The 57,671-nt window shown below is 63.5% G+C and carries 48 protein-coding genes, 1 tRNA gene and 1 pseudogene (1 of these 50 running past the window's edge); 26 read left to right on the forward strand and 24 right to left on the reverse strand.

Features of this window, described 5'->3' with window-relative positions; translation table 11 throughout:
- Positions 1 to 290: 290 nt before the first annotated feature.
- Complete coding sequence (locus C7G42_RS31475) at positions 291 to 1,076, reverse strand: SDR family NAD(P)-dependent oxidoreductase (RefSeq protein WP_106952770.1); 786 nt, start codon at positions 1,074 to 1,076, stop codon at positions 291 to 293.
- Positions 1,077 to 1,210: 134 nt separating this feature from the next.
- Here C7G42_RS31475 and C7G42_RS31480 point away from each other — a divergent pair, with 134 nt between their 5' ends.
- The 3 genes from C7G42_RS31480 (at position 1,211) to C7G42_RS31490 (ending at position 4,812) form a co-directional block, all read left to right on the forward strand.
- Positions 1,211 to 1,909, forward strand: coding sequence for a histidine phosphatase family protein (locus C7G42_RS31480; RefSeq protein WP_199581240.1), 699 nt, complete (start codon positions 1,211 to 1,213; stop codon positions 1,907 to 1,909).
- A gap of 69 nt (positions 1,910 to 1,978) precedes the next feature.
- Positions 1,979 to 2,746, forward strand: coding sequence for an SDR family NAD(P)-dependent oxidoreductase (locus C7G42_RS31485; RefSeq protein ID WP_094895418.1), 768 nt, complete (start codon positions 1,979 to 1,981; stop codon positions 2,744 to 2,746).
- 107 nt (positions 2,747 to 2,853) lie between these two features.
- On the forward strand, positions 2,854 to 4,812 hold the full coding sequence (locus tag C7G42_RS31490; protein WP_106952772.1) for an AI-2E family transporter: 1,959 nt from the start codon (positions 2,854 to 2,856) through the stop codon (positions 4,810 to 4,812).
- 7 nt (positions 4,813 to 4,819) lie between these two features.
- On the opposite strand, the gene C7G42_RS31495 is transcribed toward C7G42_RS31490, so the two are convergent.
- Entirely contained in the window at positions 4,820 to 6,043 is a 1,224-nt protein-coding gene (locus C7G42_RS31495) for a serine hydrolase domain-containing protein (RefSeq protein WP_106952773.1), read from the reverse strand.
- A gap of 206 nt (positions 6,044 to 6,249) precedes the next feature.
- Between C7G42_RS31495 and C7G42_RS31500 the strand changes: the two genes are divergently transcribed.
- Complete coding sequence (locus C7G42_RS31500) at positions 6,250 to 6,870, forward strand: hypothetical protein (RefSeq protein ID WP_106952846.1); 621 nt, start codon at positions 6,250 to 6,252, stop codon at positions 6,868 to 6,870.
- Positions 6,871 to 6,968: 98 nt separating this feature from the next.
- Positions 6,969 to 7,044: transfer RNA gene (locus C7G42_RS31505), tRNA-Trp, on the forward strand.
- Positions 7,045 to 7,178: 134 nt separating this feature from the next.
- Here the strand turns inward: C7G42_RS31505 and C7G42_RS31510 are convergent.
- From C7G42_RS31510 to C7G42_RS31520, 3 genes are all read right to left on the reverse strand, one after another.
- The gene (locus C7G42_RS31510) at positions 7,179 to 7,940 is read right to left on the reverse strand and encodes a glycosyltransferase family 2 protein (RefSeq protein ID WP_106952847.1); all 762 of its coding nucleotides are present in this window, start codon (positions 7,938 to 7,940) and stop codon (positions 7,179 to 7,181) included.
- Positions 7,941 to 8,081: 141 nt separating this feature from the next.
- Entirely contained in the window at positions 8,082 to 8,588 is a 507-nt protein-coding gene (locus tag C7G42_RS31515) for a hypothetical protein (protein ID WP_106952774.1), read from the reverse strand.
- Between the two features lie 9 nt (positions 8,589 to 8,597).
- Positions 8,598 to 9,104 (reverse strand): hypothetical protein, encoded by a 507-nt coding sequence (locus C7G42_RS31520; protein ID WP_106952775.1) that lies wholly within the window; start codon positions 9,102 to 9,104, stop codon positions 8,598 to 8,600.
- A 163-nt stretch (positions 9,105 to 9,267) separates the two neighbouring features.
- Here C7G42_RS31520 and C7G42_RS31525 point away from each other — a divergent pair, with 163 nt between their 5' ends.
- Positions 9,268 to 10,917, forward strand: coding sequence for a hypothetical protein (locus C7G42_RS31525; RefSeq protein WP_245428081.1), 1,650 nt, complete (start codon positions 9,268 to 9,270; stop codon positions 10,915 to 10,917).
- On the opposite strand, the gene C7G42_RS31530 is transcribed toward C7G42_RS31525, so the two are convergent.
- The 18 genes from C7G42_RS31530 to C7G42_RS31615 form a co-directional block, all read right to left on the reverse strand.
- Positions 10,914 to 11,942, reverse strand: a complete 1,029-nt coding sequence (locus tag C7G42_RS31530) for a Gfo/Idh/MocA family protein (RefSeq protein ID WP_106952776.1) — start codon at positions 11,940 to 11,942, stop codon at positions 10,914 to 10,916. The genes C7G42_RS31525 and C7G42_RS31530 overlap by 4 nt on opposite strands.
- A gap of 13 nt (positions 11,943 to 11,955) precedes the next feature.
- Positions 11,956 to 13,149, reverse strand: a complete 1,194-nt coding sequence (locus tag C7G42_RS31535; protein WP_106952777.1) for a class I SAM-dependent methyltransferase — start codon at positions 13,147 to 13,149, stop codon at positions 11,956 to 11,958.
- Complete coding sequence (locus C7G42_RS31540) at positions 13,142 to 14,359, reverse strand: class I SAM-dependent methyltransferase (protein ID WP_106952778.1); 1,218 nt, start codon at positions 14,357 to 14,359, stop codon at positions 13,142 to 13,144. Before C7G42_RS31540 ends, C7G42_RS31535 begins: the two co-directional genes overlap by 8 nt.
- Before the next feature lie 221 nt (positions 14,360 to 14,580).
- Positions 14,581 to 16,872, reverse strand: coding sequence for a hypothetical protein (locus tag C7G42_RS31545; protein WP_245428083.1), 2,292 nt, complete (start codon positions 16,870 to 16,872; stop codon positions 14,581 to 14,583).
- Between the two features lie 28 nt (positions 16,873 to 16,900).
- A complete protein-coding gene (locus C7G42_RS31550) occupies positions 16,901 to 17,905 on the reverse strand; it encodes a lysylphosphatidylglycerol synthase transmembrane domain-containing protein (RefSeq protein ID WP_245428085.1) in 1,005 nt (334 codons plus the stop codon).
- A 39-nt stretch (positions 17,906 to 17,944) separates the two neighbouring features.
- On the reverse strand, positions 17,945 to 18,520 hold the full coding sequence (locus tag C7G42_RS31555; protein WP_106952780.1) for a WbuC family cupin fold metalloprotein: 576 nt from the start codon (positions 18,518 to 18,520) through the stop codon (positions 17,945 to 17,947).
- Entirely contained in the window at positions 18,498 to 19,163 is a 666-nt protein-coding gene (locus C7G42_RS31560; protein ID WP_106952781.1) for a class I SAM-dependent methyltransferase, read from the reverse strand. The genes C7G42_RS31555 and C7G42_RS31560 overlap by 23 nt, the downstream gene beginning before the upstream one ends.
- Before the next feature lie 25 nt (positions 19,164 to 19,188).
- Entirely contained in the window at positions 19,189 to 19,581 is a 393-nt protein-coding gene (locus C7G42_RS31565) for an LIC12192 family sporadic carbohydrate cluster protein (protein WP_106952782.1), read from the reverse strand.
- Positions 19,574 to 20,380, reverse strand: coding sequence for a sporadic carbohydrate cluster 2OG-Fe(II) oxygenase (locus C7G42_RS31570; RefSeq protein ID WP_106952783.1), 807 nt, complete (start codon positions 20,378 to 20,380; stop codon positions 19,574 to 19,576). Before C7G42_RS31570 ends, C7G42_RS31565 begins: the two co-directional genes overlap by 8 nt.
- Positions 20,377 to 21,495 (reverse strand): DegT/DnrJ/EryC1/StrS family aminotransferase, encoded by a 1,119-nt coding sequence (locus C7G42_RS31575; protein WP_106952784.1) that lies wholly within the window; start codon positions 21,493 to 21,495, stop codon positions 20,377 to 20,379. The genes C7G42_RS31570 and C7G42_RS31575 overlap by 4 nt, the downstream gene beginning before the upstream one ends.
- On the reverse strand, positions 21,485 to 22,591 hold the full coding sequence (locus tag C7G42_RS31580) for a DegT/DnrJ/EryC1/StrS family aminotransferase (RefSeq protein WP_106952785.1): 1,107 nt from the start codon (positions 22,589 to 22,591) through the stop codon (positions 21,485 to 21,487). Before C7G42_RS31580 ends, C7G42_RS31575 begins: the two co-directional genes overlap by 11 nt.
- 8 nt (positions 22,592 to 22,599) lie before the next feature.
- Entirely contained in the window at positions 22,600 to 23,559 is a 960-nt protein-coding gene (locus C7G42_RS31585) for a transketolase family protein (RefSeq protein WP_106952786.1), read from the reverse strand.
- A gap of 10 nt (positions 23,560 to 23,569) precedes the next feature.
- Positions 23,570 to 24,418, reverse strand: a complete 849-nt coding sequence (locus C7G42_RS31590) for a transketolase (RefSeq protein ID WP_106952787.1) — start codon at positions 24,416 to 24,418, stop codon at positions 23,570 to 23,572.
- On the reverse strand, positions 24,393 to 25,430 hold the full coding sequence (locus C7G42_RS31595; protein ID WP_245428086.1) for a phosphotransferase: 1,038 nt from the start codon (positions 25,428 to 25,430) through the stop codon (positions 24,393 to 24,395). The genes C7G42_RS31590 and C7G42_RS31595 overlap by 26 nt, the downstream gene beginning before the upstream one ends.
- Positions 25,427 to 26,038, reverse strand: coding sequence for an HAD family hydrolase (locus C7G42_RS31600; RefSeq protein WP_245428088.1), 612 nt, complete (start codon positions 26,036 to 26,038; stop codon positions 25,427 to 25,429). The genes C7G42_RS31595 and C7G42_RS31600 overlap by 4 nt, the downstream gene beginning before the upstream one ends.
- Before the next feature lie 5 nt (positions 26,039 to 26,043).
- Positions 26,044 to 27,045, reverse strand: a complete 1,002-nt coding sequence (locus tag C7G42_RS31605; RefSeq protein ID WP_094972010.1) for an NAD-dependent epimerase/dehydratase family protein — start codon at positions 27,043 to 27,045, stop codon at positions 26,044 to 26,046.
- Between the two features lie 27 nt (positions 27,046 to 27,072).
- The gene (locus C7G42_RS31610; protein ID WP_106952790.1) at positions 27,073 to 28,638 is read right to left on the reverse strand and encodes a PfkB family carbohydrate kinase; all 1,566 of its coding nucleotides are present in this window, start codon (positions 28,636 to 28,638) and stop codon (positions 27,073 to 27,075) included.
- An 82-nt stretch (positions 28,639 to 28,720) separates the two neighbouring features.
- Complete coding sequence (locus tag C7G42_RS31615; protein WP_106952850.1) at positions 28,721 to 29,734, reverse strand: SDR family oxidoreductase; 1,014 nt, start codon at positions 29,732 to 29,734, stop codon at positions 28,721 to 28,723.
- Positions 29,735 to 29,899: 165 nt separating this feature from the next.
- Here C7G42_RS31615 and C7G42_RS31620 point away from each other — a divergent pair, with 165 nt between their 5' ends.
- From C7G42_RS31620 to C7G42_RS31685, 14 genes are all read left to right on the forward strand, one after another.
- On the forward strand, positions 29,900 to 30,487 hold the full coding sequence (locus C7G42_RS31620; protein WP_245428090.1) for an SIS domain-containing protein: 588 nt from the start codon (positions 29,900 to 29,902) through the stop codon (positions 30,485 to 30,487).
- 12 nt (positions 30,488 to 30,499) lie between these two features.
- Positions 30,500 to 31,519 (forward strand): lysylphosphatidylglycerol synthase transmembrane domain-containing protein, encoded by a 1,020-nt coding sequence (locus C7G42_RS31625; RefSeq protein ID WP_106952792.1) that lies wholly within the window; start codon positions 30,500 to 30,502, stop codon positions 31,517 to 31,519.
- 85 nt (positions 31,520 to 31,604) lie between these two features.
- Positions 31,605 to 32,873, forward strand: coding sequence for a class I SAM-dependent methyltransferase (locus tag C7G42_RS31630; protein WP_106952793.1), 1,269 nt, complete (start codon positions 31,605 to 31,607; stop codon positions 32,871 to 32,873).
- Positions 32,874 to 33,228: 355 nt separating this feature from the next.
- Positions 33,229 to 33,420 (forward strand): preprotein translocase subunit SecE, encoded by a 192-nt coding sequence (secE, locus tag C7G42_RS31635; RefSeq protein ID WP_007602984.1) that lies wholly within the window; start codon positions 33,229 to 33,231, stop codon positions 33,418 to 33,420.
- Positions 33,420 to 33,974: a transcription termination/antitermination protein NusG gene (nusG, locus tag C7G42_RS31640; protein ID WP_094895392.1), complete on the forward strand. Its 555-nt coding sequence runs from the start codon at positions 33,420 to 33,422 to the stop codon at positions 33,972 to 33,974. The genes secE and nusG overlap by 1 nt, the downstream gene beginning before the upstream one ends.
- A 133-nt stretch (positions 33,975 to 34,107) precedes the next feature.
- Positions 34,108 to 34,536, forward strand: a complete 429-nt coding sequence (rplK, locus tag C7G42_RS31645; RefSeq protein ID WP_007602986.1) for a 50S ribosomal protein L11 — start codon at positions 34,108 to 34,110, stop codon at positions 34,534 to 34,536.
- Between the two features lie 6 nt (positions 34,537 to 34,542).
- A complete protein-coding gene (gene rplA / locus C7G42_RS31650) occupies positions 34,543 to 35,235 on the forward strand; it encodes a 50S ribosomal protein L1 (RefSeq protein WP_094972005.1) in 693 nt (230 codons plus the stop codon).
- A gap of 107 nt (positions 35,236 to 35,342) precedes the next feature.
- Positions 35,343 to 36,296, forward strand: coding sequence for a 2-hydroxyacid dehydrogenase (locus C7G42_RS31655; protein WP_106952794.1), 954 nt, complete (start codon positions 35,343 to 35,345; stop codon positions 36,294 to 36,296).
- A 580-nt stretch (positions 36,297 to 36,876) separates the two neighbouring features.
- Positions 36,877 to 37,395: a 50S ribosomal protein L10 gene (rplJ, locus tag C7G42_RS31660; protein ID WP_106952851.1), complete on the forward strand. Its 519-nt coding sequence runs from the start codon at positions 36,877 to 36,879 to the stop codon at positions 37,393 to 37,395.
- 54 nt (positions 37,396 to 37,449) lie between these two features.
- Complete coding sequence (rplL, locus tag C7G42_RS31665) at positions 37,450 to 37,827, forward strand: 50S ribosomal protein L7/L12 (protein ID WP_094895389.1); 378 nt, start codon at positions 37,450 to 37,452, stop codon at positions 37,825 to 37,827.
- A 482-nt stretch (positions 37,828 to 38,309) separates the two neighbouring features.
- Complete coding sequence (gene rpoB, locus C7G42_RS31670) at positions 38,310 to 42,428, forward strand: DNA-directed RNA polymerase subunit beta (RefSeq protein WP_106952795.1); 4,119 nt, start codon at positions 38,310 to 38,312, stop codon at positions 42,426 to 42,428.
- A gap of 129 nt (positions 42,429 to 42,557) precedes the next feature.
- Positions 42,558 to 46,754 carry a DNA-directed RNA polymerase subunit beta' gene (gene rpoC, locus C7G42_RS31675; protein WP_106952796.1) on the forward strand — a complete coding sequence of 1,399 codons (4,197 nt, stop codon included), beginning with the start codon at positions 42,558 to 42,560 and terminating at the stop codon, positions 46,752 to 46,754.
- A gap of 191 nt (positions 46,755 to 46,945) precedes the next feature.
- Positions 46,946 to 49,006, forward strand: a complete 2,061-nt coding sequence (locus C7G42_RS31680) for an FAD-dependent oxidoreductase (RefSeq protein WP_106952797.1) — start codon at positions 46,946 to 46,948, stop codon at positions 49,004 to 49,006.
- A 135-nt stretch (positions 49,007 to 49,141) separates the two neighbouring features.
- Positions 49,142 to 51,190 (forward strand): ABC transporter ATP-binding protein, encoded by a 2,049-nt coding sequence (locus tag C7G42_RS31685; protein ID WP_106952798.1) that lies wholly within the window; start codon positions 49,142 to 49,144, stop codon positions 51,188 to 51,190.
- Here the strand turns inward: C7G42_RS31685 and C7G42_RS31690 are convergent.
- Positions 51,109 to 52,352 (reverse strand): annotated as a pseudogene (locus tag C7G42_RS31690) (lycopene cyclase family protein). The gene C7G42_RS31685 and the pseudogene C7G42_RS31690 sit on opposite strands and share 82 nt — an antisense overlap.
- A gap of 681 nt (positions 52,353 to 53,033) precedes the next feature.
- Here C7G42_RS31690 and rpsL point away from each other — a divergent pair.
- From rpsL to rplC, 6 genes are all read left to right on the forward strand, one after another.
- Positions 53,034 to 53,405 carry a 30S ribosomal protein S12 gene (gene rpsL, locus C7G42_RS31695; RefSeq protein WP_007603006.1) on the forward strand — a complete coding sequence of 124 codons (372 nt, stop codon included), beginning with the start codon at positions 53,034 to 53,036 and terminating at the stop codon, positions 53,403 to 53,405.
- Positions 53,406 to 53,420: 15 nt separating this feature from the next.
- Positions 53,421 to 53,891: a 30S ribosomal protein S7 gene (rpsG, locus tag C7G42_RS31700; protein WP_018322260.1), complete on the forward strand. Its 471-nt coding sequence runs from the start codon at positions 53,421 to 53,423 to the stop codon at positions 53,889 to 53,891.
- A 30-nt stretch (positions 53,892 to 53,921) separates the two neighbouring features.
- Positions 53,922 to 55,994, forward strand: coding sequence for an elongation factor G (gene fusA / locus C7G42_RS31705; protein ID WP_094971999.1), 2,073 nt, complete (start codon positions 53,922 to 53,924; stop codon positions 55,992 to 55,994).
- 40 nt (positions 55,995 to 56,034) lie between these two features.
- On the forward strand, positions 56,035 to 57,225 hold the full coding sequence (tuf, locus tag C7G42_RS31710) for an elongation factor Tu (protein ID WP_008136415.1): 1,191 nt from the start codon (positions 56,035 to 56,037) through the stop codon (positions 57,223 to 57,225).
- A gap of 81 nt (positions 57,226 to 57,306) precedes the next feature.
- The gene (gene rpsJ / locus C7G42_RS31715) at positions 57,307 to 57,615 is read left to right on the forward strand and encodes a 30S ribosomal protein S10 (RefSeq protein ID WP_002712302.1); all 309 of its coding nucleotides are present in this window, start codon (positions 57,307 to 57,309) and stop codon (positions 57,613 to 57,615) included.
- Positions 57,616 to 57,670: 55 nt separating this feature from the next.
- Position 57,671, forward strand: a 1-nt sliver of a protein-coding gene (rplC, locus tag C7G42_RS31720; protein ID WP_018322262.1) for a 50S ribosomal protein L3. It continues 716 nt past the right edge of the window; just 1 of its 717 coding nucleotides falls inside the window; its start codon straddles the right edge of the window (only 1 of its three bases is visible, at position 57,671); the stop codon falls past the right edge of the window.

Genomic DNA, 57,671 nt, shown 5'->3' on the forward strand with positions numbered 1-57,671 from the left:
CCGTGGGTGCCCGGCCGGCACCCGGTCTTCCCTGCGCCCTCTCCATTCAAGAGGGTGAAGAGATCAAGCAAAGCTCGGGCGAAATCCGCCGCGAGGATGCGATCCCATGTCAGTCATTCAACAACGTCAGTCATTCAACAACGCTCTCGTGCCCCGGACGCGGCGCAGCGTCCCTTCGACGATGCGCCGCAGAGCCGGGGCCCAGCTCGCAGCGCGTGCCATGGCTTGCTGGGTCCCGGCTCTGCGCAGCAACGTAAAGGGCGTTGCAGCGCGTCCGGGACACGAGACTGCTACACCGGCTTGCCCGTATACGGCATCGACGCCGTGAGGCCGCCGTCCACCGGGAACGCCTGTCCATTGACATACGACGCCTCGTCGCTGGCCAAAAACAGGCCCATCGCCGCGAGCTCGTGCGGTTGGCCGGGACGCTTGAGCGGATTGAGCTGGCCGATCTTGTCCTGGGTGCCGCGCTCCTTGGCGCGGTCGAAGATCGGCTTGGTCATTCCGGTTTCGATCAGGCCAGGGCATACCGCGTTGATGCGCACGCCGGTGCCGGTGAGCGAATAAGCGGTGGTCTGCACCAGGCTGATCACGCCGGCCTTGCTCGCGGCATAAGGATGTCCGCTGGCACCGGCCTTCAGGCCCGCGACGGACGCGGTCAGCACGATCGCGCCGGACTGCTGCTTCACCATATGCGGCATCGCATGCTTCACGGCGAGGAACGGCCCGATCAGATTGATGCGCAACACCTCCTGCCATTGCTCCACGGTCTGCTCGCCGAGCGGGACGAGCCCACCGGAGACGCCGGCATTGGCCCAGATCACGTCGAGCCGGCCATGCGCTTTCACCGCCTTGTCGATCACGGCCATCACGTCGGATTCGGAGCCCGCATCCGCGATCATGGCTTCCGCCACGCCGCCGGCCTTCTTCACCTCGTCGACGGTCTCCTTCACCGCCTCGGTGCGATCGACCGCGATCAGCTTGGCGCCCTCCCGGGTGAACAGCAGCGCGGCGGCGCGACCGATGCCGCTGCCGGCGCCGGTGATGATGACGGATTTGCCTTGCAGGCGGCCCATGCGTTTCTCCCTCGGGTGCCTCGCGCGACGCTTGCCGCGCGACGGAATTTCAAACAAGATTTCAAACGGTAAAGTGTCTTGAGACACGTTGCCTACTCACGTACAGCGACATCACAAGGGATGGAAGGGTTTCGATGGCAGCCGAGGACAAGGCGAGGGTGGTCACGACGCGGTGGTGGTGGGTTCGTCACGCGCCGGTACGCAATGATGGTGGCAACATCTACGGGCAGAGCGATCTCGCCTGCGACACCAGCGATACCTACGTGTTCAATGCCGTTGCCAAGGTGCTGCCACGCAAGGCGGTCTGGTATTCGAGCAATCTGATGCGCACGCACCAGACCGCGGAAGCGATCTGGGCGGCCGGCTACCCGAAGCCTGCGTCGATGCCATGGGAAGCGGATCTCGCCGAGCAGAATCTCGGGAAGTGGCAGGGCATGAACCGCGCCGCGTTCATCGCGAGCCGACCCGTCGGCTCGAGCTGGTTCGCCGACATCAACGAGCCCGCGCCCGGCGGCGAGAGCTTCATGGACCTCTACAACCGCACGCGCCGCACCATCGAGCGCATCAACAGCGAGGCGGCCGGCCAGGACATCATCGCGGTCGCGCATGGGGGCACGATCAAGGCGGCGGTCGGCCTCGCGCTCGAGGGCCAGATCGAGCGGGCGCTGTCCTTCGACATCGACAATTGTTCGATCACGCGGCTGGATTATTTCGCGAGTCCTGAGCGCTCGGTCTGGCGGTTGCCGATGGTCAACCAGCAGCCCTGGATCGCCGACGATGCGCACGCGGCGATGCATCAGCCGGCCGGACCGGAAGTCAAGAAGCTGGCGTGATCCGATCGTCCGTTCAGGCGGGCGCGGCGTAAGCTTGATCAAATCAAAATCGTCCACTGGGAGAAACACATGACCTTGTTCGACATGAAGGGCAAAGTTGCCGTCATCACCGGATCGACGCGCGGCATCGGGCTTGCGATCGCCGAGCGCATGGCCGAGCACGGCGCCAAGGTCGTGATCTCCTCGCGTAAGGCCGACGTCTGCGAGCAGGTGGCCAAGGGCATCAACGACAGATACGGCAAGGGCACCGCGGTCGCGATCGCCGCCAACATCTCGTCGAAAGAGAATCTGCAAAACCTGGTCGACGAGAGCAACCGCGCCTTCGGCAAGATCGATGTGCTGGTCTGCAACGCTGCCTCGAACCCGTATTACGGCCCGCTCGCCGGCATCTCCGACGATCAGTTCAGGAAGATCCTCGACAACAACATCGTCGCCAACAACTGGCTGATCTCGATGGTGGTGCCGCAGATGATCGAGCGCAAGGACGGCTCCATCATCATCGTCTCCTCGATCGGCGGTTTGAAAGGCTCGACCATCCTCGGCGCCTATGCGATCTCCAAGGCCGCCGACATGCAGCTCGCGCGCAACCTTGCTTGCGAATACGGCAAGGACAACATCCGCGTGAACTGCATCGCGCCCGGCCTGATCAAGACCGACTTCGCCAAGGCGCTGTGGGATAACCCGGACAACCTGAAAGCCTCGACCGCACGCTCGCCGCTCTTGCGCATCGGCATTCCCGACGAGATCGCCGGCGCAGCGGTGTTCCTGGGGTCCAAGGCTGGAGACTTCATGACCGGCCAGACCATGGTGATCGACGGCGGCGCGACGATCAGCTGAAGGGCCGGCCTCGACGGCGCAGGGGCATGGGGAGCGGAACCAACCCCATGCCGGGCCGTTAGACCGCGCAGTCCTGGGGCATGACGCCGGGACCAGAAGCGAGTCCGATGATCTCTCCGGTGATCAAGCCGCAATCGACCGACGACGTCTCCGCAATCGTCGTCACGGTCGGCGTGGCGATCCTGAGCATCATCATCATCGCGGCGCTTTATCTTGGACGGGAGATCTTCGTCCCCGTCGCGCTCGCGATCCTGCTGAGCTTCGTCCTCGCTGCGCCCGTCAGGCTGCTCCAGCGTCTTCATGTCCCGCGCGCCGCTGCGGTGGTCGCGGTCGTGCTGTTCGCCTTCGCGGTGATCTTCGCGCTCGGCAGCGTGATCGCAACGCAGCTCAACGGGCTGGCCGGCGATCTGCCGAAGTACCAGACCACAATCCTCTCCAAGATCCAGTCGGTGCGCGGCGTCGCCGGCGGCAGTTCCACGCTGGAGCGGGCCGCAGAGATGCTGCAGGACCTCGGCAAGGAGCTCGACAAGCCCAAATCCGTGGCGCCGGCCAATCCGCTGACCTCAGGCCCGGCTGCCAAAACCGGCGTCAAGCCGGTCCCGGTCGAGGTGCTGCAGCCCGATCCCGGCGCGCTCGAGAGCCTGCGCTCGCTGATCGCACCCCTGGTATCGCCGCTGGCGACGACGGGGATCATCGTGATCTTCGTGATCTTCATCCTGATCCAGCGCGAAGACCTGCGCAATCGCCTGATCAGGCTGGCCGGCTCTCATGACCTGCAGCGTACCACCGCGGCACTCGACGACGCCGCGGCAAGACTGAGCCGGCTGTTTCTCAACCAGCTCATGCTCAATACCGGATTCGGCGTGTTGATCGGTAGCGGCCTGTGGTTGATCGGGATTCCCAGCGCCGCGCTGTGGGGCATTCTCGCGGCCGTGCTGCGCTTCGTGCCCTATATCGGTGCGATCATCGCGGCCGCGTTCCCGCTCGTCCTCGCCGTCGCGGTCGATCCGGGCTGGTGGATGCTGGCCTGGACCGCGGCACTGTTCTTCGTCATCGAACCCCTGGTCGGGCATGTGGTGGAACCGCTGTTGTATGGCCGCACCACCGGCCTGTCGCCGGTGGCGGTCGTCGTCTCCGCGACGTTCTGGACCGCGCTGTGGGGGCCGATCGGGCTGGTGCTCGCAACGCCTCTCACCGTGTGCCTGGTCGTGCTGGGGCGTCACGTCGAACGGCTCTCCTTCCTCGACGTCATGTTCGGCGATCGTCCGGCACTCGCGCCTCCCGAAATTTTCTATCAGCGCATGCTGGCGGGCGATCCGACCGAAGCGGCCGAGAAGGCCGAACAGTTTCTGAAGGAGCGGTCGCTTTCGGCCTATTACGACGAAGTGGCGATCAAGGGCATGCAGCTCGCCCAATCGGACTTCGACCGCGCCGCGCTGGACCAGACGCGCCTCGCTCGCATCCGCGACACGGTGATCGAATTCGTCGACGATCTCTCGGACCAGGATGACGGCCCCCCCGTAGGGCAGGTCGCAGATGCCGAGGTGGTCGATGCGATCGAGACCGTCGCGCCTTCCAGCGATCAGCCGGACATCCCGGTGCTGGATCCGGAAGCGGTCGCGGACCGATTCCGCGGCGAACATGCCGTGCTTTGCATCGGCGGCCGGACCATGCTCGATGAGGCTGCTGCCATCATGCTCGCGCAGCTCTGCCGTGCGCACGGCGTTGGCAGCCGCGTCGAGGGTCCCGAAGCGCTGTCGACGGCCAACATCTTCCGCCTCGAGACGGCGGGGGTGGCGCTCGTCTGCCTGAACTACATCGGCATCACCAGCCCCGCGCATCTGCGCTATGCGGTGCGGCGGCTCCGGCGCAAGCTGCCCGGCGCCGCCATCATGATCGGATGCTGGGCCGAAGGGGTTGCCAATATCGACGAGCTGCGCGAGACCGCCAAGGCAGATCTGTTCGCCACCTCTCTGCGCGAAGCGACGCAGATCATCGTCTCGACGGCGCAGGGCGACGATCGCATTGTCTCGCCGGAGGCGTCGGTTCGACAGGCCAGCGCCTGAACGCGCGCTACTCCACCGCCGCGTAGACGAGGTCCCGCACCAGTGTCCGCGTGTAATCGCGCTGGCCCGGGCCCTGGCTCATGAACACCGCGAACAGATCCTCCTTCGGATCAATCCAGAAGAACGTGCCGGCAATGCCGCTCCAGAAATACTGGCCGACGCTGCCGGGGAAGGGTGCGATGCCGGCCTCGCGGCGCACCGCGAAGCCGAGGCCGAAACCGTGGCCGGGCGAGAGCAGCGTGCCGTTGGTCACGACGTGTGGACCGAGGTGATCGGACGCCATCAGCTCCAGCGTCTTGCGGCCGATGATCCTGTGGCCGTCCAGCGTGCCGCCGTTGCGCAGCATCAGGCAGAAGCGCGCATAGTCCATCGTGGTCGAGACCAGGCCGCCGCCGCCGGACTCCATCACCGGCTGTTCGTGCATGTTGAACAGCGCGACCTTGTCGCCGGTCCATGGATCGGCCGCGAACGGCTCGGCGAGCCGGCCCGCATTGGCCTCCGAGGTCGAGAAGCCCGTCTCGGCCATCTGCAGCGGCGCGAGCACGCGCTCGGTGAGGAACGCGCCGAGCGACTTGCCGCTGACGACCTCGATGATGCGGCCGAGGATGTCGGTAGAGCGGCTGTAGTTGAATTCCGCGCCGGGCTGGCAGACCAGCGGGAAGCTCGCGACCAGGGCGGCGTGCTCGGCGTTGGTGATCTTGCGGCTGCGGACGCGGGACTCCTGGTAGAGCTTGTGGACGGGGCCGTCGCCCTGATGCTCGTAGGTCAGGCCCGAGGTGTGGCGCAGCAGGTCCTGCACCGTCATCGGTCGCGCCGGCGGCACCAGCTCCAGCTTGCCGTCCTTGACGATGCCGACCTGCTGGCTGGCAAACTCGGGGATGAACTTGGCGACGGCATCGCTGAGCAGGAGGTGGCCGTCCTCGACCAGCGCCATGATGGCGACCGAGACGATCGGCTTGGTCATCGAGAAGATCCGGAAGATCGAATCCCGCGTCATCGGCGCTGCGCCCGCCGGGCTCTGCCTGCCGAGTGCCTCGAACCAGCCGATCTGGCCGCGGCGGGCCACAAGCACGGTCACCCCGGGGACGGTTCCCTTGTCGATCTCGCGCTGGAAGGCATCCGACATGGCCTGGAGGCGCGGACGCGACAGCCCAAGCGTCTCCGGGCGCGCCTCCGGCAGGGGCGGGGTGGACGGCGCGATGGCGGCCTGCGGGGCGGCTTGGGCGTTCATGGGGGCTCCCGACTGTTGTTTTTGGTTGGCCGGGAAAGTGTGGCTCACAAGCTCCGTAAAGAACAGATGCATTCGGCGCGGTGACCTCTGCATCGGACGCTCGGCATTGGCGCCGTGCCCGAAAATACAATTCGGGGTAGACGGAAGCGGGCGGAACACCCTATTTTTGGGCGGGCTGAGATTGGGTTAGGGGACTGGGGGCGTTGTTGAGATTGCTGCTGGGACTGGCGCGCATCGTTGCGCTGGGCGGGTTGCTTTTGCTTGCGGGCTGCGTAACCGCCAATAATTCTCTGTCGCCGAACGACATAGCCAGCATGAAGCTGGCCGGCGTTGCGGTCAGTTTTGCACCGGATGCCCGCATACAGTGGGAGGACGGTCTCCGCGCCTATGCGGACTCGAAGGCGGTCAGCCTGGAACAGGCGGCAACAATGGCCGACACTCCGGAAGCCAAGGCTTTCGTCCAAGGCCTGCTGACGCCGCGGATCAAGGCCGGCGTCGAACAGGTCCTAGCCTCTCGGCTGGCGGGCACGCGGCCGGTGCGGCTCGACATCCGCGTGAAGAGCCTGCTGTTTCCGTCGGCCATTCAGCGTGTCGTGATCGGCGGCCATCGCGGCATGATCGCCGACGCCAACCTCGTCGATGCCCGAACCGGCGCGCTGATCCTTGCTTATCCCGAGCTGAACGCGTCGCTCTACACCGGGCAGGGGATCGTTGGGGCGGCGGTGCAGGCAGCTATCGACAACAACGCGACGCAAACCCCGGTGGACAAGGTGAGCGTGCGCTACGGGGAAATCTACCGGAACTGGCTGCTGAAAGACGGGGTCTAGCGCGAAGTCCGCGCGTGGCGCTCGCTTCGCTCTTGCAATCCGGCCGTCCTCTGTGCTTGAAAGCGGCCCTGATCCGAAGCGGCGACGTGAGGGTCTGTAGGAGTGTAGCTCAATTGGTAGAGCACCGGTCTCCAAAACCGGGGGTCGCAGGTTCGAGCCCTGCCACTCCTGCCAGTCAAATCAACCACTTAAGTTAGATGCTGGCAGGATAGGGACGAGGCGTCCCGCGGGCGAATCGCCACGCGTCAGCCCATCTCACCACGCCCGAGCCTATCCGCTTGAAGCTCGGGTCGGCAGGCCAGGCGGGCCTAGCGCGCCGGGGCCCGCTCCGCGTCATCGGGGATTTGGCTGAGGTCGACGTGCCGGATGGGAACGCGGCGCAGCAGCGATACGACGGTGCCGCCGAGCTCGAGATAGGTGCGCAACCGCAGCGCGCGGGACGACCCCTTCAGCTCCGCGTTCAGGCTCACGGGCACCTGCACGTAGGTGAGGCCGAGCTGGAGCAGCGATATCAGGGCGCAGATCTGATAGCCGTAGCCGTCGGCCTTGACCGCGATCTGGCGCAGCCATTTCACGGGGTAGACGATCATGCTGTGGTAGTCGGACAGCCAGAAGCCGAACAGGCAGTTCAGGATGAACCGAAGCGAGTGCGACTGCAGCGAGCGGTTGACGGAGCGGTCCGACTGGTTGTCGCGATAGGTGATGACGAGGTCGGCAGCGCCCGCCGCCTTGAACATCTGCGCAATACCCTCGTTCTGGAAGGCGTGATCGCCGGGAATGAGCGTGATGGCATCGAATTTCGCGCGCGACAGGGCGTATTCGAAGCCGGCCCCGACACCGCGCGGCGCGGCGTTGTGCTGCACGACGATGCGCGGCTCGCCGGCCGCGAACTCGTCCATGATCGCACCGGTGGCGTCGGTGCTGCCGTCGTCGATCAGGAAGATCTCGAAATCGTCGAGCAACTCGCGGGCGAGCGGCAACACGCCGTCAATGGTGTCGGCGATCTTGTCCTGCTCGTTCAGTGCAGGGATGACGATCGTAAGTTTCTTAGCCGCCCTCGAAGGTGTCATCTCATGCCGCCTGTTGCCGGCCACTCTGTACTGGTGGAACCCTGCCGCAACTCTAGGTCATCTGGGCGGAGCGAACAATAAGGCGCCCGCAGATATGGGCTGTAGAACCGGCATGACCGCCGACATGTGTGTTTCCGGCAACTATTCGGAAAAATCATAGAGACTGGTATCGCCGATGCCGAAGGCTCGGCGCAGCTGTCCGACGCGGCCTGCCATTTTGCGGCCCGCCGCCGTCGCCGCGAAGCGTGAATCGACCGGTTCTACCAGGCCGCCGTCGACCAGGTTCCTAATTCGTCCCTGGAACAGATCTGGAACCTGCCGTTCGATGATCTCGGACAGCGGAGCCTTCCGCTCGGGCCGGTTGACTATGCTGAGCAGAATCTCCAGGGAAACCGATTTGTACACTGCGCCAAAAGCGAAGACGTAGCCCATCACGCAAAAACCGAAAATCGATGCGGCGTCCCAGTACTGAAATTGCGGGACGAGGAGGATTCCGAGCATCACGCCGAGACCATGGGTGACGATCGCGGCGATCGCGAGCAGGGTGACGGCTCCAACCGACCATCCGCGTGTGCGGGCCATGAGCTGCAAGGCAGGCGACAGCAGGGCGAAGGTGACAGCGGCGAGGAATCCGATAACGAAGGACATCGTGGCCTCTCACCCAAGGCCTGTCGACAGACGAACGAGTTTGACGAGGCGCGCGATCGCCACCCCCTTGGCCGTCGGAGCCAGCCTGCCGTCTGCCGCGATCACCATCCCAGCGCCGACCAGGAGTTTCAGGCGGTTGTGCGTGAAAGAGCCGAGATCGCCGCCCTGCATGTAGGCTACCGCCCATTGCCCCAGGGTGAGGGGACGTTCCGCCTTAACGAGTGCCGTGAGCAGCGTCAGCGTGAAGCCCCAGGCCAGCAGGCTGAACAGGATGTAGCAAAACATCATCGCGGTCGCGAGCAGGAAGAGGCCGCCAAGCACGTCGTCGAAATGGCGTTGACCGGGAAGCATGAGACAGGCGATCGCGTAGAGGGCCAGGATGCTGACGGAGCCGAGCCGAAAGCGGCGGCCGGATCCGCCGGTGGCGGCGATGCGCGCATAGCACAGCAACAGCAGCGGCAGCGCGACACTGAGACCAATCGCAGCGGCTTGCGCCGGGCCCGGTAGCATGTTCATCGCGGAAAATCGCCCCGGAGGTCTCTCTGGCCAAGCCAGAGCGAAAGTCTATAAAAGGTCGCATTTTTCCGGTCAAGGGAAGCCCATCGTCCCGCCTTGCGAACGTCGCGTAGGCGTGCGATTCCTCGCCGGCGATGCCGTTCCTCCGTCCGAGATACCCCCATTGCTGCGTGCGATAGTCGTCCTCCTCGTCGTGCTGCTGGCTGCGCATGCGCCGATGCTCCTGAACGACGGTCTCTTCATGGACGACTGGCTGGTGCTCAAGCCGCGTCCGGACTATTTCATCGACATCGATTTCCTGCTGAACGGCGCCGGTCATCCGATCTTTTACAGCTACGACAAATTCGCGAACTGGACGGGCGCCCCTGTCGTCGTGATGGTCTCGCTGGCGTTCGCCGGAATCGTCTTCGGCGCAATGTCGCTCGTGCTGACCGCAACGCGTCTCGATCTCCTCGACCGCGCCGAGGCGGTCGGTTTCGCGCTGATCGTCTGGACCTATCCCGGCTATCAGCTGTGGGCGGGCAAGGCGAACGCGGTCTACGTCTTCAGCTTCGGACTGCTGTCGATCGGCGCATGGCTGTTGACGCTGGCCTTCAGCGCCCGCGGTCTGCGCCGCGTGCTGCTGCGCGTGGCCTGTGCGCTCGTGTTCCTGCTCAGCTTCGCACTCAACTCGACGATCGTGCTCTATGCCTTCGTCGTGCTTGGTCTCTTCGTTGCGATATGGCGGGGCGGCAAGGCGGCCGACGGCTTGGTTCGCCGCACATGGCTCGCATCCTGGCGCTGCGCCCTGTTCTATCCGGAATTGATCGTGCTGCCTCTGATCTACTGGGGCACGCTCAATATCCGGTTCAAGCGGATCGGCGTCTACACGCAGCACTATGACGCCCATCTCCCGAGCTTGCGCGAATTGGCTGGGGGATGGTTGGCATTTTTCATCACAGGCTATAGGGACGTCGTAGCGCACGCGTTGCGCGCGGCGATCGCGGTCCCGTTGCTGTTCATTTTGGCTGCGGTGCTCGTCGGCATTGTCTTGCTGCTGCGTGCCGACACGAAGCCGATCACGTCCAGACTCGCGATCGCCTTGCCGCTCGTGCTCGCGGTGGTCTTGTTCCTCGCATTGTCGTCGCCCTATCTGATCGCCGGCCTGCGGCCGTCGTCCACGCATTTCTACGAGAGCCGTCATCTGCTGATGTTCGGCGTGCCGTCGGCGCTGGTGTTTCTCGCATTCAAGCGGCTGGCCGGACGTTGGACCACGCCCAGCGTCGCCTTTGCGATCATGTTCGGATCGGGCCTGATCCTGTCGATCGGCATGCTGTGGAGCGACTACGTCTTCATGCAGGCGAGGACGCTGAAGCAGGAGGCCCTGACGCGCGATCTTGCCGGCCGGACCCAGCCCGCGGCGACGGTCTATGCGCTCGATGACGGCTTTGTCGACTACCCGTCACGGCACGTCCCGTTCGGCCTCGCCGAGGTCACCGGCATGCTCCGCCTTGCCTGGGGCAATCAGCCATTCTTCGGATTCGCGCTGCGCGCGGAACGGCCCGACATCCTTCGGGGAATGAACGAGGCGCGGACGGCTCCGGGAAGCGCGTTCCATCATTTCGATCCGACGGGGCCGCAGGCGACGATCTCGTTCCAGCCGGGGCCGGGAGCCGCACCGAACCAGACCTTGGTGCGGAAATACTATGCGTGCAGGCTGCTGGCACGCTGCGATGTTGCGGAGTTCCTGGCGCAGCTGGCGCAGGTCAACATCAAGCTTGGACCCATCTCGGGCATCCTGCCGCTCGAGAAGGATGTCGCGCCTAGCCGCTAGAGCGCTGTTTCCCAGACGGTCTCCGCAAGCGCGATGTCGGTCACCGAATCCGCGCCGGAGGCCAAGGGCACGCCTCGTGCGGCGACATCGGACACGAAGGCGTCGGCCTGGCGCCGGAATGCCCAGCTCGTCTCACCCGCCAGGTGCGTGCTCTGACCATCGTGCTGGACGATGACCTTCGTCTCTTGCTTGGCAAAGGGGGGAGGTAATTCCAAGGTCACTGCGCCGCGCTCAAAGTCGATCGTCAGTCCTTCGCGCCAGGCACCTTCTGATCCGTTCACGAGATCCAGCGTGCATTCGGTGCCGTCGAAATCGAGGATGATGCGCCCGGCACCCGAAGCCTCGATTGCGCTTTCGGCAACCGTCGGCGACGATCCGAGCAGGTAGCGAGCCAGATTGATGATATGGGAGAAGACGTTCAGAAAATTGTCGTAGCCGGGACGCATCGCCCGCGGCATCCAGTCGGGACCATCCTGCCAGAGTTCGATCCCGTCGGGTCGCGCCTCGCCGGTCATCACGAAATTGTCGTGCGAGCGGCCGGTGTCGCCGCCGAAGCACCAGCCTCTTGCCCGGACGATGCGTCCGAGCGACCGGTCGTTGCGCAAACGCGCCAAAACCTGCAGCGCCCGTGCCACGCCGGCATCGTGACGCTTCATGTAGCCGATACCGTAGACGAGGTCTTGCCGCCGCGCAGCTTCGACCAGCGAACTGGCCTGGGCCGTCGTGTAGGCCATCGGCTTTTCCGACAGCACGTGCCGGCCGCTGTTCAACGCGTCCATCACGATTGGGCCCGTGGCGCGACGCTTGGTCACGACCACGACGGCGGACACCGCGCTGTCCGCGAGCAACTCGCGGTGCGTGCCGTAGACCCGGGGGATGCCGAATTTTTGCGCCGCGGCGGCAGCGAGGTCGGGCCGGAGATCGGCAATCGCGACGACGCGGCAGGCGGGATTGGCAGCGAAATTGGCGAGGTGGCACATCTGGCCGACCATGCCCGTTCCGATGATGCCAATGCCTGGCTTCACTGGCTACGATCCCTTAGCGCTTCCGGACCACGAGGAAATGCGCCGGCTGTCCCCAGGTGTTGATGAAGGCCGGATCCGCCTGGGTGAGGGCGGCGACCGCGGCCGCATCCCGTCGCCCGATCGCGCCAAAGATGCGATGGAAGCTGTCGAGTGTCGCCATGATGGCTTCGATGTCGGCGGTATCGTCGGCGAGGATGTCCGCGGTGCGGATTGTCTCACGCAGGGCCGCAAGGCCCGAGATGGCGCGCGGCAGGTTCGCACCGAAGGGATCGTCGATCATGCCATCGACGTCGAGAACCAGCGCCTCGATCGATGCCGAGATTGCCTGCACGGCGTCGGCCTTGCCGACCAGATAGAGCTTTCGTCCGCCGAGGAAGCTCAGGCGGCTGCGGTCGAGATGGCGTCTGGCGCGATGCAGCTTCTCGTCGCCGGACAGCACCTTTTTGTGCCAGTAGATATCCAGGCTGTCGCGATAGGCCGGCCATGCCGAATGGACGTCGAAGCCCTGCTGATCCGCCGCCGCGCACAAGCCGGCCGCGTCGAGGAAGTAGCGATGCCGGACGAACGGATTTTCCAGCACGTCCATCAGCCAGGATTCGAAGCTGCGGGTGTGCGGAATGCTGTCCCACTTCGCCTCGAACAGCATCTTCGCCGTGTCGAGCGCGGCGCGACCGCTCAACGCCTTGCCGGCCGCATGAATCGCCTTGAGCGCGAGCTCGAAGAAGCCGCCATAGCGCTCGTAATAGGACACGACGGCATAACCGTCGGGATTGAGCAGCCGATGGAAGATGTCGAGCCATTTTTCGCTCGGCTGTACCGTGTAGATGAAGCCCTCGGCATCGATGATGTCGAAGCGGCGATTGCTGCTGAAGCCCTCGACGTCGGCGAGTGCGAGTTCGCGGAGACGCTGAGTGAGGCCGAAATGCGCGAAGTAGGCTTCGATTTTCGGGTGTGCATGCCGGTTCGGCTCGGCGAGCGTCATGTTCGCGCCCCAACCGGCGAACACCAGCGCGTTCTCGCCGGAATCAGGGCCGAATTCGAGCACGTCGGCATCGCGGAACAGCCGCGGCGACAGCACCAGCTTGTCCGAAAACAGCTCGCGCCGCTGGCTGGCGTAGGCCTCTAGCTCGGTGGACGATTTGAAATTCCCGAACGTCGGCAGGACATCCTGGCGTTCGTAATAGTTGAAGAGCTTGTCCTCAGCCATGCTGCGACCTTAGCGCCGCCTCGAGACGGTCGAGCTCGCTCCAGATGTCGTTCGGCGCGAAGATCGAAACGATCTCGAGCGGACGCTTCACACTCTCGCGCAGCCGGCCGGAGACCTTGGCCTCGTTCTCCTCGTTCACGGCCAGAAGACAGACGAGGGGACCCGACTTGCCGGCGAGATCCTCGGGCGCGCGGATGGGAATGCCGGTGCCGGGCAGGAACAGCCCCTGGCGCTCTTTCTGGTCGTCGACCGAGAGGTCGACGAGATCCGCCAGCTCGTGAGCGTTGGTGAAGGTGCAGGCGCGGCAGCCGGCGCCGTAGATGGCGATTTCGGCGCCGTTGGCGCGGGCCTTCGCGAGAATCGGGCGGAGACTTGCACCGTACTCGCGTGCGCGCTGACCGAATTTCTCGCCGACGCCGGATGGCGCGGGCGGCGGCGTCACGGCGCCCTTGGCACGGCGGGCGGCGATCGCGAGGCTGCCGCCGCTGAAATTGTATTTCTTCACCGACACCGCCTCGAAGCCGTGGCGCGCCAGCAGCGCGAGCAGGGTCGGTTCGGTGAAGTAGCTGACATGCTCCTCCCAGAGGACCGAGAGGTCTCCCACCGCCGAGCCGGGAGCGAAATCGGGCACGTCGATGAACAGCAGACCGTCATCGCTGAGCGCGATCTTCACGCAGTCGAAGAAGTTCTCGAAATCGACGATATGCTCCAGCACCTGGCGCGATATGACGAGGTCGAACTTGCCGGATTGAGCGACAGCATCGTGGGCCATCTCCGGGCTGAGCATGTCGGCATAGACCTTGATGCCGCGCTCGCGGGCGATCTTGCCCGACACCGGATTGGGCTCGACGCCGACCATGACCTTGGTGCCGCGCTCGCGCAGCTTGTCCATGAACAGGCCGTCGTTGCATCCGATCTCGAACACGGACTGATGCCTGGAGAATTTCGCAATGGTGTCGAGCTCGTCCGCCTGATGCGGCTCCGGCTTCCAGCTGCTGAAATTGTAGTTGAACTGCCGATACAGAATGTCGGGATCGATCGGCTTGACGATCTGCGGCAGACCGCAATCGCCGCAGGCCAGCACCTCGAACGGATATCGTTCATCCTGCTCGTTTCGGCTGCGCCGAAGCCGATGCGCTATCGGCATCAGCCCGAGGTCGATGACCGGACGCAGATTGGTGGAATGGCAAAGGCGGCAATGATCGGTCACGGCTTGAACTCTTTGCAGGAAAACAAGGGAACGTCGGCGCCCCAAGGCGATATGCGGCGCAGTTGAAGCCTATATAGCGCCGCAGGCCGTGCCACAATTCTTAAGTTGTGCAGGGCGTTGTATTCACAACCCTGGAGGTCCCTCGAAAGCTGGTACCCCCTGGCCTTCGTTGCGGGCTTTCCACTTGCCGAACCTGCCACGGAACCAGCGCGAAGCACGACCTAATGGCAAGTCATGAGCTGATCGAGGGCCGTGACGTCCGCACGCTGGCCGTTTGGAGCCAGATGGTGCTTCACCACCTCGAACGGCTCGATCCCGTAGGCCTGTCGGTAGATGTCTTTCGATCTCGTCCGTAGCGCGGATATGCCCGCCGCAGCTTCGGGCCTCAGTGTTGGACCGCCATCCTTCCACGTCAACATCCAGTAGTTCGGCGTCTCGCTATGCAGAGCGAACCGCTTCTCCAGCTCAGCGCTCTGAAAGAGGTCGGAGAAACCGTTGAGCCAGAAATCGCAATTCTGCTTCTGAACATAGAACAGCTTCACGCCGAGTGATCGAAGGGAGGCTTCGGCCGTATCGGCGGTCCCAAGTGCGATGTTCGTGAAGTTGCGCGCGACGTCACTTTGATAGGTGTGGATGATCTTGCCTCGCGTGAGTAGCGGCGAGAAATAGCAGGGCACCATGGCGCGGTAGCCGTTGAGGGGGAGAATGCGATCGGAGCCCGTCGATTGCTGCAGTTCGTCGCAGCGCTGCCAGTTCAGGCTGACGCGCGGCATCTCGATGAGGGAGCGGCCGCGGGCCGCAAAAGCGATGGCTCCGTCGTCCCTGAAGCTCTGCCAAGGATACGTGGTCGTCATCCAGGCGCAAGCGGCGAGCAGCGCCAAAATGGCGACATTGGGTGCGAAGCGCCCGACGAACCAGGATGGCACCAGCCAGCGCACGATGACGAGCCCCCAGAACGCGATCGCGGCGGCCGCGAGCGGGAACAGCGCGTTGACGTGAATGGATAGCCTGATCAGGCTCGGAATGTTCAGCGTCATGTCCAGCAGCCGCACGCTGGCCACATAGGCGATCACGATGAAGACGCCAGCAATGCTAGGCAGGGCGCGCGATTTCGAGACGCCCGAGCGATCCGTAAAAAACTTCGAATCAAGGAAAGAGATCGCGCAAGTCGTCGCGGTGATCAGAGCTGCAACCAGCAGGACGGATTTGGCCTGTCTGATGAAGGCGACCACTCCCGACTTGCTGAGGAAGTCGGTGACCTCCAGCGACTGCGACAGCACGAAGAAGTCGAGAATATCCAGGCTACCGAACTGCGAGAAACGCTCGACCGATGCGATCTTTCGAAAGAGCGCGTACGGGTTGGTCGCGGGGATTCCGAGATAGAGATAGTTGATGGAGAAGGCCAGGATGCACCCGGCAACCGCTCCAAATCCGAGCAACAGGCTGGTGACGAGGCCGGATCGGTCGCGCTGAAGAACTTTGGTGAACACGCCCAGCGACGAAATCAGGAACACGAAGGCTGCATAGAGCGGATAGGAGGCGGCGACGGCAAGTCCGCAAATGCCGGCAGCAAGCCGGTCGCGTGTCTGGGACGATCGGATGACGACCAGCAGGAAATAGACGAAGAATGCCGCTGTCTGCAGATGGTATTTGCCGAACTCCATGATGTAGAGGCCGGCCTTGACGCTCGGCATCGTGCGGGGCCACGCCAGGCCAAGGATCGCCACACCGAGTGCAATCGGTATCGCCGCGTCTTCCCATCGGCGTCCCAGAGCCTGCAACGGCAGAACGATGCGGGCGAGCTCGAAAATGACCGCGCCGATGCCGACGAAGTAGAGAAACGAAAGGATCTGGGCGACATGAGGCGGAAGAAACGTGGCCATCAACAGATGCAGCCCGTTTCCGTGACCGATCTCGAAGTCGGAGAAGATAGGGTTGTCGGCCGCAAGCCAGATGCTGTGATTTCTCGCAACCTCCGCAAGATACGGGGCATAGAGCTGCTGAACGTCGGTCGAAATGACGTCGGGTATGACGGCGCGATCGAGGAACACCGTCGCCAGAAGCCAAAAACCCATCAACGACGTTGCGGCCAGCGGCAGGGTTAGCGCAAGTTTCTCCGGCTTGGCGAAGCTGCGGCTATCCCACAGCAGCACCACCGTCGCAAGTCCGAGAACGATCTGCGGGTACAGGATCGAGAGAGCGCCGAAGCCAAATCCCGTCAGGATGAGCGTCGCTGCGCCGACAAAGAACTCGTCGACGCGCTGAGTGGGCTCATGCTTGATGAGCGAGAACGTCAGGCGTCCGGTGGCCATGATGAGCCAGCCGAGATACGGCGTCAGGACGATCCAGGCGAGGACGTAAAATCGCGTCGTCCAGCCGCCATCGAACAGCAGCGCACGGTAGGTCCCGGTTCGGTTCACGAACCAGATGGAAAGCGCCGCGGGCACGAAGATGAGGACACGCGGCCACCACGTTTCGATGATGGCACGCAAACCCAGCTCGCCAGCCGCCATCGTTTGATCTTGCCCTGGATTGTTCATGCTAAACCGGCGCTGCATCTGTTCGTTCGGCGATGGCCCGCGCCTGGTCGGGAGTGAAGCCGGCGCGCTCGGGCGCGATCAGCCATACCAGTCCGCCGAACAGCCCGACGATCAGGCCGCCGAGGCCTAGCAAGACCGATATCGCGAGCGCTTTGTCGGATGCAATTCCAGCCAGACCAAGCGCACCGATCATTGCGCCTTCGCGCACGCCCCAGCCTCCGATCGAGATGGGGACGGCAGAAGACAAGATGACGAGCGGAATCAGCACAAAGGCGCCGAGTGGAGAGAGTGGCGCTTGCAGTCCGACCGCAAGGACATAGCAGGTCGTGACGGTGATCAGGTGAACGACAATGGCGGATCCAATCAACATGGCTCGCCCCTTCACCGCCAGCAACGGGGCTCTGACCAGGATCACGAATTGCACGACTTTGGCCGGCACGGCCGAGAGCAAACGCGGTGGCCACCAATCCAGCGTCATGAGCGCGATTGCACCGAGGCATGCAGCCGCCAGAATGGTCAGGATCGCGAAAAGGAGCGAGCTGTCTCGGACGAGAGGCAGCAGGAACGGCATTCCTGCCAGGACGATGAGGCCGAGGGCCAGCAGGGCCAAAAAGCGATCGGCCACGATGCTGCCGATCGTTTGCGACCATTGCACGCCCTGACGCCGCAGCATCCAGATCCGGACCGCATCGCCGCCCGCGGGCAATACCTGATTGAAAAAGGTGCTGACGATGAGAATGCGCCAGCCGGGCAGCCAACTCAACGGGACGTCCATGGCGCGGAGGATCAATATCCAGCGGTGGCACAGCACGAACGTCTGGGCGAACAGCAGTAGCACCGCAAGCGCCAGCACGCTCGGATCGACGGCAAGCAGATCCGTTTTCAGCGACGACAGGTCCTGGCTACGCAACAGCAACACCAGAATCCCGATCGACACCGCGAACTTGACCAGGGTAACCATTGCTTTTGCTGGCGGCTTCATCGGCTGGTGTTCGTCCTCGATCATTCACGGGTGGGATCGTCGAGCAGCGAGTGTGGTCGAAATCTACCGTTGCGCCAGATGCTCCGCGGCGAGCGCACCAATCCGGGTGACGTAGTCCTGGACCTCGGCGGCGTCGCCGCCATCGGGCGCCCAGTCGGGAAATACCGTGCGTGAGGGATCGAACGGGCCGGCGGTGGTTTCGTGGAACACCAGCCATTCCGAGGTGATCAGGATCGAGTGGAAGACCTTCTCGGGCATTCGGTAATAGCAGCGCTTGCCCTGGCCGTAGGGCGCCATCTCGAGCACGTCGCGAATGCGGCCGTCATCCTCGAAGATCACGACTTGGGCAGTGCCCTCGATCACGTGAAACGATTCAGGTTTGCCGAGATGCTTGTGCGGCCGGACATAGGCCTCGCGGTGATGCACGATCAGCATTTCGTGCAGACCTGACGAGGGATCCGGGTGAGTGCACAGCCGGCTGCGCAGACGCGGGTTGCCGACGGCAATGCGCTTCAGCTCCGCGATCGTGGCGTCGTCCGCCGTGACGATGGCGTCGTCCGAATAGTAGACTTCCGGATTCTGCGCGCGCAGCGATGTCGCCCGGCGCAGGCCGGCTTCATTCGAAGAAGATGAACCCATGGTCGCCCCGATAGCCGCATTTGTCGTAGATCCAGGCCCAGGTGTCCGGGCCGTGGAAGCTCAGGCAGGTGAGCTGCCAGTAGAGCAGGTTCGCCTTCTCGCGCTCGTTGCGGAACGATTCCACCATCAGATATTTCGAGGCGCCGCGTCCGACGCGTTCGATCTCCCGCACCGCGCGGAAGACGTCTTCGAGCGGCAGGTTGTGCAGCACGCCGAGCGATACCACGAGGTCGAAGCCGTGATCGGGGTAGGGGAGCTCGACGGCGCTGCCGACCTGGAGCTGCGGCCGCACCTCCTCCTTGGCATTGGCGATGCCGTAGGCGGAGATGTCGATGCCGGCGATCGTGAGGTCGGGGACGAGCTGGGTGAACTCGTAGAGCAAATAGCCCTTGCCGCAGCCGACATCGAGCACGCTCATGCCGGGCTTGATGCCGTAGCGATCGATCAGGGTCTGGGCGAGCGGGCGCCAGCGTCCGTCATAGCGATAGCCGCCATAGCCGTAACGCCGCTCGCCGTCCCAGTAGTCGCGGCCCCATTGCCGCGCGACGGTGGCGGATTCCGCCTTGTCGTGCTCGACCACGCGCTGAACGTAGTTCCGCCTGGTCGAGGCGTGCATCGGCTGGAGCAGGTTGATCTCGGTCATGGGGGCCAACCGGTCCGCGACATCGTCACAGGATGGTGGCGTATTTATTGACCAGCAGGATGTCCTCGACGGCCTGGATGTCCTTCTGCGACGACAGCGTGATTTCCTCGACGGCGGCGTGCAGGTCGCAGCCTTCGCGCAGCACGCGGTCGTAGATCTCACGTCGCCGTGTCTCGTCGGGTGGCAGCATGAAGATGCTGTAGAGGATCAGGCCGTTCAGGCGGGGCAGCTCGTCCATGATGTCCTCGAGCACCATGTAGCTGCCGGGCATGATGTGCTCGACGGCGCTCAGCAGAAATTGCAGGTTCTTGCGCCGCGCGTAGTCGCGGATCACGATGTTCTGGACGTGCTGCGGGGTGCGGCTGCCGTTCAGGGGCCGGGCACCGATATAGCCGCGATGGCCGGCTCGCTCAGCCATGGAAGCCTCCCGGCAGCTTGTATTGCATGCCGACCCGCGTCGCCGGGCGCAGCAGGATCGGCTCGAAGAACTCGCCGAAGCGCTTGTCCGCATAGGGCGACATGATGCTCTTGAACCGGCAATTCATGCTCCAGCGCGTGCCGGGCTCCTCGTTGACGCGATTGCCGTGCATCAGGGTCTGGTTGAACAGCATTACGTGACCGTAGGGAATCTCGATGAAGGTCGCGTGCGGCTTGATCGTCTTGTAGAGTTCTTCGGCGCTGCGCAGGTCGGCCATCCGGTCCTGCATGTCGCCGTTCAGGGACGGCGGCAGCAGATACATCGCCTTGGTGTGGTGGACGTCGACCAGCGGCACCCACACCACGACCTCGAACGGCGAATCGCCCGACCAGACGTCGGAATGGGTGGCAAGCAGCGACGAGCTGTCGCCGGGCATCTGGATGCTGAGATTGACGCGGCGCTGCATGCAGAGCTCGTTGCCGACGATGGTCTCGATGGTCGAGCGCGCGAGGCGGAAATAGGTCGGCCGGAACCACGGTTCGGCGTTGAGGCCGTTGAAAACGTGCAGCCGCAGGCCGTTGAGATCGTCCACACTCACCCGGGTGTGGATGCTGTCGAGCATCGCGTAGGGGTCGTTGCTGTGCGGCAGCTTGAGATAGTCCGCAGCAAGCTCGGCGGCGCGCCGCTGGATGCGGTCGAGGCCTGCGCGATCGTCGGCCGGGGTGGTGACGAAGCCGTTGTCGATGAAGCGCTGCGCCAACGCCTGCTCGTCAGCCTGAAGGAAGTCGGTATCCGTCATGCAAAATACTCCCGGGCGGTCGCACAGATATAGCTGATATCGGCGGCCGACAGGAACTGGTTGATGGGAAGCGTGAGGATCTGATCCGCCTGCCGTTCCGTCACCGGGAACGCGCCGCGGCCTTGCCCGAGATGCGCCGCCGCCGGCTGCAAGTGGATCGGGACCGGATAGTGGATCGCGGTCTCGATGCCCTTGTCGGCCAGATATTTCTGGAAGTCGTTGCGGCGGTCGGTCTGCACCACGAAGGTATGGAAGGTGTTGAACTCGATGTTGCGACAGGGCGGAATGAACAGGGGGAGCCCTGCGAGCTCGGCGCGGTATTGCGCGGCGTTGCGGCGCCGGCGTTCGATCACCGAGGGCAAACGACCCAGGCGAATGCGCAGCACCTCGGCCTGGAGCGTGTCGAGCCGTGAGACGATGCCCCATTCCTGGACGTCGCTGCGGTTGATCAGGCCGTGATTGCGAAGACGGCGGATGCGTGCGGCCATCTCGGCGTCGGCCGTGACGAGGAAGCCGGCATCGCCGGCGGCGTTGAGATTCTTCAGCGGATGGGCGGAGAAGCAGCCGAACGTGCCGATGGTGCCGCTCATGCGGCCGTCATAGGTCGAGCCGACGGCTTGCGCGCTGTCCTCGATCACGGCGAGCGCGTGCTTGTCCGCGATCGCCATCAGCGGGCCCATGTCGGCCATGCGGCCGGTCAGGTGCACCGGCATGATCGCCTTGGTGCGGGGCGTGACGGCGGCTTCGACCGCGGCGGGATCGATGTTCTGGTCCGGCAACACGTCCGCAAACACGGGCGTGGCGCCGACCGCAACGATCGCGGCGGTCGATGCCACGAACGAATTCGGCGGGGTGATCACCTCGTCGCCGGGACCGATGTCGAGCGCCCGCAAGGCGAGGATCAGCGCGTCGGTGCCGGAGTTCAGTGTCACCACATGGGGCGAGCCGAGATAGGCGGACAATTCCTCCTCGAGCTTTCCGACCGCCGCGCCGCCGATGAAGTCGCCGCGCTGGAATACGCCTTCCACCGCCTGCATGATCTCGGTGCGCTCCTCCTCGAACTGGGCGGGAAGATTGACGTAACCGATGCGCCGGCGGCCGGTGTCAGCGTCCATGGCAGAACTTCCTGACGGTCTCGATGACACGGTCCTGCTGGGCGCGCGTCAGATGCTGGTCGACGGGGAAGCTGATGACCTCCTTGGCGTGGCGATCGGTGACCGGGAAGGTGCCGGGCGCGTAGCCGAGATGCCTGAGGCCTTCCTGCTGATACAGCGGGATCGGATAGTGGATCTTGGCCTCGATGCCGTTGTCGAGGCAGTATTGGTAGAGTTCGTCGCGGCGCTCGGCGAACACCATGTACAGATGGTAGACGTGCTTCACGTTGGGCCGGCGCTGCGGAACGCGCAGGCCGGGCAGGCCGGCAAGGCCCGCGTCGTAATAGGCCGCATTCTCGATCCGGCGGCGGGTGATCTCGCCGGTCTGGCCGATCAGCCAGTTGCCGACGACGGCCTGCAAGGAATCGAGCCGCGAATTGCAGCCGAGGATCGAGATCTCGTCGCGGTTCTTCATGCCGTGGTTGCGGATCAGGCGGAGCTTCTCGTTCATGCCGTCGTCGTTGGTGACGACGACGCCGGCATCGCCCCAGACGTTGAGGTTCTTGAGCGGATGCAGCGAGAAGCCGGCGGCGATGCCGTGGGTGCCGGAGCGCTTTCCCGCAAACTCCGACAGGATGCCCTGGCAGGCGTCCTCGACCACGGGGAGGTTGTGGCGCTGGGCGATCGGCATCAGCTTGCCCATGTCGGTGACCTCGCCGGTCAGCTGAACCGGCATGATCGCCTTGGTCTTTTTGGTGATGGCGGCTTCGACCTGGTCGACGTTCATACAGAAGGAATCGTCGCAGTCGACCAGCACCGGCGTTGCGCCGGTTTCCGCGATCGCGCCGACGGTGGCGATGAAGGTGTTGGCGGCGGTGATGACCTCGTCGCCGTGGCCGACACCGAGCGCCTTGAGCGGCAGCTTGAGCGCGTCGGTGCCGGATCCGACGCCGATGGCGTGACGCACGCCGATCAGTTCGGCGAAGCGCTTCTCGAATTCGGCGACGGGCTTGCCAAGGGTGAAGTCACCGGTCGCAACCAGCCGGCCGATCTCGGCCAGAATGGGGGCGGGGTCTGAGAATTGCTCGAGCAGATAGGAATATCGAACGTCGTACATGTGACCCGTCAGGTGGAATGGAGTTGAGGGGAGGATGTGCGCGACGCCGCGAGCGCGTGCTCGATCGAAGTCGCGATGGCATTGGGCGCGAGGCCGTGCTTCTTCAGCAGCGAGTCCTGCGAGCCGTAATTGTGCATGAAGCGGTCCGGCAGCGACAGCCGCAGCATTGCGGGCAGGCCGGAGCCGAGCTTGTCGATCAGCGTCTCCGCGACTGCGCTGCCGAGGCCGCCCGAGGGCACGTGCTCCTCCAGCGTTGCCAGAAGCTTGATGCCGCGGATCGCCTGAAGCAGCGCTTCGGTGTCGAGCGGCTTCACCGTATGCATGTGCAGGATGCCGGCGCGGACGCCTTGCGCGGCAAGCAGGTCAGCTGCGGCGATGGCGCGCTGAAGCATGATGCCGGTGGTCACCATGAGGACGTCGCCGGGCGGCCGCATCAGGATGGCCTTGCCGATCTCGAAGCCGTGCTCGGCCTTGGAGACGATCGCGTCGCCGCCCTTGCCTAGCCGGATGTAGATCGGTCCGGTCCAGTCGAGCGTCTTGTCCATCATGCGCGCGGCCTCGTCGGCATCGCACGGGCAGATCACCGTCATGTTCGGCAGCGCCCGCATGATGGCGATGTCTTCGATCGCCTGGTGGGTGGGGCCGAGCGGCGCGTAGACCAGCCCGCCGCCATTGGCGATCAAGCGCACCGGCAGATTGTGCAGACAGAGATCGACGGCGACTTGCTCGTAGCAGCGGCGCGTGAGGAAGGTCGCGATGGTATTGACGTAAGGCACGAAGCCTTCCATCGCGAGACCGGCCGACATGCCGATGATGTGCGCTTCCGAAATGCCCTCGATCAGATGGCGCTTCGGAAACTCCTTGCTCATCGCGCGCAAGGTGCCGGCGCCGGGATCGGAGCCAATGTAGAGCACACGCTCGTCGCGCGCGGCGAGCTTGTGGACCATGTTCATCGCGGTGTTGCGCATGGGGAGCCGATCAAAAATCGCCGACGGCGACGCGGATGGCGTCGAGCTCGCTGTCGGACAGCTTGTTCTTGTGATGCCAGTCGGCGTTGGATTCCGCGGGCGGCAGACCCTTGCCTTTGACGGTATGGCAGATCACCGCAGTGGGCTTGCCCGGAACGGCCGGGACCTGCTTCAGCACGGTGCGCAGGGCGCCGACGTCGTGGCCGTTGATCTCCTGCACGGCAAATCCGAAGCTGCGCCATTTGTCCGCGAGTGGCTCCAGCGGCAGGACGTAGTCGGTGGGCCCGTAGCTCTGAAGCTTGTTGTAGTCGATCATCGCGACGAGGTTGTCGAGCCCGTGCTTGGCCGCGCCCATGGCGGCCTCCCACACCGATCCCTCGTTGATCTCGCCGTCGCCGAGCAGCACGAAGGTCCGGTAGCTGCGCTCGCGCATGCGGGCGGCGAGCGCGAGGCCGACGCCGATCGACAGGCCGTGTCCGAGCGCGCCGGTCGAGGCCTCGACCCCGGGCACCATGCCGTATTCGGGATGTCCGCCCAAGATGCTGTCGGAACCGCAGAAGCCATCGAGCTCCGACAGCGGGAAGAAGCCGCGATCGGCCAATAGCGCGTAGAGCGCCAGGCAACCGTGTCCCTTGCTGAGGATGGCGCGGTCGCGTTCGGGATCGCGCGGGTTCTGCGGGTCGATCCGCAGCACGTCGTCGTAGAGCACGCGGACCATCTCGATCAGCGACAGGGCTGGACCGACATGGCCGCGTCCCGCGGAGCGGACAGAGCCAAGGACCAGGCGGCGCAAATAGAGACTGCGCTCGTCCAGCGTGCAGGTGAGGGCGGCTTCAGCGTGGGGTGAGATCTGGATCACGTTGGCAAATCGTTTGATGAAGCCGGCGGGCTTTGTCGAGCTGACCGGCAAGGCGGACCGTCAGATCGCCACCTTGCGCAACCAAGGCGCGCCGGGAGCGGCTTTCGGGCAAATAAGCATTCAGGACAATCAGGCACCAAATCGCCCCGAACACAGGATACAGTACGTCACGGCGGATCGCAAACGCGTCATCCCCGGCCTCGAAGGCGCGCGAGAGCCGTTCGATCAAGCGATTCGCGCTAGCCTCGGGCAGATCGCTGCCGGGGTGAATCGCGGTGTCGGACACGAGTTTGACCGGATCGTCCCAGCCGAAATATTCGAAGTCGATGAAGCGCAGCCTGCCGTCTTGACCGCGCAGCGCATTGTGCAATCCGAAATCCGACGGGCTCAATGCGCGATGCGCGGGCAAAAGGTCCGCTGCAGGATCACGCCCCAGTTCCGCATAGCGCCGGCGGAGCCGCTGAACGGCGGCGGCAGTGCTGGGAACCAGGCTGCCGTCGACGAAGGCGCGCAAGTCCGGATGATCGTCGGAGGCCCGCCTCAGTCCTTCCAGGCGCTGCTCGTACTGGGTGATGGCGTCCTCGGGTGAAAAGATGCTGGCTGACGCGTTCCGCAAGGTGCGCGCACCTTCGGCATCGCGCAGCGTCTGCAATTCGATCAGGAAATCGGCCAGCTGGTCGGCATCGTCGTCCTGAGGACGCAGCACCGCAGTGTCGCCGTCGAACCACTGATACAGCGCGCAGAACGCATCGGCGTCCTTTGCGACCGGCCGTGGTGTTGAAGCGATGCCGTGGCGCGACAGGAACGTCAGTGCGTCATATTCCTGTCCCAGGCGGTCGCGCCCGTCGGACGGATAATGCTTGAGGGCGAGGGGCGGTCCCTCCGCCATCTCCAGCCGAAACACCCTGTTGTTGCCGCCGGATCTCGCCGGCTGCGCGGCCGCGACCCGGGCCCGCGCCAGACGGCTGCCGATCTCCACTGCATCCGCTGCGCCGATGTCGGGCTCGCTCATGCCGCAAACACCTCGTCGCGGATGCCGGCCCATGTCGCGATCGGCTTGCAATGTCCGGGGTGCGGGGACTGCGAACGCGTGAACAGGATCGATCGCGTGCCCTTCGGGAAATGCGGCTGCTCGAACACCTCGACGAGATCGTCGATGAAGATGTCCAGCTCCAGGCTCGCGAGCCTGTCGACCTTGGCGGCCATCGTGTCCTCGAAATAGATATCGCCGCTGGCCACCGCCGCGTCCGCAGCGTCGATCAGGCCGGCGCCACGCAGCCAGCCGCGTGCGGCCTCGCGCAGGTCGGTATGGTCGGGGTCCTGATGACCGAATCGGGTCTTGTGGCTGACGATGTACACCTTGGCGCCGGTCTGTCTGCACGCCGCGAGGAATTCGCGAACGCCCGGAAAGATCTCGGCGCCGCCGATGCCCTTGCCATAGACGAAGCCTTGCAGTCCTTGCCAGGCGAGTTCGCCACCGTTGCGGGATCGCAAGAGATCCCGCACATCGTTCTTCGGCCCGTCCCAGCCCTCCGGCACCAGGTCGCGCTGACGCGCCGCGGCGGCAAAGACCTTGTCGTAGCAGATGATCGTGTTGTCGAAATCGATGCCGATCCGCACGCCGCTCACTTCAGGCTGATGTTCTGCATCATCTTGATGTTGAAATACCGGGGATCGTTGAGCGAGTTCGGCAGGCGGCCGGACCTGAAGGCGTCCACGAGGCCGGACACGGCCTGCTCGATCGTGTGCGTCGGTGCAAATCCGAGCTCCCGGCGGATCTTCTCCGAGGAGACGTGATAGGAGCGCAGATCGTCGGTCGGCTCGACGGCCACTTCGACGTTGTTTCCGACCACCGATTTGACGATGTCGGCGATCTTCATCAGCGAGTGGTTCTCGTAGCCGATGTTGTAGGTCTTGCCGTCGATCTTCGCGTCATCCTGCTGCAGCAGGAACAGATAGGCCGCAGACATGTCCTGGATGTGCAAATTGGGCCGCTTCTGCGTTCCGCCGAACACCCGGATGCGGCCGGTGTTGACCGCGAGGTTGGTCAGGATGTTGACGACGACGTCGAGCCGCTGCCGCGGTGCGTAGCCGCAGACGGTGGCAGGACGAACCGTGCAGGCGACGAAGCCGGAAGCGGCCTCTTCGGCGAGGTCGGTCTCGCACATCGCCTTGAACTTGGAGTAGTCGGTGAGCGGCTCGCAGGACAGTTCCTCGGTCACCTCGGCCTCGTCCTTGATGCCGTAGACGCTCGAGGAGGAGGCGTAGATGAAGCGCTTGATGCCGGCCTTCTTGGCGGCGCGCACCATGGGGCGGAAGCAGTCGTAGTTGATGGACTTGCCAAGCCCGGGATCCAGCTCGAACGAGGGGTCGTTGGAGATGCAGGCGAGGTGGATCACCGCGTTGTTGCCGCGCAGGGCCTCGTTGATTGCGGCCTCATCGCGAATGTCGCCCTTGATCAGGCGAAGGTTTGGATTGTTGCGAACCGCGTCGAAAACGGATTCGCCATACATGAACAGGTCGAGCACCGTGACCTTGTGGCCCGCTGCCAGCAACTGGGGAACCAGCACGCTGCCCACATAGCCGGCGCCACCGGTGACCATCACGTTCCATTTCTGATCAATCACTGTCGTTCTCCAGATTTCCGGTTCGCGTCACTTCAACAACGCGGTGACGAATTTGACCAGCGGCGCCTTTTCGACCGAGTTGCGGTGACCGACGATCCCGACCTTGATCGCGCCGGCCGCGTTGCCGATGAAGGCAACGTCCTCGATATTGCCGCCGGCCGCCACCAGCGGCGCGGTGATAGTCAGGAAGGCATCGCCGGCGCCGACCGTGTCGACGACGGTCTTGGTGAAAGCGGGCACGCGCGCGACGCCGGTCTTCGACGAGAAGGGGTAGCAGCCGAAAGAGCCGTGCGTGATGATCATGTTGTCGCAGTCGATCTTGCGGTGCAGGCCGTCCTCGATCACCGACGCGATGTCGTTGAACTTGTCGGTGGCGGCCAGCCGCGCTTCCGGCGCGTCGATGCAGACGTAGTCGGCCTTCGGATATTTCGTGATCAGATTGTAGCCGTGGTTGCCGCTGTTGCTCTGGGCGTTGACCGCCAGGAACTTGGAGTTCGCGATCAGCGTGTCGATGGTGCTGGGCGCGATCATGCCGTGACCGAAATCGGTGACGATCACCACGTCCCCGCCACGAACGCGCTCGGCGGTGATCCGGTCGATCTCCTCGCGCTCGGCCGCGTCGAGCGGCGTGTCGTCCATGGTGTAGACTTCGAAGAGCTTGTGCAGATAGCCCATCTCGACGTAGCGCAATTTGCGGGTCGTCGGACGGCCCTGAATGCGGATCGGCGTCAGCGTGACATTCGGGCGGACATGCGCGCGAATGAACTCCTCGGGGTAGTCGTTGCCACCCAGCGTCGTGACGATCTCCACCGACTTGCAGAAGCTCGCGACGTGATTGGCCGCGGCAATGACACCGCCGGCAAATTGCTCGCCATTCTTGAGCAGGGTGGCGACGATGTTCTCCTTCGAAGCCTTCCCGAGCGCCGTGACGTACTGATATTCGTCGATGATGGTATCGCCGACCAGCACGACGTGCATGTCCTGGATCTTGTCGATCAGCTTCAGGAGGCGTTCCGCGCCGCCGCCCTCGCGCACCTTCTGGAGGTAGTCGCGCAGCGGGGGATCGTAGATGTCGAAATAGCGGTTCAGCAGCGACGACGAGCTGAAGGTGACGTCGCGCGTGAATACGATTCGCCCGCCATGACGTTCGACCACCTCGCGCTCGGTGGCGATCTTGCCGGTGACGTCGTCTTCGGGATTCTCGTAGTCCGAGCCCTTCACGTAGGTGTCGGGGCGCACGGTGTCGAGGACCGGCTCGGCGCTGGAGGTCCGGTTGATGCCGACCCAGTCGACCGTGCCGAGCGCGGCCAGCATCTCGGCGCGCATGTTCTCCGGAAAGATCGGCCGGCCCGGCCCCTTGTTGACGAAACGGTCGGCGGTGATCGTCACGATGACCACGTCGGCCTCGTTGCGCGCCGCCAGGATGTGCCGGACGTGGCCGAGATGCACGAGATCGAACACGCCGTGGCAGAGCGCGACGGTCAGGCCCTTGGCCTGTGCGGCGCGCGCAATCTCGCCCAGCTCCTCGATCGTCTTGATCTTGTCGTGCGGTGCCGGATGGCCGGTCGGCTTGTCTGTCGCAGCATTGCCCATGTGAATTACCTAAAGCCCCGGCAGCTCTCAGACGGCCGGTCCGAAATGATCGACTCGCAGCAACGATATCCGGCGAGCCTGTTCAAGAGCTTGCCTTCTGCGGCGAGCCGTCGTCACCGAGATATTTGAACCAGTCCTTGGTGGCGTCGGCGATCTTGTCGACCGTCCACAAGGGCGCATCCTTGTACTGATCCATCGATTTCAGCATCGTCGCGACGCCGTCCTCGAATTTCACCTTCGGCGTCCAGTTCAGGACCCGCTTGATCTCGGTGATGTCGGCGTAGGTGCAGTCGGGCTCGCCCGGACGCTTGGGAATATGGACCTTGTCGCCGCCGAGAAGCTCGACCAGCCGGTTGACGCTGTAAGTGTTGTCCGAGCCGACGTTGAATATCTGGTGCGAGATATCGGAGCGCGCGGCGGTGACGAAGGCGTCCGCGACGTCGCTGACGAAGGTAAAATCGCGCGTCTGCTCGCCGTCGCCGACCACCGTGAAGGGCTTGCCGGCGAGCTTCTGCGCCATGAAGACGCCGAACACGGCGCCGTAGGTGCCCGTGGTGCGATGCCGCGGCCCGTACACGTTGAACAGGCGCAGCGCCACCGCGGGAATCTTGTAAACCTGGCACCAGTGCATGACGCACTGCTCACCGAGATTCTTGGTGAGCGCGTAAGGATACATTGGCCGGATCTCGGCGCTCTCGGGCGTCGGATAGACCTCGGGAATACCGTAGCAGGACGACGATGCGGCGTAGACAAAGCGCTTGGCGCCGGCGTGCCGCGCCGCTTCGAGAACGTTGACCGTGCCGTCGACATTGGCGCGATGATAGGGAATCGGGGACTCGATCGAGGGGACGATGTCGGCCAGCGCCGCAAGATGGAAGACCCAGTCGATACCGTGAAAATACGGCTTGATCTGCTCGAGATCGGTGACGTCAGCCCGCACGACCTTCAACTGGCTCGAACCGGCGCGCGCGGCGAGATTTTCGGGACGCCCGATGACGAAATTATCGAGCGCGATGACCTCGTGGCCGTCGTCGAGGAGACGATCGACGAGGTGACTTCCAATGAATCCGGCGCCGCCAGTAACGATGCATTTCATGAGGAACATCCGTGACGCGAATGCCCAGCGAAACAGGCCCGCCAATGGTGAGTGAAACCCGAAAGCCGACTACCAGCCGCTCGCTGACTTTGCAAGTATTATACCTTTGCAATCCTTGGTAATAGCCGGTATCACCCGGACATGTTGCAATCGAGCCGCCAGCCAATGCCCGCCGTGTCCGTCGATCCCGATCACAAGGCTTTCCTCGACGATTACGTCGGACGCCTTCATCGCGCGACGGCGGTCGACGACGGCGTTTTCGCCGCGATCTCCGCCACCCGCACCATCTGGTTGCGCGCGCGCGAGCAGGGCGGTCGCGTCATCTTCATCGGTAACGGCGGCTCGGCCGGCATCGCCTCGCATCTGGCGATCGATCTGGCGAAGAACGCGTCGGTGCCTGCGCTCTGCTTCAGCGACGCGAGCATGATGTCTTGCCTCGCCAACGACTACGGGTTCGAGGACTGGATCGCGCACGCGGTGCGGCTGAGTGCCCGTGCCGGCGACTGCCTCGTCGCGATCAGCTCGTCGGGGCGCTCGAAGAACATCCTCAACGCGGTTGCGCAGGCGCGGACGATGAAGCTCGACGTGATCACGCTGTCGGGCATGAACGCGGACAATCCGCTGCGCAATCTCGGCGACGTCAACTTCTTCGTCGACAGCCGCAGCTACAACATTGTCGAGACCACTCACCAGTTCTGGATGATGGCCGCGATCGACCTCGTGATCGGTCGCGCGGAATATCCGGCATCCTGAGGCGGGCATCCGATGCAGTCGCGGTTCAAACAGGCGGCCCTGTTTTCGATAAAGCTGCTGCTGTCGATCGCGGTGCTGGTCTACATTGCGCGCGGCCTCGATCTGCAGCGGTTGCGCAGCCATCTCGTCTCGGTCGATCCTTTGCTGTTCGTCCTGGCGCTGTCGTTGATTTTCTTCCAGACATTCGTGCTCAACGGCCGGTGGGAGCTGATCATGCGCGCGCTCGGCGTGTCGCTGGACTGGCTCGCTGGCTGGCGGATCCTGATGATCAGCCTCTGGTTCAATCAGGTGTTGCCGTCCTCGGTCGGCGGTGATGCGGTGCGGATGTGGCTGCTGCGCCAGCGCGGCGTGCAGTGGCCGGAGGCGGTCAAGGGCGTTGCGGCCGACCGTTTCACGGCATTGATCGGCCTGATCGCGCTGATGGTGGCCGGGTTGCCGTTTCTGTTGTCTCGCGTGTCCGATTCTGCTGCGATTCTGGCCATCGGCGGGCTGACGCTGGCCGGCGTCGCCGGCACCGTGGTTCTGTTGACGCTCGACCGTCTGCCCAAGCGCTTGATCGCCCATCCGGCGATCGCAAGCTTCGTCCGGTTCGGCGCGTTGGTCAGGTTTCTTCTCCTGCAGTCCGAGCGCCGCGCCTTGCTGTTCGGGTCGGCGCTGCTCATTCATATCGTGACCGCCGCGGCCTGCTTCGCCCTGGCGCGCGGTGTCGGAGCACAGCTCTCGGTGGTGGACGCCGGCATCCTGATTCCGCCTGTGGTGCTGTTGACGGCGGTCCCGATCTCGATCAGCGGCTGGGGTGTTCGCGAGGGAGCGATGGTCGCCTGCCTCGGTCTGGCGGGTGTCCCCTCCGAGGAAGCGCTGTCGGTTTCGCTGCTGCTGGGCGCCATCAGCGTGATTATCGGACTCGTCGGCGGCGCGATCTGGCTGGCAAGTCCGGAGCGCGGATCGTATTCAGCGGACAAGGCCGCCAAGGCGGCGGAGGAAGCTCCCAGCTATGACGGGCTGGTCAAGGAAGTCTCGAGCCACCCATGACTCGCTTGAGCGCGTTGACGGCGGTCTGGTCTTCACGGGGTGGGGTTGCCTCACCCGATCGCGTATCTCATTTTTCGGTTCCACGATGAAAAATCTGTTCTACGTCCGCCACACCTGCCGCCTCTGTCATTCGGACAAGCAGGAGCTGGTCGTCCCGATGGCAGGCATGCCGATCGGCACGCCGAACTTCCAGGTCCCCGACGCCAGCGTCGACGATCCGGTGTTCCGGGCCGCGGTTCCGATGGCGCTGCATCTGTGCAGGGATTGCGGCCATCTGCAAATTCTCCATGTCGGTAATCCCGAGATCCAGTACCGCAACTACGTCTACACAACCTCGCTCTCGCTCGGGTTGCGCGAGCACTTCGCCGGCTATGCCAACGACGTCGTCAGCCGCTTCGGCATCACGCCGGGCTCGCTGGTCGTCGAGCTCGGCAGCAACGACGGATCGCTGCTCGGCTACTTCAAAGAGCGCGGCATGCGGGTGCTGGGTGTCGATCCCGCCGTCGATATCGCCAAGCGCGCGACCGAGGCTGGGATCGAGACCATCGGTGATTTCTTCACCGATGCCATTGGTCACCGTATCCTGCAGAGCCACGGTGCGGCGAGCGTCGTGATTGCCAACAACATGATCGCCAATGTCGACAATCTCGATCCGCTGGTGATCGGGGTTCGGGACGTGCTTGCGCCGGACGGGTTGTTCGTCTTCGAAACGCAATACGGCGTCGACGTCACCGAGAAGAACCTGCTCGACACCGTCTATCACGAGCATCTGTCGTATTTTAACATCAAGCCGCTGATCCGGTTCTTTGCCCGGCTGGGCATGGAGCTGATCGACGTCCAGCACATCTGGACCAAGGGTGGCTCGATCCGCGTCACCGTGCAGCGCGCCGGTGGCGCCAAGAAACCGTCGGCTGAGGTCGCGCGGTTCGTCGCCGAGGAAGAGCGGCTCGGCGTCGATCAGCCGGCCTATTATGGGCCCTATGTGAAGCGGATTGCTGCGATCCGCGACGAGCTGGTCGCGATGGCCGATGCCGCCCATGCACGCGGGCAGCTCGTTGCCGGCTACGGCGTCTCGGTCGGCACCACGACGCTGCTGCCGCAGTTCGGCCTGGAGAACAAGATCGACTTCCTGGTGGACGACGACCCCAAGAAGGGCAACGTCATGGCCGGCCCGGGTTACGACATCCCGATCCTGCCGCCTGCCGCCCTTTACGAGCGCAAGCCGGCGTTCGTCGTCGTGTTCGCCTGGCGCTATGTCGATCCGATCCGGGCCAAGCACGCCCGCTATTTCGCCGAAGGCGGGAAGTTCGTGGTGCCGCTGCCGGGCATTTCCATGGTCGACCGGGCCGACTGATGGTTGTTCCGGGCCGCCGCCAGCGAGGAGGGCGGTTGGGACGGCCCGAACGTCAGAGGGGCGCGCGGGATGGCCCGGTAACCCGTTGATTCGGATCGGCTCTGTTGGGGGCCTCCGGGGCTGAGGGGTGTCTCGGCGGGCGCGGCGTGACCTTGACGTTTGGCCTCATCCGCAGTAGATACCCCGCACTCGCTGCCGGCCCGCTGAGATGCGGATATCCGGCGCGGCTTTGAAATCCCCGAACAATCGAGCCCGGTTTCCGGCTCATCCTTCAAGACAGAGGGCTGGGCCAACGGCGGCTGTTCGGATCCCTGAAATTCATTCGCGTCTGTCGACGGACGTTGGACATCAAACGATGGCAGTCAGCCCGTTCAAGTTCTTGCAGGAAGTGCGCTCGGAGACCGCCAAGGTCACCTGGCCGACCCGTCGTGAGACCACGATCACCACCATCATGGTGTTCGTCATGGTCGCGGTGGCCTCGATCTTCTTCTTCGCCGCCGACCAGATCATTCGCGTCCTCATCACCTTTCTTTTGGGCATTCACTGATGGCTACAGCAACCGCTCAACTGTCCGACAAGCGCTGGTACATCGTCCACGCCTATTCGAACTTCGAGAAGAAGGTTCAGGAATCGATCCGCGAACAGGCCAAGCAGCGTGGGCTTGAGGATCTTTTCGAGCAGATACTGGTCCCGACCGAGAAGGTCACGGAAGTGCGCCGCGGCCGCAAGATCGACGCCGAGCGCAAGTTCTTCCCGGGCTACGTGCTGGTGAAGATGAAGCTGACCGACGAAGCGTTTCACCTGATCAAGAACACGCCGAAGGTTACGGGCTTCCTCGGCGCCGAAAACAAGCCGATGCCGATTTCTGAATCGGAAGCGATGCGCATCCTGCACCAGGTGCAGGAGGGTGTGGAACGGCCGAAGGCGTCGGTGTCGTTCGAGATCGGCGAGAACGTGCGCGTGGCCGATGGCCCGTTTGCCTCGTTCTCGGGGGTGGTCGAGGAAATCGACGAGGCGCGCTCGCGCGTGAAGGTCGCGGTGTCGATCTTCGGCCGCGCCACGCCGGTCGAGCTGGAATTCGGGCAGGTCGAGAAGGTCTGACCGGGTAGCGCGTGAAGCCGAAAAGCTTCGCGCAAAGAGAGGCCGTGGGAGGGAGAGGGCGGTTGCCAGCCGCATCCGACCCAGACCACGAACCTGAAACCGCCGGCGATGGCCGGCACAACAGGAGTTGTACATGGCAAAGAAAGTGACCGGATACCTGAAGCTTCAGGTCCCGGCCGGTGCGGCGAATCCTTCGCCCCCGATCGGTCCCGCGCTCGGTCAGCGCGGTCTCAACATCATGGAGTTCTGCAAGGCGTTCAACGCGCAGACCCAGAAGGAAGAGAAGAACACCCCGATTCCCGTCGTGATCACGATCTACGCCGATCGTTCGTTCACTTTCGAGATGAAGACGCCCCCGATGTCGTTCTTCCTCAAGCAGGCCGCCAAGATCCAGTCCGGCTCGAAGGCGCCGGGCCGCGACAAGGCCGGCGCGGTGACCAAAGCGCAGGTGCGCGAGATCGCCGAGAAGAAGATGAAGGACCTGAATTGCGACTCGATCGAGTCGGCCATGAAGATGGTCGAGGGCTCTGCCCGTTCGATGGGTCTGGAAGTGGCGGGGTAAGCGGCTATGGCAATCGGAAAACGTTTGAACAAAGCCCGCGAAGGTGTTGATCGCGAAAAGCTTTACCCGCTCGCGGACGCCATCAAGATGGTCAAGGAACGCGCGAAAGCGAAGTTCGACGAGACCATCGAGGTCGCGATCAATCTCGGCGTCGATCCGCGTCACGCCGACCAGATGGTCCGTGGCGTCGTGACCCTGCCGAACGGCACCGGCCGTACGCTCCGCGTCGGCGTGTTCGCCCGTGGCGCCAAGGCTGACGAAGCCAAGGCTGCGGGTGCCGACGTCGTCGGCGCCGAAGACCTGGTCGAGAAGGTGCAGAACGGCTCGATCGATTTCGACCGCTGCATCGCCACCCCCGACATGATGCCGCTGGTCGGCCGGTTGGGTAAGGTGCTCGGCCCGCGCGGCCTGATGCCGAACCCGAAGATCGGCACCGTGACCATGGACGTCACCGGTGCGGTGAAGGGTGCCAAGGGCGGCTCGGTCGAGTTCCGCGTCGAGAAGGCCGGCATTCTGCAGGCCGGCGTCGGCAAGGCCTCGTTCTCCGAGGAGAAGCTGGTCGAGAACATCAAGGCTCTCGCCGATGCTGTCTCGAAGGCGAAGCCGGCCGGTTCCAAGGGCACCTACATTCAGCGCGTTGCGGTGTCTTCGACCATGGGCCCGGGCGTGAAGGTCGAGCCGAATACGATTCTCGGCTAAGGTCTGCCTCGGCTAGAGGTTCGGAAATTGCATGAGGCGAGGGGCGGAATTGGGCAACCGATTCCGCCCCTCGTCGTTTGTGGCAGGGCTCACCGGAAACAAGAACAATGGCTGACAAGGTCCTGATCTATTCGCGCTTTCCCAAGACGATGATGGCGCGTTTCGCCGAACGGTTCGAATTGCTCGACACGGGCGGCAAGCCCGCAGGCGAAGTGTTTTCGGCGGAGGAGCTCAGTGGCATCCGCGCGATGCTCACCGCAGGCGGCTCGCCGCTCGGCGCGGAGGCGATGGACCTGTTTCCAAGACTCGGCGCCATCGTCTGCTACGGCACCGGTTATGACGGGGTGGACCTGACGGTCGCAGCCGCCCGCAACATCGCTGTCGGCCACAGCCCGGGCGCCAATGCCGCCTCGGTCGCCGACATCGCGATGACCCTGATGCTGGCAACGACGCGGCGGATCCTGGTCGCCGACCAATACGTCCGCAGCGGCGACTGGGCGGGTTCGAAGCAATCGCCGATGATGCGCCCGCAGGCGGGCATGCCCGGCCGCCGCATCGGCATCTATGGCATGGGTGAGATCGGCCGCAAGATCGCGGCCCGCTGCGCCGCCTTCGAGAGCGAAATCGGCTATTTCAGCCGGACAAAATACGATCTGCCCTATCAGTATTTCCCGACGCTGGAGGCGCTGGCCGATTGGTGCAGCGTGCTGATGATCGCGGTCCGGGCAGGGGCCGACACCCAGCATGTCGTCAATGCGGACATCCTGAAGCGCCTGGGCGCGGACGGCTATGTCGTCAATATCTCCCGGGGCTCTGTCATCGACGAGAAGGCGCTGGTGGCGGCCCTGACTGACAAGACCGTTGCGGGGGCCGGCCTCGACGTCTTCGAGAAGGAACCGCACGCCCCCGACACCCTGACGGCGCTCCCCAATGTCGTGTTCGCCCCCCATATCGGCGGCCATACCCTCGAATCGCACGTCGCCATGCAGAACTGCGTGCTGGCGAATTTGACCGCGTTTTTCGAGGGCAAGCCGCTGCCCTATGAGGTCAAATCGGCCTGAATCGGTCCAATCGGCCTGGATCAATCACCCAGGGCAACGGATTGGAACTGGTGTGAATTTTGCTCTTGGCAAGCAGGCTGCGAGCGGTTAAAGAACCGCTTCCGGACGTACCGGCCTCGGCTGGCGCGTTCGTGCACGCATTCCGAAAACCCGACAAGACAGGAGATCATTCCTTTTCAGGACGTCCGTGAGGATTTGCCCGAAGAGGAAGGAAAACCCGTCGGTTGGTGGAGTGCGGGCAGGGGTCGGGCGGTTCGCCGGCTGACCTTGTCCTGTCCAAGACTGCAGGCGCCTGCGAGAGATTTCGATTTCTCAACGGCTTAATCGCATGGCCTGCATAGACGGGTGAAGACCGGATTTCACTTCGCGTTCCGCCTTAAGGCGGTTGCGGAATGGGTTTGGTTCGGACCTCGACACGCCGTGGGCTCTCACGAGCTCCCGGAGGGCAGGCTTTAAATTGTCGTCTCGCCCGGCGCGTGTCCGATGGGTTTTGACCCGGAGGTTCAGTTTTGGGTGGGACGATGGGTGCAACCCGGCGGTCCCGCTTCTCGCGATGGCCGCCAACCGGAAAGAGCTTGCTGTGGAACGAGCGGCAAAAAAAGACGCGGTCGAACAGCTCAATGGGGTCTTCAAGACCACGAGCGTCGCGATCGTTGCTCAATATTCCGGCCTGACCGTTGCCCAGATGCAGAAGCTGCGGACGCAGATGAAGCAGGCTGGCGCCTCGGTGAAGGTCTCGAAGAACCGTCTCGCCAAAATTGCTCTTGAAGGCACTGACGTCGTTGCCATCGGTCCCATGCTGAAGGGACCGACCGTGATCGCCACTTCGAACGATCCGGTAGCGGCGCCGAAGGTCGCCGTCGAATTCGCCAAGGCGAACGAAAAGTTCGTCATCATTGGTGGCTCGATGGGAACGACCGTCCTGAATGTCGACGGCGTGAAGGCTCTTGCCTCGCTGCCGTCGCTTGATGAACTGCGCGCCAAGATCGTCGGCCTTCTTGTGGCTCCGGCGACCAAGATCGCTCAGCTCGCCAACGCGCCCGCGGCCAAGCTCGCGCGCGTCATCCAGGCTCATGCCTCAAAGGGCGAAGCGGCCTGACGCCCTTCGCAAAACTCAAACCCGAACCAGACTTACATCTAAGGAAACTGAACAATGGCTGACTTGCAGAAGATCGTTGACGACCTCTCGAGCCTCACCGTGCTCGAAGCTGCCGAACTGGCGAAGCTCCTCGAAGAAAAGTGGGGCGTTTCGGCTGCCGCGGCTGTCGCCGTGGCCGGCCCGGCTGGTGGTGGCGCTGCCGCCGCTCCGGCCGAAGAGAAGACCGAGTTCACGGTCGTCCTGGCCGCCGCCGGCGACAAGAAGATCGAGGTCATCAAGGAAGTCCGCGCCATCACCGGCCTGGGCCTGAAGGAAGCAAAGGATCTCGTCGAGGGCGCGCCGAAGCCTGTCAAGGAAGGCGTGAACAAGGACGAGGCCGAGAAGCTCAAGGTCCAGCTCGAGAAGGCTGGCGCGAAGGTCGAGCTCAAGTAAGCACCGCTTACTGGCGAGGTCTCGGGCGAGCGTCAGCGGGCCCGAGATCTCAGCTTTCCCCTCAACACGGGGTCAGCCAGATGCAAAAGGCGTGCGACGGGACGTCCCGACGCAGGCCAAACACGAAAAAGTGTGGGGATTTGCGGGTTCACCCCTCGAATCTCCACTATTGTCGCCCCATATCGGTTCGGCAGCACGAAAGCGCGGTGGGCAGGGATACCGGACCCCTGTAAGCCGTTGGGAGAGCAAGCTATTTCGGGCTTTTTCAGTCCGTGAAGGCGGTCGTTGTGACGGGCGGGCGCGCACCAGCGCCCCGCGCGTCGTTTTGCGTTTTGAAGGTCTGAAGAACAGATTCAGGACATTCCGGCCTGAATTTGAGTCTCCGGCCCCCAAAGCGGGTTCGAAAAATTCAACCCGGGGAGCGGTGGCAGCCGCGTTCCGGAGGGCGCGCCCAGATCGGGCGACGAAAATGAGAGGCCACGATGGCGCAGCAGACATTTACCGGTCGCAAACGCGTTCGCAAGTTCTTCGGACACATCAAGGAAGTCGCAGAGATGCCGAACCTCATCGAGGTTCAGAAGGCATCCTATGATCAGTTCCTGATGGTCGATGAACCCCAAGGGGGGCGTCTCGACGAAGGTCTGCAGGCGGTCTTCCGGTCGGTGTTCCCGATCTCCGACTTCTCGGGCACCTCGATGCTGGAATTCGTCCGCTACGAGTTCGAGCAGCCGAAATATGACGTCGACGAGTGCCGCCAGCGCGGCATGACCTTCGCGGCGCCTCTCAAGGTGACGCTGCGCCTCATCGTGTTCGATATCGACGAGGAAACCGGCGCGAAGTCGGTCAAGGACATCAAGGAGCAGGACGTCTATATGGGCGATATCCCGCTCATGACGATGAACGGCACCTTCATCGTCAACGGTACCGAGCGCGTCATCGTCTCGCAGATGCACCGGTCGCCCGGCGTGTTCTTCGATCACGACAAGGGCAAGACCCATTCGTCGGGCAAGCTGCTGTTCGCTGCCCGCGTCATCCCGTATCGCGGTTCCTGGCTCGACATCGAGTTCGACGCCAAGGACATCGTCTATGCGCGTATCGATCGTCGCCGCAAGATTCCGGTGACGTCGCTGATGTTCGCCCTCGGCCTCGACGGCGAGGCGATTCTGTCCACCTTCTACAAGAAGATCCTCTACAAGCGGACCAAGGAAGGCTGGCGCGTTCCGTTCGACGCCAACCGCTTCCGCGGCTACTCGACCGTCAACGACCTGATCGACGCCGATACCGGCAAGGTCGTGCTCGAGGCCGGCAAGAAACTCACCGTTCGTGCTGCCCGTCAGCTCCAGGAAAAGGGGCTGAAGGCGCTGCGCCTGGCCGATGAGGAACTGGTCGGCAATTACATCGCCGAGGACCTCGTCAACCCGAAGACGGGTGAGATCCACGCCGAAGCCGGCGAGGAAATCACCGACAAGTCGATGAAGGTGCTCAACGAGCACGGCTACAAGGAGCTGCCGCTCCTCGACATCGACCACGTCAATATCGGTCCCTACATCCGCAACACGCTCTCGGCCGACAAGAACATGACGCGCGAGGATGCGCTGTTCGACATCTACCGCGTGATGCGTCCGGGCGAACCGCCGACGCTGGATTCGGCGCAGGCCATGTTCCAGTCGCTGTTCTTCGACGCCGAGCGCTACGACCTCTCCGCGGTCGGCCGCGTCAAGATGAACATGCGCCTCGACCTCGATGCGCCCGACACCCAGCGCACGCTGCGCAAGGAAGACATCCTCTCCGTCATCAAGACGCTGGTGGATTTGCGCGACGGCAAGGGCGAGATCGACGACATCGACCATCTCGGCAACCGCCGCGTGCGCTCGGTCGGCGAACTCATGGAGAACCAGTATCGCATCGGCCTCCTGCGCATGGAGCGCGCGATCAAGGAGCGCATGTCCTCGGTCGACATCGACACGGTCATGCCGCAGGACCTGATCAACGCGAAGCCGGCGGCTGCCGCCGTGCGCGAGTTCTTCGGCTCCTCGCAGCTCTCGCAGTTCATGGACCAGACCAATCCGCTCTCGGAGATCACCCACAAGCGTCGTCTCTCGGCGCTTGGACCGGGCGGTCTGACCCGCGAGCGCGCCGGCTTCGAAGTCCGCGACGTGCATCCGACGCATTACGGCCGCATCTGCCCCATCGAGACGCCGGAAGGCCCGAACATCGGCCTGATCAACTCGCTGGCGACCTTCGCGCGCGTGAACAAGTACGGCTTCGTCGAGACGCCGTATCGCAAGGTCAAGGACGGCCGCGTCACCGACGAGGTCGTGTATCTCTCGGCGATGGAAGAGGGCCGCTACACGGTCGCGCAGGCCAACGTGCCGCTCGACCCGAAGGGCCGCTTCACCGAAGACCTCGTGGTCTGCCGTCATGCCGGCGAAGTCTTGCCGGTGACGCCCGACAAGGTCGACTACATGGACGTGTCGCCGAAGCAGCTGGTCTCGGTCGCCGCGGCGTTGATCCCGTTCCTCGAGAACGACGACGCCAACCGCGCGCTGATGGGCTCGAACATGCAGCGCCAGGCGGTGCCGCTGGTTCGCGCCGAGGCGCCGTTCGTCGGCACCGGCATGGAAGGCGTGGTTGCGCGCGACTCGGGCGCCGCGATCGCGGCGCGCCGTTCGGGCGTGATCGACCAGATCGACGCCACCCGCGTCGTCATCCGCGCCACGGAAGATCTCGATCCGACCAAGTCGGGCGTCGATATCTACCGTCTGATGAAGTACCAGCGCTCCAACCAGTCGACCTGCATCAACCAGCGTCCGCTGGTGAAGGTCGGCGACATCGTCAGGAAGGGCGACATCATCGCCGACGGTCCGTCGACCGATCTCGGCGAACTCGCTCTCGGGCGCAACGTGCTCGTCGCGTTCATGCCGTGGAACGGCTACAACTTCGAAGATTCGATCCTGCTCTCCGAGCGGATCGTGAAGGAAGACGTCTTCACCTCGATCCACATCGAGGAGTTCGAAGTGATGGCCCGCGACACCAAGCTCGGGCCTGAGGAAATCACCCGCGACATTCCGAACGTGTCGGAAGAAGCGCTGAAGAACCTCGACGAAGCCGGTATCGTCTACATCGGCGCGGAAGTGCGCGCCGGCGACATCCTGGTCGGCAAGATCACGCCCAAGGGCGAGAGCCCGATGACGCCGGAAGAGAAGCTGCTGCGCGCCATCTTCGGCGAGAAGGCCTCCGACGTTCGCGACACCTCGCTGCGCGTTCCACCGGGCGTGCAGGGCACGATCGTGGAAGTGCGCGTGTTCAACCGTCACGGCGTCGACAAGGACGAGCGTGCGCTGGCGATCGAACGGGAAGAGATCGAGCGTCTGGCCAAGGACCGCGACGACGAGCAGGCGATCCTGGACCGCAACGTCTACAACCGTCTTGCCGAGCTGCTCGAGGGACGGCAGGGCATTGCCGGTCCGAAGGGCTTCAAGAAGGACACCAAGATCACCCGTGCGGTGCTCGAGGAGTACCCGAAGTCGCAGTGGTGGTTGTTCGCTTCGCCGAACGACAAGCTGATGGCCGAGATCGAGGCAATGCGGAAGCAGTACGACGAGTCGAAGAAGGGGCTGGAACAGCGCTTCCTCGACAAGGTCGAAAAGCTTCAGCGCGGTGACGAATTGCCGCCCGGCGTGATGAAGATGGTCAAGGTCTTCGTCGCGGTGAAGCGCAAGATCCAGCCCGGCGACAAGATGGCCGGCCGCCATGGCAACAAGGGCGTGGTATCGAAGATCGTGCCGATCGAGGACATGCCGTTCCTCGAAGACGGAACGCATGCCGACATCGTGCTCAATCCGCTCGGCGTGCCCTCGCGCATGAACGTCGGGCAGATTCTCGAGACCCATCTGGGCTGGGCCTGCGCCGGCCTCGGCAAGCGTATCGGCCAGACGGTCGATGCCTATCTGTCGAAGCAGGACATCAAGCCGCTGAAGGAAACCTTGAAGAAGGTCTACGGCGAGGACGAGACGATCAAGTCGCTCAACGACAACGAACTGATCGAGCTCGGCCATAACCTCAGCCGCGGCGTGCCGATCGCGACGCCGGTGTTCGACGGCGCCAAGGAAGCCGACATCGAGGAGATGCTGAAGCTTGCCGGTCTGGACGCTTCGGGCCAGTCGACCGTCTATGACGGCCGTACCGGCGACGCGTTCGATCGCAAGGTGACGGTGGGCTACATCTACATGCTCAAGCTGCACCATCTGGTCGACGACAAGATCCACGCGCGTTCGATCGGTCCGTACTCGCTCGTCACCCAGCAGCCGCTGGGCGGCAAGGCGCAGTTCGGCGGCCAGCGCTTCGGCGAAATGGAGGTGTGGGCGCTCGAGGCTTACGGCGCGGCGTACACGCTCCAGGAGATGCTGACGGTGAAGTCGGACGACGTCGCCGGCCGTACCAAGGTGTACGAGGCGATCGTGCGCGGCGACGACACGTTCGAGGCCGGTATTCCGGAATCGTTCAACGTGTTGGTCAAGGAAATGCGCTCGCTCGGCCTCAACGTCGACCTGCACAACTCCAAGGTGGGACCGGCGTCGACGTCGGAAGCTGCCGAGTAACACGACCTTTCATGCCCGGCCTTTGCGGCCGGGCATCGGCGCCCCGTCCGAGGCCTTGAGGGCAGGGCGCCCCGCTCGAGTGATTTTCGAATTTGCGGCCGTAGGCGACCGGCACGCGAGGAGAAGACGATGAACCAAGAAATTATGAATCTCTTCAACCCGACGACTCCGGCTCAGGTCTTCGACCAGATCCGGATCTCGATCGCGTCTCCAGAGAAGATTCTGTCCTGGTCCTACGGCGAGATCAAGAAGCCGGAGACCATCAACTACCGCACCTTCAAGCCCGAGCGCGACGGCCTGTTCTGCGCCCGCATCTTCGGGCCGATCAAGGACTACGAGTGCCTGTGCGGCAAGTACAAGCGCATGAAGTACAAGGGCATCATCTGCGAGAAGTGCTCGGTCGAGGTCACGCTGTCGCGCGTCCGGCGCGAGCGCATGGGCCATATCGAGCTCGCAGCCCCCGTCGCGCACATCTGGTTCCTGAAGTCGCTGCCCTCGCGCATCGGCCTCCTGCTGGACATGACGCTGAAGGATCTCGAGCGGATCCTCTACTTCGAATATTACGTCGTGCTCGAGCCGGGTCTCACCGCGCTCAAGGACCGTCAGCTGCTGTCGGAAGACGAGTACCTGAAGGCGCAGGACGAGTACGGCCAGGACAGCTTCACCGCCATGATCGGCGCGGAAGCGATCCGCGAGCTGCTCAAGGGCATGGACCTCGAGAAGCTCGAAGCCACCTTACGCCTCGAGATGCAGGAGACCGACTCCGACATCAAGCACAAGAAGCTCGCCAAGCGCCTGAAGATCGTGGAAGCGTTCCGCCACTCCGGCAACAAGCCGGAATGGATGATCATGACCGTGGTTCCGGTGATCCCGCCGGACCTGCGTCCGCTGGTGCCGCTGGACGGCGGCCGCTTCGCGACCTCGGACCTCAACGACCTCTACCGCCGCGTCATCAACCGCAACAACCGCTTGAAGCGGCTGATGGAGCTGCGTGCGCCCGACATCATCATCCGCAACGAGAAGCGCATGCTTCAGGAAGCGGTCGATGCGCTGTTCGACAACGGCCGCCGCGGCCGCGTCATCACGGGTGCCAACAAGCGCCCGCTGAAGTCGCTCGCCGACATGCTGAAGGGCAAGCAGGGCCGCTTCCGTCAGAACCTGCTCGGCAAGCGCGTCGACTATTCGGGCCGTTCGGTGATCGTGGTCGGTCCCGAGCTGCGCCTGCATCAGTGCGGCCTGCCGAAGAAGATGGCGCTCGAGCTGTTCAAGCCGTTCATCTATTCGCGGCTCGACGCCAAGGGCCTGTCCACCACGGTGAAGCAGGCCAAGAAGCTGGTCGAGAAGGAGCGGCCGGAGGTCTGGGACATCCTGGATGAGGTCATCCGCGAGCATCCGGTGCTGCTCAACCGCGCGCCGACGCTGCATCGTCTCGGCATCCAGGCGTTCGAGCCCGTGCTGATCGAGGGCAAGGCGATCCAGCTTCACCCGCTGGTCTGCGCCGCGTTCAACGCCGACTTCGACGGCGACCAGATGGCCGTGCACGTTCCGCTGTCGCTCGAAGCGCAGCTGGAAGCGCGCGTCCTGATGATGTCGACCAACAACATCCTGCATCCGGCGAACGGCCAGCCGATCATCGTGCCGTCGCAGGACATCGTGCTCGGTCTCTACTACGTCTCGATCATGCGCGAAGGCCTGCCCGGCGAGGGCAAGATCTTCGGCGACATGGCCGAGCTCGAGCACGCGCTGCACGCGAAGGTCATCCACCTCCACACCAAGATCAAGTACCGGTGGCAGGGGATGGATGAGACCGGCAAGGTCTCGACGCGCTGGATCGAGACCACCGCCGGCCGCGTCATGCTCGGCAATCTCCTGCCGAAGAACCCGCGGATTTCGTACGAGATCATCAACAAGCTGATGACCAAGCGGGAAATCTCGGGCGTGATCGACCAGGTCTACCGCCACTGCGGCCAGAAGGAGACGGTGATCTTCTGCGACCGCATCATGGCGCTCGGCTTCTACAACGCGTTCAAGGCCGGCATCTCGTTCGGCAAGGACGACATGGTCGTACCGCACTCCAAGTGGAAGATCGTCGACACCACCCGTACGCTGGCGAAGGATTTCGAGCAGCAGTACAACGACGGTCTGATCACCCATGGCGAGAAGTACAACAAGGTGGTCGACGCCTGGTCGAAGGCCACGGAAGAAATCGCCAAGGCGATGATGAAGGAGATCTCCTCCACCAAGAAGACGGCGAGTGGAGCCGATGCCGACATCAACTCGATCTACATGATGGCACACTCCGGCGCCCGTGGTTCGCCGGCCCAGATGCGCCAGCTCGCCGGCATGCGCGGCCTGATGGCCAAGCCGTCGGGTGAGATCATCGAGACGCCGATCATCTCGAACTTCAAGGAAGGCCTCTCGGTGCTCGAGTACTTCAACTCGACCCACGGCGCCCGTAAGGGCCTCGCGGACACCGCGTTGAAGACCGCGAACTCGGGCTACCTGACCCGTCGTCTGGTCGACGTGGCGCAGGACTGCATCATCACGCAGAGCGACTGCGGCACCAAGCTCGGCATCAAGATGCGCGCCATCGTCGATGCCGGCACCGTGGTTGCTTCGCTCGGCTCGCGCATCCTCGGACGCACGGCCTGCGAAGACATCCGCGACAGCTCCGGCAAGGTGATCATCAAGCGCGGCACGCTGATGGAAGAGAGCCATCTGGACGCCATCCAGCAGGGTGGCGTGCAGGAGGTGAAGATCCGTTCGGCACTGACCTGTGAACTCGTCAACGGCATCTGCGGCATGTGCTATGGCCGCGACCTCGCCCGCGGCACGCCGGTCAACCACGGTGAGGCCGTCGGCGTCATCGCGGCGCAGTCGATCGGCGAGCCCGGCACCCAGCTGACCATGCGCACCTTCCACATCGGTGGTGCGGCGCAGCTCAACGAGCAGTCGTTCGTCGAATCCAACTTCGACGGCAAGATCGTGATTAGGAACAAGGCCATCGCCCGCAACAGCGAGGGTCACCTGGTCGCGATGGTCCGCAACATGGTGATCGCGATCGTCGATGCCGACGGTACCGAGCGTGCGACGCACCGTATTCAGTACGGCGCGCGCCTGCACGTCGACGAGGGCGACATGGTCAAGCGGGGCCAGCGCATCGTCGAGTGGGATCCTTACACGCGTCCGCTTCTCACCGAAGTGGAAGGCACCATCGGCTTCGAGGATCTGGTCGAAGGTCAGTCGATCACGGAAACGCTGGACGAGGCCACCGGCATCGCCAAGCGCGTGGTCATCGACTGGCGCTCGACTCGCGGCGGCGCGGATTTGCGTCCGGCCATCGTGGTCAAGGGCAAGGACGGCAAGGTGCTCAAGCTCGCCCGTGGCGGCGATGCCCGCTACATGCTGTCGGTCGACGGCATTTTGTCGGTCGACGTCGGAGCCAAGGTCAACCCGGGTGACATCCTCGCCCGTGTTTCGACCGAGAGCGCCAAGACGCGTGACATCACCGGCGGTCTGCCGCGGGTGGCGGAACTGTTCGAGGCACGGCGTCCTAAGGATGCGGCGATCATCGCCGAAATCGCGGGCACCATCCGGTTCGGGCGCGACTACAAGAACAAGCGCCGCATCTCGATCGAGCCGATGGACAAGACCGAGGAGGCGCGCGAGTACCTGATCCCGAAGGGCAAGCACATCCACCTTCAGGACGGCGACGTCGTCGAAAAGGGCGACTTCATCGTGGAAGGCAACCCGGCGCCGCACGACATCCTTGCGGTCAAGGGTATCGAGGAACTCGCGGCCTATCTGGTCAACGAAATCCAGGAGGTCTACCGGCTCCAGGGCGTGCTCATCAACGACAAGCACATCGAGGTGATTGTCCGTCAGATGCTCCAGAAGGTGGAAGTCACCGACCAGGGCGACACGGACATGATCTCGGGCGAGCAGGTCGACAAGATCGAGTTCGACGCGCTCAACGAGAAGGCCAAGGAAGAGGGCAAGAAGATCGCCACGGGGACGCCGGTTCTGCTCGGTATCACCAAGGCGAGCCTCCAGACCCGCTCCTTCTTCTCGGCGGCCTCGTTCCAGGAAACCACCCGCGTCCTCACGGAAGCGGCGGTCAACGGCAAGGTCGATCCGCTCGATGGTCTCAAGGAGAACGTCATCGTCGGCCGGCTGATCCCGGCGGGCACCGGCGCCTCCATGGCCAAGATCCGCGAAGTCGCCGTGAAGCGCGACAAGATGATCCTGGACGAGCGCGAGAAGCAGGCGGCGGTCGTATCGCCCGCGCCGGAAGCGGAGCTTCCTGCGCTACCTCCCGCGGAATGATCGTTCATCCGTAGGACTACCAGGACAATGAAAAGGCCGGCGAAAGCCGGCCTTTTGCTGCTTTGTTTGCCTGTTGCGATGCGGGATCAACCTTTGTTCATCTTTCCTTCAGGCGCAAAAGCGCTTGTGCTAAGGGAGTTTAGACCGGTGGATCCCGTGACGGGCGGCGCGCCGGAGACCTCGGAACTCACATGCTTGATCTCGCAATCGTAGGTGGCGGCCCCGGCGGGCTGATGAGCGCTTGGTATCTGAAGCGCAAGCTTGGCGATCTCTGTCGCGTCACAATCTACGAGGCCTCCGATCGGCTCGGCGGCAAGATCGTCACGCGCAAGTTCGATTCCGCGCCCGCGATTTACGAGGCCGGCGTTGCCGAGATCTACGACTACTCGATGACCGGGCCGGATCCGCTGCGCGAACTGATCCAGCATTTCGGGCTGCAGACGATTCCGATGGATGCCGAGCAGGTGCAGTTCGGCGGCGAGCTCCTCAACGACGTGCCGGGCATGCGCCGCAGATACGGCGCCAAGACCGCCGCGGCGATCGAGGCGTTCCGCAAGCGCTGCGCTGAAGCGATGTCACCTGTCGAATATTACGAGGGCGTGGGCGCGCACGACAACGAGAACCCCTGGGCCTACAAGACCGCCGAGCAGGTGCTCGACGAGGAGGTCGAGGACGAAACCGCGAAACGCTTCTTCAAGGTGATGGCGCGCTCCGACATCGCGACCGAGAGCCACAACACCAACGGCCTCAACGCGCTCAAGAACTATCTGATGGATGTCGACGGCTATATCGGCCTCTATTCCATCCAGAACGGCAACGAGCAGCTGATCGAGTGCCTGCAGTCGGAGGTCAACGCCGACATCCAGCTCAATCATCGCGTGCTCGCCGTCGGCAAGGCGCCGACCGGCCGCTACCAGCTCAAGATGATGAATGGCAAGGGGCCGGAGACGCGCGACTTCGATCTCGTGCTGGTCTGCCTGCCGCATTCCTGGCTCGCCACCATGGGGTGGGAAGGCGAACAGCTCCGCAAGTCGATGGTCAAGCACGTCTCCTACTTCGACCGTCCCGCGCATTATTTACGCGTCTCGATCCTGTTCGACACGCCGTTCTGGGGCGAGAAGATTTCCGGCGCCTGGTTCATGTCGGAAGCCTTCGGCGGCTGCTGCGTCTACAACGAGGGCGCGCGCCACGACGTCGGCAAGCACGGCGTGCTGAACTGGCTGATTCCCGGCTCCGACGCGCTGGCCTTCGCCAACCTGTCGGACCAGGAGCTGATCGATGCCGCGCTGAAGTCGCTGCCGGCCTCGCTCGGCGATGCGCGGTCGCATTTCATGGAAGGCAAGATCCATCGCTGGCTGTCGTCGGTGAACGCCATACCGGGCGGCCTGCCGGTGCGCGACGTCATGACCAATCACCGGCCCGAGCCGAAGGAGCATCCCGGCATCGTGGTGGTCGGCGACTATCTGTTCGACTCGACGCTGAACGGCCTGCTCGACTCCTCGGATGCTGCGACCGACATCATCCTGACCGAAATGATGCGCCTGCGCCGCGCGCGCGCGCAGGACGACAAGCCGCTCGCCGACAAGATCGACCGTGACTATTTCGAGAATTATCGCGGCCTCGGTCCCTATCACGAGGCGTGGCGGCACTTCACCGATCCCGACTACCTCACCCGGCTGCTCGGCATCGTCTGGGGCAAGACCAAGGGCACCAGGCTGCTCGTCGCGGGCTCGGCCAGTGGCGAATTGGTCGGCGCGCTGCGTGACCGCGGCATCGATGCCTTCGGCATCGAGAACAACCGCGCCATCCACGCCAGGACCCCGAAGGCGCTCAAGAAGTACAACAAGCTCGGCTCGATCACCGACATGCCGTTCAAGGACGGCGCATTCGACTTCGTGTTCGAGACCAGCCTTTGCCATGTTTCCCCGAAGCAGGTGGTCCGCGCGATCAAGGAACTGAACCGCGTGGTCAAGACCGGCCTCGTGTTCGGCTCTGTCACCTCGGACATGGCGCCGGCGCTGATCGACCGCTACGACCTCTTGCGTGGAGTCAAGAAGCTCGGCACCTGGTGGGAATGGTCCGAACTGTTCTTCGGTAATGGCTTCGACCTCTCGATGCACCGCAAGGACAGTACCGATGCGCTCTGGGAGGCAACGCTCGCCGCCAACAAAGGGCCGGGGCAGTGGTACGCCGACGCCGACAGCCTGCGCTATTCCTTCTTCGACAAGGTCGAGGACGACGACGAGGACTAGCCGCGGGGTGCGCTCTCGAATTCGCCAATTGTTTTGCCGAATTCATAATGATCGCATAGAATCGGTACGATAGCGGCCTTCCGCTATGTCCTGCTTTCTCTGCGGTCGTGCCGGCCGTCAGCATCCGTTGGTTTCATGGCATCCAAGCCTTCCTCGCCCGACAAGCCTCTTTCGCCCGACAAACGGAAGCTCGCCGCCGAAGAGGTGGCCGAGCACAACGACAAGCTCGCCTCGGCTGCCAAGCCGGACCTCGAAGACGACGAGGATGCCGAAGACGAGGAGGATGACGAGCTGGAGCTCGATGACGACGATGAGGACGAGGACCTCGTCGTCTTTACCGCGCGCGAGGCCGCGGGCGCGCTCGCGACCATCGTCGGGTTCGTCAAGCCATTCCTGGTCAATTACAAACGTATGCTGTCATTTGTGGCGTTTGGCGTCTTCGTCGAGACGCTGTTCAACGTCATCATGCCGCTCAGCCTCAAGTTCCTGATCGACGACGCGCTCGGCGAGGAGGACTTCCAGGCGCTCTACAAGATCCTCGGCGTGCTCGCCGTCGCCGGCATCTTCACCTCGATCGTCGCGGTCTGGTACGAGCGCTGGGACGCGCGATTGGCGGCCTGCATCATCTCCGACGTCCGCCAGCGCCTGTTCGAGCACGTTCAGGACCTGCCGGCGGCGTATTTCGGCCGCACCAAGCGCGGTGAGATCCTGTCGCGCTTCTCCGTCGACCTCTCGGCCTTCGAAGGCTCGGTCAAGACGTTTGCCAACAGTGCCGCGCTGCCATTTCTGGAATTGATCGCCGGCATCATCCTGATGGTGTTCCTGAACTGGCAGCTCGCGGCGGTTGCGCTGCTCGTGTTCCCGATCACGCTGATCGGCCCGCGGATCCTGACGCCGAAGGCGGTGCAGGCCAATTACGAACAGAAGCTCAACGAGAGCGCGCTGCTCGGGATGGTGCAGGAGAACGTGGCGGCGCAGGCCGTGATCAAGGCGTTCAGCCTGCAGCGCAGGATGTTCGGTTTCTTCACCTTCCGCAACCACGAGGCCCGCGACAAGATCGCCTCGGCCGCGTTCCTCTCGACCATGGTGGAGCGGACGGTCACCATCTCGGTGCTGATGTTGCACCTCGTGGTGCTCGCCATCGGCGCCTATCTCGCCACCAAGGGCCAGATCACCATCGGCACCTTCGTCACCTTCGAGAGCGCTTTCTGGGAAGTCTCCTACAACATCGCCCATGTCATGCATTTCATCCCGGTGTCGATCTCCTCGGCTGCCGCGATTCGGCACATGCAGGAGCTGCTGGACGAGCCGACCCGTGCCGCTGATCGCCCCGGCGCGCCCGATCTGCCGCGCATCACCAACGACATCACCTTCGATCACGTCTCCTTCCAGTACGAGGGGAGTCAGACGCCGGTGCTGGATAATCTCAGTCTCAAGCTCAATGCAGGCAAGCGCATCGCGATCGTCGGCCCGAGCGGCTCCGGCAAGAGCACGTTGCTCAACCTGATCCTGCGGCTCTATGTGCCCAACGAGGGTCGCGTCACCATCGACGGCGTCGACGTCCGCAAGGTGACGATGGATTCGCTGCGCCGGAGCATGGCGGTGGTGTTCCAGGAGAACATGTTGTTCAACATGTCGATCCGCGAGAACATCCGGCTCGGCAAGGAGGGCGCGACCGACGAGGAAGTGGCGGAGGCGGCCAAGAAGGCCGAGATCCACCGCTACATCATGAGCTTGCCGCAGCGCTACGACACGCCGGTCGGCGAGCGCGGCGACACGCTGTCGGGCGGCCAGCGCCAGCGCATCGCGATCGCGCGCGCGATCATCCGCAATCCCTCGGTACTGCTGCTTGACGAAGCCACCTCGGCGCTGGACCAGACCACGGAAGCCGCGATCAACCGCACGCTGCTCAAGGTCGCCAAGGGCCGCACCATGATCTGGTCGACCCACCGGCTGACCTCGGTGGTCGAGATGGACGAGATCATCGTGATCTCAGGGGGCAGGGCGATCGAGCGCGGCTCGCACGCCCAGTTGCTCGCCAAGAACGGGACCTATCGCAAGCTGTGGAACGACCAGATCCACCAGCCGCACGCCGCGGCGGCTCACGCCGACGGAAGCGACGATGAGGAAGGCGACGAGGACGACCTCGACGAGGATGATGAGGACGAGGACGACGAGGAGTGACCGAGGAAGTTCGGCTCCAGATGGAACGCTCCTCCAAGCCGCCGCAATAAACCCTGGCTCGACCACCCCATGAAGCGCGCCCAGCGCTGCGCCGTCCAGTAGGGGCTCGTCGCGATCGAGACCGAGCGGAAATCAAAGGTTTCGCCGCCGCCCATTGATCGCAATCCCGCTTCACCGGATCGGCGTAGAAGGCGGCGATCTTCTCCGCATCCATCCCGTCAGCAGCCAGCCATTGCGGGATGTGGACATTGCAGAGCCGTTCTATGTCGGTGAATACCTTGTCGCAGCCGATACCCAGCGACCGGGCAGGAGGTGGCGAAGGCGTCGCCGACCAGCACCACGCCGGGCTGATGGCCGGCGTCATTCACGTAGAGATCGACCGGACGGATCTTCAACTCGCCGGCGATGTTGAAAGGGCCGGTGGTGTGCTTCAGCCGGGGCAGGGCGGCGGTCCAGCGTCTCAGCGGGCGCGCGGCGCAATTCGCGCAGCCAGGGATCGTTGAAGCCGCCGTACACGAACAGATTGGCGCGCATCCGCGTGCCGATCGGAAACAGCGAGGTGTAGGGGATGCGATCGCTCGGCCGCTCCGAGAAATAGGTCAGCGCCGGGAAGGCGAATGTTGCGCGCCCGACCGGGACGACGTCGAACCCGATCGAGATCGAATGGCAGGCGCTGATGACCTTTTGGGCGATGCCGAGCTGGTGAGGCCGACATTCAAGCCATTGGCGAGCACCACCAGGCGGGCCGAGATCGTCTCTTCATTGGAGAGCGCGATCCTCTGCCGCTCCTCGCTGGTCTCGACGGTAATGGCCTTGGCGCAGATGCGCTCGACGGAAGCGGGGATTTCGTCGCGGACGGCGTTGACCAGGGAATCGTAGAGGATGTTGAACTGCCGGCTCGGCGCCTTGTCAGCAGGCGGCCGAAGCGAGCGATCCAATTCTCACCGGCAAAGGTCGCCCGGCGCAGCACTGATTCTGCCTCTCGGGTCCTTGAGAATCGCCCAAGCTGCTCCTGGCCACTGAGTTTCTCGACGCGAAAGTCCGCCGGATAGCTCTCATGCGGAGCGATCAGGACGGTCGAAACGTCGGCCCGGCCGAGCATCGCGGCGGCGGTCGAGCCCGCCAATCCCCCGCCGATAATGGCAATGTCGGTGTACCGCATGGCGCGCATCCCCGCCGAAGGCCCTAGATTGACGCCTCAACAGAAAAAAAGCCTCAGCTTTGGTCATAATAGTACTTTCCACCCGGGTACAATAATTTTCGGGCTGGCGAAACGGTGACGATGTTCCCATATCGGAGTCGGGAGGCGAACGCGCCAAACAGCGATTTTGACAGGCTCCTGAAGCGCTTCTGACTGTCGTTTCGCCTTGACTTGATCGATTCCCACTTATAGAAAGCGCCTCACTTAACGACAGGCGGTGAGCATCGCCAGCGTCGGAACGGGCCACCCGTTAGATCCCCGAGGACCAGAGCCGCAAGGGATCGCTCAAGACGGGCACCAACCTCGACGAATGCCGCTCAAACGCTGTCGATCATAGCTAGGCAATGCCAGTGCGACTTTAGGTCTCTTGAGCGCGTCCTCTTGAGATCGAATTCGGATGCATGACCTCAGTGCGCGGGCCGTGGCTTTATGCTGACCGGCCTTGATACTGCGGTCCTCTGTGGCGTCGAAGCGCTTTCCGCCCGTTGATGGGGCGGTTGGCGCGATTTCGCTTTGTGCGGATTGTTTCGCGCAAGGTGACCCGGTCGGGCGGGGTGCTCGAAAGAATTTGCGGTCCCTTCAATGGACCGCGGCAAGACAGCGGGTCCGCAAGGAGCCGCGATAACAAAGGGTAAGGCCAGGATGCCGACGATCAACCAGCTGATCGCTCAACCGCGTGAAGTGCAGAAGTCGCGCAAGAAGGTGCCGGCGCTGCAGCAGTCGCCGCAGAAGCGTGGTGTTTGCACCCGCGTCTACACGACGACCCCGAAGAAGCCGAACTCGGCGCTTCGTAAGGTCGCCAAGGTGCGCCTGACCAACGGCTTCGAGGTGATCGGCTACATCCCGGGTGAAGGCCATAACCTCCAGGAGCACTCGGTGGTCATGATCCGCGGCGGTCGCGTCAAGGATTTGCCCGGCGTGCGCTACCACATCCTCCGCGGCGTTCTGGATACCCAGGGCGTCAAGAACCGTAAGCAGCGTCGTTCGAAGTACGGCGCGAAGCGTCCGAAGTAAGCGGGAACCAGGTCCATGTCTCGTCGCCACTCAGCGGAAAAGCGCGAAGTCCTTCCGGATCCGAAGTTCGGGAACATCATCGTCACGAAGTTCATGAACTCGGTGATGTACGCCGGCAAGAAGTCGGTCGCCGAAGGCATCGTCTACGGTGCGTTCGGTATCATCGAAACCAAGACCAAGCAGAACCCGCTCGGCGTGTTCGAGCAGGCACTCGAGAACGTCATGCCGACGATCGAAGTGCGCTCCCGCCGCGTCGGCGGCGCGACCTACCAGGTTCCGGTCGAGGTTCGTTCGACCCGCCGTCAGGCGCTGGGCATCCGTTGGCTGATCTCGGCTGCGCGCGATCGCAACGAGAAGACCATGACCGAGCGGCTCTCGGCCGAGCTGCTGGACGCCTCGAACAACCGTGGTAACGCCGTCAAGAAGCGGGAAGACGTGCACCGGATGGCGGAAGCCAACCGTGCCTTCTCGCACTATCGCTGGTAACGGCGAAACACGGAATCTAAGGAACACTCAATGCCCCGCGTTCATGCCATAGAGAATTACCGCAACTTCGGTATCATGGCGCATATCGATGCCGGCAAGACCACGACCACCGAGCGCATCCTCTATTACACCGGCAAGAGCCACAAGATCGGCGAAGTGCACGAAGGTGCAGCGACGATGGACTGGATGGAGCAGGAGCAGGAGCGTGGCATCACGATCACCTCGGCCGCGACCACCGCGTTCTGGGCCGGCAAGCGCCTGAACATCATCGACACCCCCGGCCACGTCGACTTCACCATCGAAGTCGAGCGTTCACTGCGCGTGCTCGACGGTGCCGTCTGCGTGCTCGACTCGAACCAGGGCGTCGAGCCCCAGACCGAGACCGTCTGGCGCCAGGGCGACAAGTACAAGGTTCCGCGCATCGTCTTCGCCAACAAAATGGACAAGACCGGCGCCGACTTCTTCAAGTGCCTGGCCGACATCGTCGACCGCCTCGGCGCCAAGCCGATCGCGATCCAGCTTCCGATCGGTGCCGAGAACAACTTCAAGGGTCTCGTCGACCTCGTGAAGATGCAGGGCATCATCTGGAACGATGAATCGCTCGGCGCGAAGTTCGACTACGTCGACATTCCCGAGGATCTGGTCGAGCAGGCCAAGGAATACCGCGAGAAGATGGTGGAAGCCGCCGTCGAGCTCGACGACGACGCCATGGCCGCCTATCTCGACGGCAAGGAGCCGGACGAAGAGACGCTGAAGCGGCTGATCCGCAAGGCGGTTCTGACCGGCGCGTTCTATCCCGTGCTGTGCGGCTCGGCCTTCAAGAACAAGGGCGTGCAGCCGTTGCTCGACGCCGTTGTCGACTATCTGCCGTCGCCGGTCGACGTGCCCGCGATCAAGGGCACCGACGATCGCGGCAACGAAGTCGTGCGCAAGGCGGACGACAAGGAGCCGCTCGCGCTGCTCGCGTTCAAGATCATGGACGACCCGTTCGTCGGCACCATCACCTTCTGCCGTATCTACTCCGGCGTGCTGCAGAGCGGCACCGGCGTCGTGAACTCGACCCGCGAGAAGAAGGAGCGCATCGGGCGCATGCTGTTGATGCATGCGAACAATCGCGAAGACATCAAGGAAGCCTATGCCGGCGACATCGTCGCGCTGGCCGGCCTGAAGGAAGCGCGCACCGGTGACACGCTGTGCGATCCCGACAAGCAGGTGATCCTGGAGAAGATGGAATTCCCCGAGCCGGTCATCGAGATCGCGATCGAGCCGAAGTCCAAGGCCGACCAGGAAAAGCTGGGCGTGGCGCTGGCCAAGCTCGCTGCGGAGGATCCGTCCTTCCGCGTGTCGACTGACCAGGAGTCCGGCCAGACCATCCTCAAGGGCATGGGCGAACTCCATCTCGACATCAAGGTCGACATTCTCCGCCGCACCTACAAGGTCGACGCCAACATCGGCGCGCCCCAGGTTGCGTTCCGTGAGCGCGTCACCAAGAAGGCCGAGGTCAAGTACACCCACAAGAAGCAGACCGGCGGTACCGGTCAGTTCGCGGAAGTGTCGATCGTGGTCGAGCCGAACGAACCCGGCAAGGGCTACGAGTTCGAGTCCAAGATCGTCGGCGGTGCGGTTCCGAAGGAATACATCCCCGGCGTCGAAAAGGGCCTCAACAGCGTGATGAGCTCTGGTGTCGTCGCGGGCTTCCCCGTGGTCGACGTCAAGGTTCAGCTCGTCGACGGCAAGTATCACGACGTCGACTCGTCGGCGCTCGCCTTCGAAATCGCATCGCGCGCGGCATTCCGCGAAGCTTTGCAGAAGGGCAAGTCCGTCCTGCTCGAGCCGATCATGAAGGTCGAAGTGGTGACCCCGGAAGACTATACCGGCTCGGTCATCGGCGACCTGAATTCGCGGCGCGGTCAGATCCAGGGTCAGGACATGCGCGGCAACGCCAACGTCATCAATGCGATGGTGCCGCTCATGAACATGTTCGGTTACGTGAATAACCTGCGCTCGATGAGCCAGGGTCGCGCAACCTTCACCATGCAGTTCGACCACTACGCAGAAGCGCCGGCCAATGTGTCGGCAGAAGTCCAGAAGAAGTTTGCCTGATTGTCGTCGGTCACGAACTGACGATTGAACGGAGAGTCAAATGGCCAAAGCAAAGTTTGAACGTAACAAGCCGCACTGCAACATCGGCACCATCGGTCACGTCGACCATGGCAAGACGTCGCTGACCGCGGCGATCACCAAGGTTCTCGCCGAAGCGGGCGGTGCGACGTTCACCGCGTACGACCAGATCGACAAGGCGCCGGAAGAGAAGGCGCGCGGCATCACCATCTCGACCGCGCACGTCGAGTACGAGACGCCGAACCGCCACTACGCTCACGTCGACTGCCCCGGCCACGCCGACTACGTGAAGAACATGATCACCGGCGCCGCCCAGATGGACGGTGCGATCCTGGTCGTGTCGGCCGCTGACGGCCCGATGCCGCAGACCCGCGAGCACATCCTGCTCGCCCGCCAGGTCGGCGTGCCCGCGCTCGTCGTGTTCCTCAACAAGTGCGACATGGTCGACGATCCGGAACTGCTCGAGCTCGTCGAGCTCGAAGTTCGCGAGTTGCTCTCGAAGTACGACTTCCCGGGCGACAAAATCCCGATCATCAAGGGTTCGGCGCTCGCCGCTCTCGAAGATTCCGACAAGAAGCTCGGCCATGACGCCATCCTCGAGCTGATGAAGAACGTCGACGAGTACATCCCGCAGCCGGAGCGTCCGATCGACCAGCCGTTCCTGATGCCGGTTGAAGACGTGTTCTCGATCTCGGGCCGCGGCACTGTCGTGACCGGCCGTGTCGAGCGCGGCATCGTCAAGGTCGGCGAGGAAATCGAGATCGTCGGTCTCCGTGCGACCCAGAAGACGACCGTTACCGGCGTCGAAATGTTCCGCAAGCTGCTCGATCAGGGCCAGGCCGGCGACAACATCGGTGCGCTGCTTCGCGGCACCAAGCGCGAAGACGTCGAGCGCGGCCAGGTGCTGTGCAAGCCGGGTTCGGTCAAGCCGCACACCAAGTTCAAGGCTGAGGCCTACATCCTCACCAAGGAAGAAGGCGGTCGCCACACCCCGTTCTTCACCAACTACCGTCCGCAGTTCTACTTCCGCACCACCGACGTGACCGGTGTCGTGCATCTGCCGGAAGGCACCGAGATGGTGATGCCGGGCGACAACATCGCGATGGAAGTGCACCTGATCGTGCCGATCGCGATGGAAGAGAAGCTCCGCTTCGCGATCCGCGAAGGCGGCCGCACCGTCGGCGCCGGCGTCGTCGCCTCGATCATCGAGTAATACGAGAACAGGGATCGGCGAGTAGCGAATGGTGACATTCGCTATTCGCTATTCGCCACCCCACTGAAGAAAGACACGGCAATGAACGGCCAAAACATTCGTATCCGTCTCAAGGCGTTCGACCATCGTATCCTCGATACGTCGACCCGCGAGATCGTGAACACGGCGAAGCGCACCGGCGCGCAGGTCCGCGGACCCATTCCGTTGCCCACACGCATCGAGAAGTTCACCGTCAACCGTTCGCCCCACGTCGACAAGAAGAGCCGCGAGCAGTTCGAGATGCGCACTCACAAGCGCCTGCTCGACATCGTCGATCCGACCCCGCAGACCGTCGATGCTTTGATGAAGCTCGACTTGGCCGCCGGTGTCGACGTCGAGATCAAGCTCTAAGATTTTTGGATCACGTTCGCGATTATAGCGGACAGAAAGAACAGGAAGCACGCCGA

Origin of the sequence: Bradyrhizobium sp. MOS003, from assembly GCF_003020125.1 — a bacterium.
Taxonomy (GTDB): Bacteria; Pseudomonadota; Alphaproteobacteria; order Rhizobiales; family Xanthobacteraceae; genus Bradyrhizobium.

Coding starts and splice junctions, on each gene's coding strand:
- rpsL (WP_007603006.1), top strand. CDS start 53,034: ATGCCGACGATCAACCAGCTGATCGCTCAACCGCGTGAAGTGCAGAAG.
- C7G42_RS31685 (WP_106952798.1), top strand. CDS start 49,142: ATGGCATCCAAGCCTTCCTCGCCCGACAAGCCTCTTTCGCCCGACAAA.
- rplL (WP_094895389.1), top strand. CDS start 37,450: ATGGCTGACTTGCAGAAGATCGTTGACGACCTCTCGAGCCTCACCGTG.
- C7G42_RS31490 (WP_106952772.1), top strand. CDS start 2,854: ATGATCTCTCCGGTGATCAAGCCGCAATCGACCGACGACGTCTCCGCA.
- C7G42_RS31610 (WP_106952790.1), bottom strand. CDS start 28,638: ATGGGCAATGCTGCGACAGACAAGCCGACCGGCCATCCGGCACCGCAC.
- C7G42_RS31480 (WP_199581240.1), top strand. CDS start 1,211: ATGGCAGCCGAGGACAAGGCGAGGGTGGTCACGACGCGGTGGTGGTGG.
- C7G42_RS31630 (WP_106952793.1), top strand. CDS start 31,605: ATGAAAAATCTGTTCTACGTCCGCCACACCTGCCGCCTCTGTCATTCG.
- tuf (WP_008136415.1), top strand. CDS start 56,035: ATGGCCAAAGCAAAGTTTGAACGTAACAAGCCGCACTGCAACATCGGC.
- rpoB (WP_106952795.1), top strand. CDS start 38,310: ATGGCGCAGCAGACATTTACCGGTCGCAAACGCGTTCGCAAGTTCTTC.
- C7G42_RS31560 (WP_106952781.1), bottom strand. CDS start 19,163: ATGACCGAGATCAACCTGCTCCAGCCGATGCACGCCTCGACCAGGCGG.
- rplK (WP_007602986.1), top strand. CDS start 34,108: ATGGCAAAGAAAGTGACCGGATACCTGAAGCTTCAGGTCCCGGCCGGT.
- C7G42_RS31570 (WP_106952783.1), bottom strand. CDS start 20,380: ATGACGGATACCGACTTCCTTCAGGCTGACGAGCAGGCGTTGGCGCAG.
- C7G42_RS31475 (WP_106952770.1), bottom strand. CDS start 1,076: ATGGGCCGCCTGCAAGGCAAATCCGTCATCATCACCGGCGCCGGCAGC.
- rplA (WP_094972005.1), top strand. CDS start 34,543: ATGGCAATCGGAAAACGTTTGAACAAAGCCCGCGAAGGTGTTGATCGC.
- C7G42_RS31520 (WP_106952775.1), bottom strand. CDS start 9,104: ATGAACATGCTACCGGGCCCGGCGCAAGCCGCTGCGATTGGTCTCAGT.
- nusG (WP_094895392.1), top strand. CDS start 33,420: ATGGCTACAGCAACCGCTCAACTGTCCGACAAGCGCTGGTACATCGTC.
- rpoC (WP_106952796.1), top strand. CDS start 42,558: ATGAACCAAGAAATTATGAATCTCTTCAACCCGACGACTCCGGCTCAG.
- C7G42_RS31575 (WP_106952784.1), bottom strand. CDS start 21,495: ATGGACGCTGACACCGGCCGCCGGCGCATCGGTTACGTCAATCTTCCC.
- C7G42_RS31615 (WP_106952850.1), bottom strand. CDS start 29,734: ATGAAATGCATCGTTACTGGCGGCGCCGGATTCATTGGAAGTCACCTC.
- C7G42_RS31485 (WP_094895418.1), top strand. CDS start 1,979: ATGACCTTGTTCGACATGAAGGGCAAAGTTGCCGTCATCACCGGATCG.
- C7G42_RS31565 (WP_106952782.1), bottom strand. CDS start 19,581: ATGGCTGAGCGAGCCGGCCATCGCGGCTATATCGGTGCCCGGCCCCTG.
- rpsJ (WP_002712302.1), top strand. CDS start 57,307: ATGAACGGCCAAAACATTCGTATCCGTCTCAAGGCGTTCGACCATCGT.
- secE (WP_007602984.1), top strand. CDS start 33,229: ATGGCAGTCAGCCCGTTCAAGTTCTTGCAGGAAGTGCGCTCGGAGACC.
- C7G42_RS31550 (WP_245428085.1), bottom strand. CDS start 17,905: ATGATCGAGGACGAACACCAGCCGATGAAGCCGCCAGCAAAAGCAATG.
- fusA (WP_094971999.1), top strand. CDS start 53,922: ATGCCCCGCGTTCATGCCATAGAGAATTACCGCAACTTCGGTATCATG.
- C7G42_RS31495 (WP_106952773.1), bottom strand. CDS start 6,043: ATGAACGCCCAAGCCGCCCCGCAGGCCGCCATCGCGCCGTCCACCCCG.
- C7G42_RS31625 (WP_106952792.1), top strand. CDS start 30,500: ATGCAGTCGCGGTTCAAACAGGCGGCCCTGTTTTCGATAAAGCTGCTG.
- C7G42_RS31545 (WP_245428083.1), bottom strand. CDS start 16,872: ATGGCGGCTGGCGAGCTGGGTTTGCGTGCCATCATCGAAACGTGGTGG.
- C7G42_RS31515 (WP_106952774.1), bottom strand. CDS start 8,588: ATGTCCTTCGTTATCGGATTCCTCGCCGCTGTCACCTTCGCCCTGCTG.
- C7G42_RS31595 (WP_245428086.1), bottom strand. CDS start 25,430: ATGAGCGAGCCCGACATCGGCGCAGCGGATGCAGTGGAGATCGGCAGC.
- C7G42_RS31510 (WP_106952847.1), bottom strand. CDS start 7,940: ATGACACCTTCGAGGGCGGCTAAGAAACTTACGATCGTCATCCCTGCA.
- C7G42_RS31555 (WP_106952780.1), bottom strand. CDS start 18,520: ATGGGTTCATCTTCTTCGAATGAAGCCGGCCTGCGCCGGGCGACATCG.
- C7G42_RS31680 (WP_106952797.1), top strand. CDS start 46,946: ATGCTTGATCTCGCAATCGTAGGTGGCGGCCCCGGCGGGCTGATGAGC.
- C7G42_RS31585 (WP_106952786.1), bottom strand. CDS start 23,559: ATGCGCAACACCGCGATGAACATGGTCCACAAGCTCGCCGCGCGCGAC.
- C7G42_RS31620 (WP_245428090.1), top strand. CDS start 29,900: ATGCCCGCCGTGTCCGTCGATCCCGATCACAAGGCTTTCCTCGACGAT.
- C7G42_RS31655 (WP_106952794.1), top strand. CDS start 35,343: ATGGCTGACAAGGTCCTGATCTATTCGCGCTTTCCCAAGACGATGATG.
- C7G42_RS31535 (WP_106952777.1), bottom strand. CDS start 13,149: ATGGCTGAGGACAAGCTCTTCAACTATTACGAACGCCAGGATGTCCTG.
- rpsG (WP_018322260.1), top strand. CDS start 53,421: ATGTCTCGTCGCCACTCAGCGGAAAAGCGCGAAGTCCTTCCGGATCCG.
- C7G42_RS31580 (WP_106952785.1), bottom strand. CDS start 22,591: ATGTACGACGTTCGATATTCCTATCTGCTCGAGCAATTCTCAGACCCC.